Source organism: Granulosicoccus sp. 3-233 (assembly GCF_052681095.1).
In genome coordinates, this window is sequence record NZ_JBQYLE010000015.1 from 57,672 (window position 1) to 114,654 (window position 56,983).

General features: G+C 57.5%; 55 protein-coding genes (2 of these 55 only partly in view). 29 read left to right on the top strand and 26 right to left on the bottom strand.

What is annotated here, in order from left to right:
* Positions 1–222 carry the 3' end of a heavy metal sensor histidine kinase gene (locus tag ACUNV4_RS27035; RefSeq protein WP_430881782.1) on the top strand. Its footprint begins 1,107 nt before the window's first position, so 222 of the gene's 1,329 nt are visible here — the last part of the coding sequence; its start codon lies off the left edge, out of view; the stop codon is at positions 220–222.
* 52 nt (positions 223–274) lie between these two features.
* Here ACUNV4_RS27035 and ACUNV4_RS27040 read toward each other — a convergent pair whose 3' ends face one another.
* The 11 genes from ACUNV4_RS27040 to ACUNV4_RS27090 form a co-directional block, all read right to left on the bottom strand.
* Positions 275–721 (bottom strand): DUF305 domain-containing protein, encoded by a 447-nt coding sequence (locus tag ACUNV4_RS27040; protein ID WP_430881783.1) that lies wholly within the window; start codon positions 719–721, stop codon positions 275–277.
* A 154-nt stretch (positions 722–875) separates the two neighbouring features.
* Positions 876–1,649: a MauE/DoxX family redox-associated membrane protein gene (locus ACUNV4_RS27045; RefSeq protein WP_430881784.1), complete on the bottom strand. Its 774-nt coding sequence runs from the start codon at positions 1,647–1,649 to the stop codon at positions 876–878.
* 289 nt (positions 1,650–1,938) lie between these two features.
* Complete coding sequence (locus ACUNV4_RS27050) at positions 1,939–2,247, bottom strand: ArsR/SmtB family transcription factor (RefSeq protein ID WP_430881785.1); 309 nt, start codon at positions 2,245–2,247, stop codon at positions 1,939–1,941.
* Positions 2,248–2,688 carry an SRPBCC family protein gene (locus ACUNV4_RS27055; RefSeq protein WP_430881786.1) on the bottom strand — a complete coding sequence of 147 codons (441 nt, stop codon included), beginning with the start codon at positions 2,686–2,688 and terminating at the stop codon, positions 2,248–2,250.
* Positions 2,689–2,842: 154 nt separating this feature from the next.
* Positions 2,843–4,699, bottom strand: a complete 1,857-nt coding sequence (locus ACUNV4_RS27060; RefSeq protein ID WP_430881787.1) for an adenylate/guanylate cyclase domain-containing protein — start codon at positions 4,697–4,699, stop codon at positions 2,843–2,845.
* A 128-nt stretch (positions 4,700–4,827) separates the two neighbouring features.
* The gene (locus ACUNV4_RS27065) at positions 4,828–6,657 is read right to left on the bottom strand and encodes an adenine deaminase (protein ID WP_430881788.1); all 1,830 of its coding nucleotides are present in this window, start codon (positions 6,655–6,657) and stop codon (positions 4,828–4,830) included.
* 60 nt (positions 6,658–6,717) lie between these two features.
* Positions 6,718–7,686, bottom strand: a complete 969-nt coding sequence (locus ACUNV4_RS27070; protein WP_430881789.1) for a nucleoside hydrolase — start codon at positions 7,684–7,686, stop codon at positions 6,718–6,720.
* A complete protein-coding gene (locus ACUNV4_RS27075) occupies positions 7,683–8,735 on the bottom strand; it encodes an ABC transporter ATP-binding protein (RefSeq protein WP_430881790.1) in 1,053 nt (350 codons plus the stop codon). Before ACUNV4_RS27075 ends, ACUNV4_RS27070 begins: the two co-directional genes overlap by 4 nt.
* Positions 8,728–9,507: an ABC transporter permease gene (locus tag ACUNV4_RS27080; RefSeq protein ID WP_430881791.1), complete on the bottom strand. Its 780-nt coding sequence runs from the start codon at positions 9,505–9,507 to the stop codon at positions 8,728–8,730. Before ACUNV4_RS27080 ends, ACUNV4_RS27075 begins: the two co-directional genes overlap by 8 nt.
* Positions 9,504–10,331: an ABC transporter permease gene (locus ACUNV4_RS27085; protein WP_430881792.1), complete on the bottom strand. Its 828-nt coding sequence runs from the start codon at positions 10,329–10,331 to the stop codon at positions 9,504–9,506. The genes ACUNV4_RS27080 and ACUNV4_RS27085 overlap by 4 nt, the downstream gene beginning before the upstream one ends.
* A gap of 49 nt (positions 10,332–10,380) precedes the next feature.
* A complete protein-coding gene (locus ACUNV4_RS27090) occupies positions 10,381–11,475 on the bottom strand; it encodes an ABC transporter substrate-binding protein (RefSeq protein WP_430881793.1) in 1,095 nt (364 codons plus the stop codon).
* A 177-nt stretch (positions 11,476–11,652) separates the two neighbouring features.
* On the opposite strand from ACUNV4_RS27090, the gene ACUNV4_RS27095 reads away from it, so the two are divergent.
* The 4 genes from ACUNV4_RS27095 (at position 11,653) to ACUNV4_RS27110 (ending at position 15,263) form a co-directional block, all read left to right on the top strand.
* Positions 11,653–12,342, top strand: a complete 690-nt coding sequence (locus ACUNV4_RS27095) for a 5-formyltetrahydrofolate cyclo-ligase (protein WP_430881794.1) — start codon at positions 11,653–11,655, stop codon at positions 12,340–12,342.
* Positions 12,343–12,455: 113 nt separating this feature from the next.
* A complete protein-coding gene (msrA, locus tag ACUNV4_RS27100; protein ID WP_430881795.1) occupies positions 12,456–12,971 on the top strand; it encodes a peptide-methionine (S)-S-oxide reductase MsrA in 516 nt (171 codons plus the stop codon).
* Positions 12,972–13,074: 103 nt separating this feature from the next.
* Complete coding sequence (locus tag ACUNV4_RS27105; RefSeq protein ID WP_430881796.1) at positions 13,075–14,466, top strand: FAD-binding oxidoreductase; 1,392 nt, start codon at positions 13,075–13,077, stop codon at positions 14,464–14,466.
* Entirely contained in the window at positions 14,463–15,263 is an 801-nt protein-coding gene (locus tag ACUNV4_RS27110) for an aspartate dehydrogenase (protein WP_430881797.1), read from the top strand. The genes ACUNV4_RS27105 and ACUNV4_RS27110 overlap by 4 nt, the downstream gene beginning before the upstream one ends.
* 59 nt (positions 15,264–15,322) lie before the next feature.
* Here ACUNV4_RS27110 and ACUNV4_RS27115 read toward each other — a convergent pair whose 3' ends face one another.
* The 7 genes from ACUNV4_RS27115 to ACUNV4_RS27145 all read right to left on the bottom strand — a co-directional run bounded on the left by ACUNV4_RS27115 (position 15,323) and on the right by ACUNV4_RS27145 (position 22,181).
* Entirely contained in the window at positions 15,323–16,156 is an 834-nt protein-coding gene (locus ACUNV4_RS27115; protein WP_430881798.1) for a transglutaminase-like domain-containing protein, read from the bottom strand.
* A gap of 374 nt (positions 16,157–16,530) precedes the next feature.
* Positions 16,531–17,487, bottom strand: a complete 957-nt coding sequence (locus tag ACUNV4_RS27120) for an AEC family transporter (RefSeq protein ID WP_430881799.1) — start codon at positions 17,485–17,487, stop codon at positions 16,531–16,533.
* Between the two features lie 46 nt (positions 17,488–17,533).
* Positions 17,534–18,016 (bottom strand): RNA pyrophosphohydrolase, encoded by a 483-nt coding sequence (locus ACUNV4_RS27125; protein WP_430881800.1) that lies wholly within the window; start codon positions 18,014–18,016, stop codon positions 17,534–17,536.
* A 124-nt stretch (positions 18,017–18,140) separates the two neighbouring features.
* Positions 18,141–19,376, bottom strand: a complete 1,236-nt coding sequence (locus ACUNV4_RS27130) for a D-amino acid dehydrogenase (protein ID WP_430881801.1) — start codon at positions 19,374–19,376, stop codon at positions 18,141–18,143.
* A 180-nt stretch (positions 19,377–19,556) separates the two neighbouring features.
* A complete protein-coding gene (gene kduD / locus ACUNV4_RS27135; protein WP_430881802.1) occupies positions 19,557–20,321 on the bottom strand; it encodes a 2-dehydro-3-deoxy-D-gluconate 5-dehydrogenase KduD in 765 nt (254 codons plus the stop codon).
* Positions 20,318–21,148 (bottom strand): 5-dehydro-4-deoxy-D-glucuronate isomerase, encoded by an 831-nt coding sequence (kduI, locus tag ACUNV4_RS27140; protein WP_430881803.1) that lies wholly within the window; start codon positions 21,146–21,148, stop codon positions 20,318–20,320. Before kduI ends, kduD begins: the two co-directional genes overlap by 4 nt.
* Before the next feature lie 112 nt (positions 21,149–21,260).
* Positions 21,261–22,181: a dienelactone hydrolase family protein gene (locus ACUNV4_RS27145; protein ID WP_430881804.1), complete on the bottom strand. Its 921-nt coding sequence runs from the start codon at positions 22,179–22,181 to the stop codon at positions 21,261–21,263.
* A 262-nt stretch (positions 22,182–22,443) separates the two neighbouring features.
* Between ACUNV4_RS27145 and ACUNV4_RS27150 the strand changes: the two genes are divergently transcribed.
* The 8 genes from ACUNV4_RS27150 (at position 22,444) to ACUNV4_RS27185 (ending at position 30,397) form a co-directional block, all read left to right on the top strand.
* Complete coding sequence (locus ACUNV4_RS27150) at positions 22,444–23,163, top strand: FadR/GntR family transcriptional regulator (RefSeq protein ID WP_430881805.1); 720 nt, start codon at positions 22,444–22,446, stop codon at positions 23,161–23,163.
* A gap of 94 nt (positions 23,164–23,257) precedes the next feature.
* The gene (gene kdgD / locus ACUNV4_RS27155; protein WP_430881806.1) at positions 23,258–24,160 is read left to right on the top strand and encodes a 5-dehydro-4-deoxyglucarate dehydratase; all 903 of its coding nucleotides are present in this window, start codon (positions 23,258–23,260) and stop codon (positions 24,158–24,160) included.
* 72 nt (positions 24,161–24,232) lie between these two features.
* On the top strand, positions 24,233–25,210 hold the full coding sequence (locus ACUNV4_RS27160; RefSeq protein ID WP_430881807.1) for a Bug family tripartite tricarboxylate transporter substrate binding protein: 978 nt from the start codon (positions 24,233–24,235) through the stop codon (positions 25,208–25,210).
* Between the two features lie 28 nt (positions 25,211–25,238).
* Entirely contained in the window at positions 25,239–25,742 is a 504-nt protein-coding gene (locus ACUNV4_RS27165; protein ID WP_430881808.1) for a tripartite tricarboxylate transporter TctB family protein, read from the top strand.
* Positions 25,739–27,265, top strand: coding sequence for a tripartite tricarboxylate transporter permease (locus tag ACUNV4_RS27170; RefSeq protein ID WP_430881809.1), 1,527 nt, complete (start codon positions 25,739–25,741; stop codon positions 27,263–27,265). The genes ACUNV4_RS27165 and ACUNV4_RS27170 overlap by 4 nt, the downstream gene beginning before the upstream one ends.
* Positions 27,266–27,407: 142 nt before the next feature.
* Complete coding sequence (locus ACUNV4_RS27175; RefSeq protein ID WP_430881810.1) at positions 27,408–28,958, top strand: phospholipase D family protein; 1,551 nt, start codon at positions 27,408–27,410, stop codon at positions 28,956–28,958.
* A gap of 74 nt (positions 28,959–29,032) precedes the next feature.
* Positions 29,033–29,299 carry a DUF4404 family protein gene (locus ACUNV4_RS27180; protein ID WP_430881811.1) on the top strand — a complete coding sequence of 89 codons (267 nt, stop codon included), beginning with the start codon at positions 29,033–29,035 and terminating at the stop codon, positions 29,297–29,299.
* 27 nt (positions 29,300–29,326) lie between these two features.
* Positions 29,327–30,397 carry an ATP-binding protein gene (locus ACUNV4_RS27185; protein ID WP_430881812.1) on the top strand — a complete coding sequence of 357 codons (1,071 nt, stop codon included), beginning with the start codon at positions 29,327–29,329 and terminating at the stop codon, positions 30,395–30,397.
* A gap of 100 nt (positions 30,398–30,497) precedes the next feature.
* On the opposite strand, the gene ACUNV4_RS27190 is transcribed toward ACUNV4_RS27185, so the two are convergent.
* The 5 genes from ACUNV4_RS27190 to ACUNV4_RS27210 all read right to left on the bottom strand — a co-directional run bounded on the left by ACUNV4_RS27190 (position 30,498) and on the right by ACUNV4_RS27210 (position 35,508).
* Positions 30,498–31,400, bottom strand: a complete 903-nt coding sequence (locus tag ACUNV4_RS27190; RefSeq protein WP_430881813.1) for an AraC family transcriptional regulator — start codon at positions 31,398–31,400, stop codon at positions 30,498–30,500.
* Positions 31,401–31,547: 147 nt separating this feature from the next.
* A complete protein-coding gene (locus ACUNV4_RS27195; protein WP_430881814.1) occupies positions 31,548–32,156 on the bottom strand; it encodes a phosphoadenosine phosphosulfate reductase domain-containing protein in 609 nt (202 codons plus the stop codon).
* Between the two features lie 100 nt (positions 32,157–32,256).
* On the bottom strand, positions 32,257–32,724 hold the full coding sequence (locus ACUNV4_RS27200; RefSeq protein WP_430881815.1) for a nuclear transport factor 2 family protein: 468 nt from the start codon (positions 32,722–32,724) through the stop codon (positions 32,257–32,259).
* A gap of 25 nt (positions 32,725–32,749) precedes the next feature.
* The gene (locus ACUNV4_RS27205) at positions 32,750–34,858 is read right to left on the bottom strand and encodes an FAD-binding oxidoreductase (RefSeq protein WP_430881816.1); all 2,109 of its coding nucleotides are present in this window, start codon (positions 34,856–34,858) and stop codon (positions 32,750–32,752) included.
* A gap of 29 nt (positions 34,859–34,887) precedes the next feature.
* On the bottom strand, positions 34,888–35,508 hold the full coding sequence (locus ACUNV4_RS27210; protein WP_430881817.1) for a glutathione S-transferase family protein: 621 nt from the start codon (positions 35,506–35,508) through the stop codon (positions 34,888–34,890).
* A gap of 135 nt (positions 35,509–35,643) precedes the next feature.
* On the opposite strand from ACUNV4_RS27210, the gene ACUNV4_RS27215 reads away from it, so the two are divergent.
* A complete protein-coding gene (locus tag ACUNV4_RS27215) occupies positions 35,644–36,561 on the top strand; it encodes a LysR family transcriptional regulator (RefSeq protein WP_430881818.1) in 918 nt (305 codons plus the stop codon).
* A gap of 80 nt (positions 36,562–36,641) precedes the next feature.
* On the opposite strand, the gene ACUNV4_RS27220 is transcribed toward ACUNV4_RS27215, so the two are convergent.
* Entirely contained in the window at positions 36,642–37,097 is a 456-nt protein-coding gene (locus ACUNV4_RS27220) for a MerR family transcriptional regulator (protein WP_430881819.1), read from the bottom strand.
* Between the two features lie 252 nt (positions 37,098–37,349).
* On the opposite strand from ACUNV4_RS27220, the gene ACUNV4_RS27225 reads away from it, so the two are divergent.
* The 5 genes from ACUNV4_RS27225 (at position 37,350) to ACUNV4_RS27245 (ending at position 45,083) form a co-directional block, all read left to right on the top strand.
* Positions 37,350–39,545 (top strand): heavy metal translocating P-type ATPase, encoded by a 2,196-nt coding sequence (locus ACUNV4_RS27225; RefSeq protein WP_430881820.1) that lies wholly within the window; start codon positions 37,350–37,352, stop codon positions 39,543–39,545.
* A gap of 320 nt (positions 39,546–39,865) precedes the next feature.
* Complete coding sequence (locus tag ACUNV4_RS27230) at positions 39,866–40,852, top strand: sialic acid TRAP transporter substrate-binding protein SiaP (RefSeq protein ID WP_430881821.1); 987 nt, start codon at positions 39,866–39,868, stop codon at positions 40,850–40,852.
* A 94-nt stretch (positions 40,853–40,946) separates the two neighbouring features.
* On the top strand, positions 40,947–41,522 hold the full coding sequence (locus ACUNV4_RS27235; protein ID WP_430881822.1) for a TRAP transporter small permease: 576 nt from the start codon (positions 40,947–40,949) through the stop codon (positions 41,520–41,522).
* A 1-nt stretch (position 41,523) separates the two neighbouring features.
* Positions 41,524–42,801: a TRAP transporter large permease gene (locus tag ACUNV4_RS27240; RefSeq protein WP_430881823.1), complete on the top strand. Its 1,278-nt coding sequence runs from the start codon at positions 41,524–41,526 to the stop codon at positions 42,799–42,801.
* A gap of 245 nt (positions 42,802–43,046) precedes the next feature.
* Positions 43,047–45,083, top strand: coding sequence for an oxidoreductase (locus tag ACUNV4_RS27245; protein ID WP_430881824.1), 2,037 nt, complete (start codon positions 43,047–43,049; stop codon positions 45,081–45,083).
* Positions 45,084–45,245: 162 nt separating this feature from the next.
* On the opposite strand, the gene ACUNV4_RS27250 is transcribed toward ACUNV4_RS27245, so the two are convergent.
* Positions 45,246–46,043, bottom strand: coding sequence for a pyrroline-5-carboxylate reductase family protein (locus tag ACUNV4_RS27250; protein ID WP_430881825.1), 798 nt, complete (start codon positions 46,041–46,043; stop codon positions 45,246–45,248).
* A 201-nt stretch (positions 46,044–46,244) separates the two neighbouring features.
* On the opposite strand from ACUNV4_RS27250, the gene ACUNV4_RS27255 reads away from it, so the two are divergent.
* From ACUNV4_RS27255 to ACUNV4_RS27280, 6 genes are all read left to right on the top strand, one after another.
* Complete coding sequence (locus tag ACUNV4_RS27255; RefSeq protein WP_430881826.1) at positions 46,245–47,456, top strand: glycine C-acetyltransferase; 1,212 nt, start codon at positions 46,245–46,247, stop codon at positions 47,454–47,456.
* Positions 47,453–48,505 (top strand): L-threonine 3-dehydrogenase, encoded by a 1,053-nt coding sequence (gene tdh / locus ACUNV4_RS27260; RefSeq protein WP_430881827.1) that lies wholly within the window; start codon positions 47,453–47,455, stop codon positions 48,503–48,505. The genes ACUNV4_RS27255 and tdh overlap by 4 nt, the downstream gene beginning before the upstream one ends.
* Positions 48,502–49,065: a helix-turn-helix domain-containing protein gene (locus tag ACUNV4_RS27265; RefSeq protein WP_430881828.1), complete on the top strand. Its 564-nt coding sequence runs from the start codon at positions 48,502–48,504 to the stop codon at positions 49,063–49,065. Before tdh ends, ACUNV4_RS27265 begins: the two co-directional genes overlap by 4 nt.
* Positions 49,066–49,093: 28 nt before the next feature.
* Positions 49,094–49,792, top strand: a complete 699-nt coding sequence (locus tag ACUNV4_RS27270) for an aspartate/glutamate racemase family protein (protein ID WP_430881829.1) — start codon at positions 49,094–49,096, stop codon at positions 49,790–49,792.
* Between the two features lie 62 nt (positions 49,793–49,854).
* On the top strand, positions 49,855–50,220 hold the full coding sequence (locus tag ACUNV4_RS27275) for a Rieske (2Fe-2S) protein (protein WP_430881830.1): 366 nt from the start codon (positions 49,855–49,857) through the stop codon (positions 50,218–50,220).
* 44 nt (positions 50,221–50,264) lie between these two features.
* Complete coding sequence (locus ACUNV4_RS27280; RefSeq protein ID WP_430881831.1) at positions 50,265–51,323, top strand: formylglycine-generating enzyme family protein; 1,059 nt, start codon at positions 50,265–50,267, stop codon at positions 51,321–51,323.
* Between the two features lie 37 nt (positions 51,324–51,360).
* Here ACUNV4_RS27280 and ACUNV4_RS27285 read toward each other — a convergent pair whose 3' ends face one another.
* On the bottom strand, positions 51,361–52,110 hold the full coding sequence (locus ACUNV4_RS27285; RefSeq protein ID WP_430881832.1) for an IclR family transcriptional regulator: 750 nt from the start codon (positions 52,108–52,110) through the stop codon (positions 51,361–51,363).
* Positions 52,111–52,284: 174 nt separating this feature from the next.
* On the opposite strand from ACUNV4_RS27285, the gene ACUNV4_RS27290 reads away from it, so the two are divergent.
* The 4 genes from ACUNV4_RS27290 to ACUNV4_RS27305 all read left to right on the top strand — a co-directional run.
* Entirely contained in the window at positions 52,285–53,958 is a 1,674-nt protein-coding gene (locus tag ACUNV4_RS27290) for a GMC family oxidoreductase (protein WP_430881833.1), read from the top strand.
* 106 nt (positions 53,959–54,064) lie between these two features.
* Positions 54,065–55,285, top strand: a complete 1,221-nt coding sequence (locus tag ACUNV4_RS27295) for a TRAP transporter substrate-binding protein (protein ID WP_430881834.1) — start codon at positions 54,065–54,067, stop codon at positions 55,283–55,285.
* A gap of 93 nt (positions 55,286–55,378) precedes the next feature.
* The gene (locus ACUNV4_RS27300) at positions 55,379–55,912 is read left to right on the top strand and encodes a TRAP transporter small permease (protein WP_430881835.1); all 534 of its coding nucleotides are present in this window, start codon (positions 55,379–55,381) and stop codon (positions 55,910–55,912) included.
* Between the two features lie 21 nt (positions 55,913–55,933).
* Positions 55,934–56,983, top strand: the 5' portion of a protein-coding gene (locus ACUNV4_RS27305; RefSeq protein WP_430881836.1) for a TRAP transporter large permease. The gene runs 225 nt beyond the window's last position; 1,050 of the gene's 1,275 nt are visible here — the first part of the coding sequence; it begins with the start codon at positions 55,934–55,936; its stop codon lies off the right edge, out of view.

Below are 56,983 nucleotides of genomic sequence, written 5' to 3' on the forward strand. Positions count from 1 at the left end.
GTTCGTCTGAGCGTCTGCAATATCGGACCAACGATAGCGGCGGAGGAAATCGATCTGATTTTCAATCGCTTCTACAGGTCCGATTCTGCCAGAACCATGTCAGATAGACATCACGGTCTGGGCCTGTCCATCGTTGCTGCCATTGCAAGTATGCATGGCGGAGAGACGTTTGCCACATCCCGCAATGGATCGACTTGCATCGGGATGACACTCGCCGGTTAGCGATCAGGGAAACACTCCCCGGGTGTGTGTCTGCCAGACCGAGCAACGATCACTACTTGTCCAGTTCCTCTATGAGTCGTTTCATCTCGCCAATTTCCCTTTCCTGCGCTTCGATGATGCTATCAGCCAACTCCCGTACCCTAGGATCCGTGATCCTGGCGCGGCTGCTGGTCAGGATGGCGATGGAGTGGTGAGGAATCATTGCCTTCATCCAGAAGACGTCGTCCACGGTCTGCTGAGAGCGCACCAACCAGAGCGAGCCGGCGAAGATGCTGGTGGCCAACAGTAGTATGGCCATGTTGATTGCCCTCGATTCATACATGCCGATCATGAACAGCAACATGATCACGGCCATTGCCGAGCCCATGTATACCGCCATGTAGAGGCGTGTCTCGCTGAAAAACAGGTGGTCAGGCTGGTAGGTATTGAGGTACATGAGACCGAACATGGCAATGGTGGATACCACGATCATGATCACGAATCTTGCGTAGTTGTTCATTCAGGGCTTTTCTCCGTAGTCTGGTGTCAACAGGAGCGACGCCAGTGGGCATCCGCAGTTGTCAGGGGAGCTTGCTTGTTGGTCTGCCTGTCTGAGTCTGTGCTCCTGGCTCGGTCAGTACCAGTGTGGCTACGTCATCTGGCGAGTGATCCTTTCAACCAACCCACATCCAGATGGCCATGGCAATCATCATCAGGTTTTCGGTCAAAGAGACAAAGCCCAAGGGCACGCTGGCACTGCCGCCAACACAGGCACATTCGAGTTCGCGTTTATCGATATAAACGGCCTTGATCACCGAGGCGGCGCCAATGGAACCGATGAACAGGGCGATGGGAATCGCCAGCCACAGAAATACCCCCGCAATCATCAATACCCCTGCCAGAGCTTCGGCAAACGGGTATACGTAAGAGTAGCGGACCACCTTCCTGGCGAGCAGATCATAGCCGAGAAACATCGTGGAGAATTTCTCGATATCCTGTAATTTGAGAATGGCCAGTATGCACATGCTGAAGGCGATGAACCATTCCACCGTTCTGACCAGTTGCAATTCGCCATCACTCTGCCAGTCAGCGGCAGCCGCCATCAGAAAGGCGACGGAAAATACGGCGATGACCGGTTTGTAGGAGGTGCCCTCTGGGTCAGCTACCGGCTTGTCCAGATATTCGCGCAGGTCTTCATAACCGCCGATTCTATCCTCACCGATGAACACCTGTGGCGTGGTGGACACGCCGTGAGTCGCCATGAACTCATCGGTTTGCTCTCGGTTTTCCAGACGGTGGTCCTCAACCGTATACCCTTGTCGTTCAAGAAGATCCAGTGCCTTGAGGCCGAAGGGGCATGTATGCTCCCCGGTATCCATGCGGTACAGGCGAGCCTTTGTGCTTTTCCTGTTTTTCGTATCCATCACTACCCCGTCAACCGTATTCATTTCACGGGATCGAGATTATTTGATTGCGATGCAATCAGGCCGAGTCTGCAAGAATTTCCGGTTTTTCGCTGTTTTCATGCGGAAACCCACCAGCCATGCGGGTGCGGGTGTTCAAACAGGTGGATTTGCTCGGGCGCGGCAAGGCAGATGTAATCTGCCTGTCATCTGCGTGCAAGGTTGACACCTTGTTGTCAGCATGCGGGCGGGGTGAGTGGCGCCAGCCAGCCGATTCCATTGATCTGGGCCTGTCCCACTTTCCAGCTCCGGGCAGGTTGCGGAGCGACAATGATCATTCCTCTGTCAACTGCTTCAATGCCTGCAGTCGCTGATCCCACTGCTGTTCGAGATTCGTGATGAACAGTCTTGCCTGCTGCAGTGATTCCGTATTCAGGCTGACTTGTGTCTCACGTCCGACAGGACGTAGCTGGATAAGCTCTGCGCTGGCCAGTGCCTGAATCTGTTTGCGGGCACCCTGACGAGACACACCGAGATTTTCCGAAAGCTTGCCGATGGTGTAGCTCGATCCGTCTGATAATCGAGTAACGATTTCCAGACGGACCGGGTCTCCGAGTGCCTTGAATATGGCATGCATGCTCATTCAGTCACCCGCGAACAGTGTCTCCAGGCGGCCAAGCATGAAGTTCCAGCCGCCGGAATTCTGTTGATGACTGGATTCGGCAATCTCGGCGGGCAGGTTGGCGAATCCGGTTTCAGACAGACTGACCTTGCAGGAGTCGTCGTCCAGCTTCGAGATTCGGAACTCCACGAGCGTGGTATCGACACTGAGCACATCGCCCAGGAAGTGATTACCCCCAGGAACCCAGCGAAATGCAAAGTACTCATGCGGAACTGCATCGACAATGCAAACCTGGTTCTTGCCATGTTCACCGAATCCGAAGATGGGCTGTTGACCGACGCTATAGTTGCCCTCGATGGTTTCGGGAAACCACTTCACAACCTGCTCGGGGTCGCTGATTGCCTTGTAGACACGCTCTTGACTGGCATTGATGGTGATTTCACGTTGAATGCTGTTCTGCATTGTCTGCCTCATCCTGATGGTGTGTGGTGATGGTCAGTAAAGCATGCTTCAGGCAAACATGCAACCATATGGTTGCATTAATGGTGAGGCGAGTATCTCTGCATTGCTGGTGCCCACGTTATCGTCAGAGATGCAGATTGCGAAACATCGAACGTCAGTCAGATGAATCTCCGGCATCGAAAGGCAGTCGGTACACCTCGATGGTTTTCGAGCGGCCCCTGAGTTTCTGTTTACCAGCCGATACCGCTGTGAAATCCGCGCCCAGTCTGCGCTGGGTCTCGCTACTGATCAGTACAGACACTTCCGTGCCTGCCGGACTGAGTTTCTTGCCCAATTGCTCGAGTCGCTGACCGATATTCACGGAATCCCCGATCAAGGTGTAGTTGAGCCTGCCGGGGGCTCCTATATTACCGACGGTTGCAATGCCGGTATGGATACCGATTCGGATGGCTACAGGCGGTTCGCCGTTGGCTTGTCGTTGCAGGTTGTCCCTGTGTATCGAGCCGGCAATCGCCAGAGCTGCTCGGCAGGCTTTCTCGGCGCTGTCTTCCTGCGTTTCGGGAGCGCCCCAGAATGCCATGACGGCATCGCCGATGAATTTGTCGATCGTACCCTGTTCGGATTCGATACAGTCTGCGACCAGGGAAAAATGATGATTGACGAAGTCTGCAACGTCCTTGGCCGACATGCCTTCCGACATCGAGGAAAAGCCGACGATATCGGTGAACATGACAGTGACCTCACGGGCTCCCGAACTCGTGCCGTCATCACCGGCGTTTCTGATGAGACGTTCAACCAGCTTCTTGGGAACATACAACTCGAACCATCGCAAGGCGCGCAACATCGAGTTGAAGGCAATGGACTGATCGTTGAGTTCTCGAAACACGCTGCCCGGCAGCTGTTCGATTCTGGAGACATCCAGGTCACGAATTCGCGCGGCGGCTGCGGAAAACCGAACAATGGGTTGAGCGATACGATGACCGAGAAAGATGGCGGCGAGCAACGAGATGAACAGCGTCGCGATGCCGGCAATCAAGGCTGCACTCATGCGTTGAATTTCCTTGATGGAATCGTTGGACTGAAAATAGGCCCCGATGATCATGGGCTCGGGGCCAAAGCCCTCGACGCTGCGATAGACGAAGGCGAAACGTTCATTGAACAGCTCCATGAAATGACTGGATATTTCCTGTGGTTCAGCCTGCGGCATCTCACGCCGTCCTTCTGTCTGCCAGATGGAGGCCAGTACCGGATCGACGAAGGTATCGAGCATCGGCAAGGGGTGTTCGGTCGAGCGTCCGGGGTAGCCGTCAATAAGCGACCAGTGAGCCAGCACCTGGTCGCGCCCATAGAGTATGAAGCTGTTGCCTTCGGTTCTGACGCCATGTTGATCGATGAAATTCGACAGACCCTCTATCGATGTCACGGCGCCAACGGCACCGATGAAATTGCCGTCCTGCGTGACCGGATGAAACCGGTTGAGATAGGTTTTCTGAAAATCTTCGCGCCACACGGGAGCACCCCATCTGGGGCCCTGGCGGAAATCGTCGAGATTCAGGCGGTTGATTGATCGTTCCGACGAATCGATTTCAACCAGGTCGACCTTGCCGGTCTCCCGGTTGCGACGGGCGATATGCGCTGTCTGGTCGACATCGATGTACAGGATGGCCTCTATCTGCTGCGCTCCGGCCAATGCGCCGGTGAGCAGGGAGCCCAGAGTGCTCGTGTTGCTCGTATCGATATGCGCATCGCCAATCTGCTGGGCCAGGAAGCGAGTCAGATGTTCGGCGGGTCGAAGATGCTGGGTAAACTGACTGACATCGGCGACAACCGACTGCTCGGCATTGAACCGCAGCAGGTCGAAGGTGTTTTTCTGTGCCAGCCAGACTCCCACACCGAAAACGACACCTACGGCCACCAGTACCAGTGTGCCAATGGCAGTTGCCAGAGTGATCGTGATCGGAACCTGCCCATACCAGCGTGACATCATCCTGAGGTATGTACGGTTCTTCACCATGAGGCAGAGATTGGCCTTTGAGTCGAATGGAGTGGTCGCCGACAGCCCTGTCGGTTTTCAGTCTGTCGACAGAGATTCTAGGTGACTGGGGACCATGGCGGGGATCACTTTTGTGTAAGGCTGTTTCAGGACGTAACAGATTCGAACTCTTCGGGTGTCAGAAAGGGGGATAGGCCTGGTGGGAAAAACGCATGATCGACAATCCCCTGGTCGGTCAGGTGAGGCCCTGCATTGCAGGCCAGCGTGGCGCCGAAACAGGCCTTGAACACCAGGTAGGGGGGCTGCCAGCGTACAACCCTATCCATCGCTTCTCGCAGTGAAACGAATCGTGCGGCCAATTCATCCAGTGGCGCATCCGACAGCAGGCCGGACAGCGGTAGCGGCAGTGTTGCTACGACCTTGCCTTCGATGGCCACGGCCATACCGCCTTGCATGTCGATGACAGCATTGCAGGCAGCGGCAAGATCCTGCTCGTTACCGCCGAAGACGGTCAGGTTGTGGCTGTCATGCGATACCGTGCTGGCGAAGGCACCGTGCCAGCGTCCCCAGCCCGTCAGGTAAGCCAGCTGTGGTCGTGGCTCCGCCAACGCATGGCGATGGGTGACAGCCATCAGGGTGACATCGTCGGGGGGGATGACGAATTCATCACGCACCTCGGCCCAGATACTGCCGTGTCGGGTGAAACGCGGTTGATCGATGGTTCTGACCCTGACTGATTGTCCAGTGTCTGCCGTGACCCGGGGCGTCTGATCGTCGATTCGAAGGCGAAAGTCGCTTTCACAGAGTCGATGAACCTTGACTGAGCCCAGGAGTGGCCGCGCATCGCTTTCAGGCTGCTCCTTCAGACAGCGTCCCCTGCGCGCCACGGTGCGACCGTTGCAGATGACGATATGGCAGTTCAGGGCTTCCAGTGAGTCCACCAGTGACAGGTCGGCGCGACGTCCGGCGGCCAGCAGGCCGAGGTCCGGACGTGACAGGCGTACGGCCGCATTGTAGGTGGCTGCCCGCAGGGCCCAGCTTGCCGGCATGCCATGGCCTGTGAGGCGACGCACCACGTCATCAAGGCCGCCACGATGGTGCAGATCATCCGGAAAGACATCGTCGGTACACAGGGTAAGGCTGGCGGGCAGGTGCCCGAGTTCGTTCAGAGCTGTCACGCATTCAGGGAGCAGGTGATCATGAGAGCCACGCAGTTCGATCCCGAGGCCGGCTCGCAGTTTGTACAAGAGGTCCTCGGCCGAAGTGATCTCGTGATCCGTGCTCACGCCGGCAGCCATGAACGCGTTGAGATGGGCGCCCTGCAGGCTGCGAGCGTGGCCGAATACCGGTTTGCCGCTTTCGAGTCCTGCCTGCACGATGCCGCTCATGCGCTGCTCACGCTGAATGACGCCCTGCATGTTCATGACTTCAGCGACACCGCCTGTTTCCGGTCTGGCCAGAAGGGCTCGCAGGGTTTCCTCGGTGAAGTCGGCGCCCGCGAGTTCCAGCCCGAGCGCCGAGGGCACGCAGGAGGGGGCAAGAACGATGACTCGCAGGTCGAGATCCCGGCTGGCGTCGATGGCCCAGTCCACGCCGGCAACACCATGCACATTGCCCAGTTCATGCGGATCCCAGACAATGCTGGTGACTCCGCGTGGCAGTACCGCATCCGCATAGGTTCGAGGGGTGATCATGGAGCTTTCGACATGCATGTGCGTATCGATGAGACCGGGAATGGCGATACGGTCGGCAGCATCGATCGTCTCTGTGGCGTCGGCATGCAGATCGCTGTCGTGCACGCTGGCAATCAGTGGCCCGACCAGGCCGATGTCTGCCCGCCGTATCTCGCCAGTGATGGCATCGAATACCCTGCCATGACGTATCAGCACATCGAACGCGGCATCGCCACGGGCGGCAGCCACCGCCTGATCACGCAGTTGGCGATTGTTCAGGTCCTGAGGTTCGTGTCGAGTCATCTGGCCAATTTCCTGTTCAGGTGTTCCGGATCGCCATGAGGAGTTGCATGGCCGATTCGATCAGTCACCATCCGGGCGACCCGCTTGCGGCGGTTCAGTGGCTGCGAGCAAGGCTTCCAGCAGGCGAGTCTTGAGCGCATCGGGATTCCTCACGGTCACGATCTCATGGTAGCGCTCTGCGGATGGATGTTGTCGCAACACGGTCTGACCTTCGTGCTCACCGGTGTCGCTGATCACGTCGATGCTGACCTTGCGGCTGTCAAAATCTTCCGGTGATACCAGGGCTGCCGCTGCCACCGGGTCGTAGATGGCCATGCCGGGGCGTCCACGAGACAAGCCGATATCCAGATAGCCACCCAGCAGATCATGCAGCAGACGCCCCGCTGCGTTGCGAACCCGCGACAGGGGCCTCAAGTCTTCGGGCCGCAGTTGCACTTGTCGACAGGCTTCCAGGTCGACCATGCGCACGGGGATGCCGGAAGCGAACACAACGGCCGCAGCCTGTGCATCGGCCCAGGCATTGAATTCAGCATGCGCTGTCTGATTGCCACGAGCGGTTGCTCCGCCCATCCAGGTGAGGCGATGGATGCGCTGTGCCAGCTCCGGAGCCTGCAGGCAAAGGTTGGCGATATTGCTCAACGGCCCCAATGCCAGAACCTGTGCGTGAGGGGGATGATCGGAGAGCCACGACATGAGAGCATCGATGGCTGATGCAGTGGATGGCAGTTGCGCGGTCTGAGGCAGACAGGCGCTGCGTGTCGGCAAGCCGCTGGTTCCCAGCACGTGGGCAGCGGTTCGGGTTTCACCTCGAAACGATTGCGCAGCCCCGCGATGCCATGGGCGGTTCCACCGGAAGACGCGGCTGAATCCCGCCGCATTGTGGCTGACCTGCGTCAGACTTGCACAACCGAAAGACAGCGACTGGGCCACCGGCATCACGCCGGCATGGCGCAGATACAACAATGCATGAATGTCATCCACACCCATGTCGGTGTCGACCCAGACATTCGCTGGCACCTGGTCACTCACGACATGCTCGACAATGGCACTGCCTTGTCGAGCGGCAGGTCGAAATTCACATCGCTACCGGTGGGGTAGGCGGGCAATTCGGCGCTGACATCGGCTCGTACCGGTCCGAGCTCGGATTGCACCAGGTATTCGCGTACGGTACCGGCAAAGGCGTTGCCGACAATGGTGCCCTGATAACTGCCACGACCCAGGGTGACACTGGCAGGTCGCCAGGCCAGACCACGGGTGTCGGGGTCAGGTTCTTCGGCCAGTGGCAGGCAGGCAGTGCTCTGTTGCGAATCGGGGGACGTGGCAGACGTAGTTAGCAGCTGTCGGCCACGGGTTGCAAAGATGTTCTCGAAGCCAACGAAGTCTGCAACAAACCGGGTTGCAGGGCGATTGTAGATATCCTCCGGCGAGCCGATCTGCTCGACGCTACCCTTGTTCATGACAACTATTCTATCCGCCAGGGACAGCGCTTCAACCTGATCATGTGTCACGAAGATCATGGTCAGTCCGGTCTGCTTCTGCACTCGCTGCAGTTCACTGCGCATTTCCAGCCGCAGGCGGGCATCCAGATTGGACAGGGGCTCATCCAGCAACAGCACCTTGGGATCCATGACGAGCGCGCGAGCCAGGGCAACCCGTTGTTGCTGGCCACCGGAGAGTTCTGCCGGCATGCGTGTCGCAAACTCTGCCAGACCGACGATGGACAGGCCGTTGGCGACAAGCCTGTCGATCTCCTGTTTGCCCAGACGCTTCAGGCGCAGTCCGAATGCGACATTTTCAGCCACACTCAGGTGTGGAAACAGGGCATAGGACTGGAAGACCATGCCGACGTCACGCCGATTGGGGGGCGTGCGTGTGATATCCCGGGCATCCAGACGGATGTGCCCCGAGCGGGTTTTCATCAGTCCGGCGATGGCTCGCATGGTGGTGCTCTTGCCACAACCGGATGGCCCGAGAAAGGCGATCAGTTCGCCCTTGCGAACGGACAGGTTCAGCGACTCGACGGCAATGGATTTTCCGTACGCCAGTGTCAGCGACTCGAGCTGCAGGAAATCAGACATATCGGGAGAATCCGAGAAAACGTTCAGCCAGGAATACGATGGCAATGGACAGAAAGGCCAACAGTGCTGCGAGGGCAGCAACGGATGGATCGTAGGTCGTTTCCAGATAGGAGATCATGTCGATGGGCAGGGTACGGACTCCCGGTCCCGACAGAAACAGGGAGACGGGCACCTGGTTGAAGCTGGTAACAAAACCCAGAATGAAGGCTGCAAGGATGCCACTGCGAATATTGGGCAGCACGACGCGAAAGAAGGCACCCAGACGAGAAGCTCCGAGCAGGACGGCGGCTTCCTCGATGTCGCTGCGCAGGTTGTTCAATGAGGCCGATACCACGCGCACCGCGTAGGGCAGTATCAGAGCGGTGTGTGCTGCAAACAGGGCCGTGACCACCTCGACATCCAGCGGCACCACCAGGTATCGCAACAGGGCCAGGCCAACGATGATGCCGGGCACGATGATCGGCGCCGAGACGATCGTTCGCAGCGTCTCGCCCAATGGCAGCTTGTAGCGTGACAGGGCATAGGCGATGGGAACTCCCAGGATGAGTGCAGCCAGTGTGCCGAATACTGCCAGCGCCATGGACAACGCGAAGCTCTCGCGAAAACTGTCTATCTGGAAGACCTTGACGACCCATCTGAACGAGAGACCCTGCGGCGGGAAAGCCAGTGATTCGCCAGCGGACAGGCCGGCGGCGACGATGATGAAGAAGGGCCCGATCAGAAACAGCATGATCAGTGTCAGCACGACATACTGCAGCCAGCGAGAGTTCATCGGGCACCTCTTGCAGTCGCCAGACGCTTGAGCAGCAGATTGGCGCAGAAACTCATGACGATCAGGATCATGGCGATGACACTGGCTGACGCAAAGTCATTGGCAACCGTAACTCGCTGGTACAGCAGGGTTTCGAGCATCAGCACTTTCGAACCGCCCAGAATGGCCGGGGTAATGAAGGCGGTCAGTGATCCGGTGAACACCAGTGTGCCGCCAACCACCAGACCTTCGCGAGTCAGCGGCAGGATGACTTTCCAGAAGACCTGCAGGCCATTGGCGCCCAGAACGCGCGCTGCTGCAACCGCATCATCCGGCATGTTCTCCAGCGCGCTGCACAGGGACAGGATCATCAGCGGCAGGAACAGTTGCAAGAGGCCGATGAACACAGCCGTCTCGGTGAACAGGAAACGAATGGGCTCATCGCTCAGGCCGATGCCTGTCAAGGCCTGGTTGACGATCCCGGTTCGCCCCAGAATCACGATCCAGGCATAGGTGCGGGCCACCGGAGAGATCATCAGAGGCAGGATGACCAGGCCGATCATGCGCCCTCTCGAGCGCGGTGACAGTGAGACGATGCTCCAGGCGGCGGCGTAGCCGATCACGGCTGCCGCGACAGTCACCATCGCTCCCAGTTTCAGTGTCCGGAAGAACACCACCTGGTTGCGCTCGCTGGCGAAAAAATCGATGTAGGGGGCAAGGCTCCAACCCTCCACGGTCCGGAATCCTTCGCCCAGCAGAATACCCACCGGCAGCAGAAATACCAGGGCCGCAAACAGGACACCGGGTAGTACCAGTGCCAGCCCTTCGAGTCGCTTGTCGAACATGTTCAGTCAGTATCAAGCGACAAGGGGGCTGAGTGGCATTCGACCTCGATCACTGCGTGACGCTGTTGTTCCAGGACTCCAGCCACTGGTCGCGGTTGTCGAGAATGACATCGGGAGCCAGCAGCTTCAATGTGCTGACGGTGTCGGCGCCGTAGGTCAGATTCTCGGCAATCTCGTCACTGACAACCACCTCCGAGTTGGCGGGGCTGTCTACCAGCGCTTCGGCCAGGGCTGTCTGGATCTCGGTAGACAACCAGAAATCCATGAACTGATAGGCAAGGTCTTCGTTCTTCGCACCCTTGGTCAGAATCATGACATTCATGCCTCCGGTCTGGCCTTCGGCGGGTGTGGCCCAGGCCAGAGGCAGATCCATCCGGGTGTAGGCGCCCCAGGCAAAGCGACCGATGGGGGCTGCAAGGATTTCTTCCTGCTGCATCAGCTGCGCAACCTGCGATGAGCGTTCGTAGAAAGTCACGATCTCGTCAGCGTTTTCCGCAACTGCCGCGATGGGTGTCTTCAGGCTGCTGTCGTCGTCACCCAGAGCCTTGCCCAGCATGTAGAGAGCCGGAGGACCCTGATTGGTCGAGACATTGGGGAAGGCGACGCGCCCCTTGATCTCATCCTTGAACAGGTCCTGCCAGCTATCGATGCTGACCTTGTCCGTGCGGTAGACGATGGAGGTAGCGTAGAAGGTATAGCCGATGCCCAGGTGGTCGCCCAGTGGGTCCTTGGCAATATCGTACAGCTTGTCGTGGTTGCTCAGGCGAGAGATGTCGATGGGCTGGGTAATGCCCTTGCGATTGGCTGACAGTGCGTCATGGGTGGACATGACGGCCATGTCGATCTCCGGATCGTCCTTGCGCGCCTCGAGTTTGGCCAGGCGTTCGACACTGTTGCCGGTTTCCACGACCAGCTCGCAGTCACACAAGGCTTCGAATGGCTTGTAGACGATCTCGGAGAATGCATCCTGCGCGAAGCCGTAGACCGAGACAACCAGTTGCTGGTCTGCTGCCTGGGCGGGAGAGCCGAGCAGGCCACCGGCGCCAGCCATGACCAGTGCGGTCAATCGCAGCAAGCCGGTGGTGTAGGGTCGGCCGGACCGGGAGGTCAGGGGATGATCAGGGGGCTGCTTGTCGGTGGACATGTCCGGAAGGTCCTCGCTCAGGCTGGAAGGGAGAGGTCTGAAAGATACCACAGGCATGAATGGCTTCCGGATTGTCCATTCAGGCAGCTCCAAGGGTGCAGGAACCGGCAAGACAATTCAACTTTCGAGGCGTATGGTTGTTGCACGGAATCAGTGCGGCGTTAACCGGAAAAGTGCATGAACCACAGTGATGACAACAACAGCGGCTATGCTTCTCCGCCGTGTTTTGCTCACGAGCTGAGCCTTGGCGACAACGGCTATGTTGTCAGCGATGCGCAAGCAGCCTGCGATGTTGCCCGATGGCGCAAGGCGGAGCGAGAACGTCTCATCGACTTGCGGGTGGCCATTCCGGCAAGAGACCGTCAGCGACACGCCGAGCAGGTGGCCGTCAGTCTGGAAAAAACGATAGGGAATCGAGAGGATGCCATCGTCAGTCTCTACTGGCCGTTTCGTGCAGAATTGAACCTTCGCCACTGGATGCAGGAAGTGGTCGAGGACGGGGTCCGGGTTGCGTTACCGGTGGTCGAAGCGAAATCACGGCCGTTGATCTTTCGCGAATGGCTCCCGGATTGTCCCATGCAGCCAGGTGTCTGGAACATTCCGGTACCGGTCGATGGCGAGGTGCTGCAGCCGACTCACGTCATCGCACCGCTGGTCGGTTTCGACGCCAGGGGATACAGACTGGGCTACGGCGGCGGCTACTACGATCGTACACTGGCGCTGATGCGTGAACGGCGGCTGGCTCCGGCTGTCATTGGCGTAGGCCATTCGGTCACGCGCATTGCAACGATCTATCCGCAACCACATGACATTCCCATGGATTTCATCATCACCGAGTGTGACGTGTTGCAGACAGGTGGTCTGTGAAGTTTCTGCCGAGGATCTGGAAATCGCTGACTTGATCGATACCTTGTACCGATGGTCAGCGCCCATGCGCCCTGACATTCGGTTCGTGACCAATAACATCTGGAGTGAATGACATGAGTAGCAGACAGGAAAAAGCCATACTGGCCGGCGGTTGCTTCTGGGGGATGCAGGAGTTGATACGCCGCCAGCCCGGCGTGCTGGCAACCCGAGTCGGTTATACCGGCGGGGAGGTCGAGAATGCCACCTACCGCAATCACGGCAATCATGCCGAAGGTATAGAGATACTGTTCGATCCCGATGTCACCAGCTACCGGAACATACTGGAATTCTTCTTTCAGATTCATGACCCGAGTACGCCCATGCGTCAGGGAAATGATGTCGGCGCTTCCTATCGATCGGCGATCTACTACACCAGTCCGGAACAGGAAGCCACGGCACTGGATACCATTGCCGACGTGGATGCCTCTGGCCTGTGGCCGGGCAAGGTGGTGACCGAAGTGGAGCCTGCCGGTGATTTCTGGGAGGCTGAGCCGGAACATCAGGATTACCTGCAACGCCTGCCCAATGGTTACACTTGTCATTTCGTGAGACCTGGCTGGAAACTGCCGAAGCGCACCCAGACCGCCTGAGCCGGCATAACCGTGGTTGCTGCCGTGTTGCGCCGATGATCGAGTGTGACACGGCTGAAAGACCTGCCACGTCACCCATCATCAGAACGAGGAATATCACTCAGTGACCGCCGAAAACATCGCCAGAGCCATCGAGCAGCTACGCGAGCTGTTGGGAGACAGGCTTTCCACCGGCAGCTCGGTTCGCGAACTGCACAGTCATGACGAGGCCTACACCCCGGCAGTGCTGCCCGATGCCGTGGCCTTTCCGGAAAACACGGCAGAGGTGTCCGCGATCATGAAGATCTGCTCTGCACAGCGATGTCCGGTTGTGGCCTACGGTGTGGGCACATCGCTCGAAGGTCACGTTGTTCCCGTGAACGGCGGACTGACGCTGGATACCAGTCGCATGAACCGGGTACTGACCGTCTTCGACAGCGACATGAATGCTGTCGTGCAGCCGGGAGTCACCCGTACCCAACTCAATGAGGAGCTACGCGCCACCGGTCTGATGTTCACGGTAGACCCCGGAGCCGATGCCACCATGGGCGGAATGGCGGCAACACGCGCATCCGGCACCAATACCGTGCGCTATGGCACCATGCGAGAGAATGTGCTGGCGCTGGAGGTGGTGCTTGCCGACGGCCGGATCATTCGAACCGGCAGCCGGGCGAGAAAGTCCGCTTCGGGTTATGACCTGACCCATCTGTTCATCGGCTCGGAAGGTACGCTCGGCATCATTACCGAATTGACGGTACGCCTGGTTGGGCAGCCCGACACCATCTCGGCTGCCACCTGCGCGTTCCCGAGCGTGAAGGACGCCGTGGACTCAGTGATCATGGCCATCCAGATGGGAATTCCCATGGCGCGTATCGAGTTGCTCGACGAGATGCAGATGAAAGGCATGAACATCTACAATCCGGATATGCTCATGCCGGAGAAACCGCATCTGTTCCTGGAGTTTCATGGCACGGAAGCCGGGGTGGCCGAGCAGGTGGACATGTTCAATTCGGTGGCGCAGGAATTCGGGGCCAGTGAGTTCAAGCATGCCAGCAGAACCGAGGATCGCAATCGTCTGTGGAAGGCAAGGCACAATGCGTTCTACGCGGGCAAGGCATTGCGTCAGGGCGCCGAAGGCGTTGTCACGGATTGTTGTGTGCCGATCTCGGTATTGTCTGATTGCATTGACCGAGCGCGTGAGCTGATTGATCAGAGCGGACTGCTGGCACCCATCGTCGGACATGTGGGTGATGGCAATTTTCATCTGCTCATATTGGTGGAACCCGGTAACGAGGAAGAAATGCAGCGCGCAGCCACACTCTCTTCTGCCATCAACCGCACAGCGCTGGAGTTCGGTGGTACGGTAACCGGTGAACACGGTATCGGCAGTGGCAAGCGCAAGTACATGAGCCAGGAACACGGTGATGCCTATGAGCTGATGGCTACGCTGAAAAGCAGTATGGATCCGCTGGATATCCTCAATCCAGGCAAGGTAGTGAGTGTGACCGCAGCATGAGTGACATTCTGCTGATTGGCTACGGTGCCATCGGTCAGTATGTCGCAAGCGCTCTCGAGCAATACGCTCACAGTCGCGTATCGCACGTTCTGTGTCGGCAGGGGCGACAAGGTGCGGTGGCTCAGGCGATGGGCAGCCGGATACCCTGTATCTATGACCCTGCTGAGTTGCCGGACAACATCGACCTGGTGGTGGAATGCGCGGGTCACTCGGCGGTGAGTCAGTATTTTCCGGCACTGCTCGAAGCAGGCAAGGACATTTTGAGTGTTTCCGGTGGCGCGCTGGCTGATGCTGATCTGGAGCAGCGCCTGACTCGGTCCGCCCTTGTCGGTGACAGTCGGCTGACCTTGCTGTCCGGGGCCATCGGTTCTCTGGATGCCCTGTCAGCAGCGAGTGTCGGCGGGCTCGAATCCGTCACCTATCGAGGGCGCAAGCCGCCGCAAGGTTGGCGAGGTTCTGCTGCCGAGCAGCAGCTCGATCTTGATTCGCTGCAGATGCCAGTGAAGTTTTTCGAAGGGACGGCTCGTCAGGCGGCGTTGAGCTTCCCGAAGAATGCCAACGTCGCGGCCGCTGTGGCCATGGCCGGCATCGGCTTTGATGGTACTAGGGTGGAACTGATTGCCGACCCGTCGATGAACGCGAATCGTCATGAGGTGGAAGCCGTCGGCGAGTTCGGACAGCTGAATTTTTCCATCGAAGGCAAGCCCTTGCCTGGCAATCCGCGATCGTCGGCGTTGACGGCAATGAGCGTTGTCAGGCAGATACATCGACGCAACTCGCCCTTGTCGACAGCTTAGCGACCGCTGCCCAGTGGGTTGCAGTGGGGACGAGCCGTTCAGGCTTGACTACAGGCCTGTCACCCCAGGCTGATGGCCATGGAGCTGTCAACGGTACGTGGTCGATCACCGGTTTCACTGGCCCAGACATACAGCTGGTTCATGCTTGAGTTGCCGACGTAGGTTGCAAAGGACAGGTCCGCCGCGTCGCGTCCAATGCCGATGCGTACGAACCCATCAACGGGTGCCAGTCGGGTTGCATCGAAAAGATACCAATCATCATCGAGGAAGACTTCCAGAAATCCATGAAAGTCGGGCGGCACGAGATCCACCGCGTATCCGGCGACATAGCGTGCCGGCAGACCCAGGGCGCGGCACAAGGCGATGCTCAGATGGGCAAAGTCCCGACAGACACCGCTGCGTTGCAGAAATACATCACAGGCGGTGGTGCTGGGACCCGTACTTCCCGGTGCGTAGCTCAGGTGGTTGTATACCCAGTCCGTGACAGCCAGTACGCGATCGTGCTCGGTCGATGATTGGCCGAAGGTCTTCCAGGCAAACTGTTCCAGGCGATCCGATTCACAATACCGGCTGGGATTGAGAAAGGGCAGTACCTCGGCCGGTAGCTCGGCATGAGGACGCGGGCCGAGACTGGCGGCCGGAATGTAGGCAGGATTGCTGGAGACCGTGGCGCTGTAGTGAATGTTGAACCACCCGGGTTGAACCAGCAGTCGGTGGATGCGGTGCCCGGGGTTTCCGATTCGGGCCATGCGGACATCGGATTCGGGCTGAAAGCTCAACGATTCCTGTTCGATGACCTGATGCCGTGATTCGAGAACGGAAATCTGGAAGATGAAGCTGGTTTCGAATTCGACATGATAGACAAGTCGACAGCCAAGTTCGATGGTAGACATGTTTGCAGTTTGCGTGAAGTATCGGCCGCTGGATGAACCGAGTGAGAGTCAGTCGGTGAATGCAGCGCTCTCCGCAGTATGGCGGAAGCAGGTACAGACAGGCGAACTACCTGCCGTGTTCAATTCGATATTGTGCATTATTCCGGTGCATCATGGGTCTGGATAACGCGAATTCGATTCGCAAGACCGGTAGCGTCACAGTAACGTGGGCGCCACGCGCATGCGCTCGTCGGGTGTGAACAGGCAACGTCGTTCTTCGTTCTTCGTTCTTCGTTCTTCGTTCTTCGTTCTTCGTTCTTCGTTCTTCGCGGTCTGGCGGTCTGGCGGTCTGGCGGTCTGGCGGTCTGGCGGAGGTCGCGGGAGTGTCAGAGCGTTCAGGCAGTCGTCAGGTTCAGCATCCACAGCAGGGTGGTAATTGTGCCGAAGGAGCACACCGTCATGATCACCATCGCCGCGGCATGTTCGTCCCCCGCACCATACCGCTGAGCCAGGATCGGATAGATACCCATGGGGGGCATGGCTGCCATCAGAATACCCGCTCTGGTCAGATCGGCATCGGCGATGCCCATTCCGAGACTCGCCAGGCCCAGTGAAACCAGCCAGAACAGCATGGGATGCAGGAGGAGCTTGCCGACACTCAATGGAATCAATCTGCCGCTGATGGATGTGCGAGGCATGCCCGCAATGGCGCCGCCTATCACGATCAGGGACACCGCAGCACTGGAATCTGCAATGATGTCCACAGGACGCGAGAGAACCATGGGCAGTTCGATGGCACTGATGGATATGACAAGTCCGGCCAGCAATCCGATCATGATCGGATTGAGCAACAAGCGTCTGGCAATATCGAGAAATACGGCCCGGTTCAGAGCTTCAGAGCCATTGCTGCGTTCGGCCAGCAACATGGCCAGAGGAATCAGCAGCAGATTTTCCACGATGACATTCATGGCAAGGGCAGTGCTGGCCAGTGAGGGCATGAACATCAGCACGATCGGGTAGCCGATGAAGCTGCTGTTCGGACTGGAAGCGCCCATCCCGGCGAATGTGCTGTAGAGCGCATTCTGACCGCACACTCTCGATGCCCAGAAATAGTAGGCAATGAACAAGGTCAGTGAGGCCACAACGTAGGTCAGTATGTAGGCCGGGTTGATGATCTGCCCCAGTGAGTTGTTGGCAACCGCACGAAAGATCAGTGCAGGCAGGGCCAGCATGACGACATAGTGCGTCAGCACCTGCATGTGGTTTCGGTCGAACGCACCAGAGACGACCAGAATGTAGCCGATGGCAATCAGGACGAATATCACGCCCGTCAGAGATAGGATGGTCAGCATGGTGAAGCGAAAGTCGGTTTGACAGGCGGTCGCGGACAGGGCCGTTCTAGAGATAGGCTGAAAATTCGCGGACAACGGCAGCATAGACGTCGCGCTTGAAGGCGACGGCGTGCTGAACCAGTTCCTGGCTAGGCAGCCAACGCCACTGGTTGAACTCCGGCACGTCGGTGTCGATGCTGATCTGTTGATCCTCGCCGATGAATCGTAACAGGAACCATTTCTGTTGCTGCCCTCGATAGCGTCCGCCCCAGATATGAGGGACGCGCTCCACCGGCAACTCATAGGGCAACCAGTCGGCGCTCTCGGCCAGAATCTCGACACTCTCCGCGGGGAGTCCGGTCTCCTCGCCCAGTTCACGCAGCGCGGCCTCGCGGGGCGTCTCACCCTCGTCGATACCTCCCTGTGGCATCTGCCAGGCGGGTTGGGGGGTATCGATACGCTGACCGACGAATACCAGGCCACGGGAGTTCAGCATCATCAAACCGACACAGGGTCGATAGGGCAATCGATCGATCTCTTCAGGTGACACGGCAATCTTCCAGTCGTTCGGTAACGGTCAGACGTTGAGCAGGCAGAATTCGGAATCGGTCAGGCGCGGTGGAAAACAGCCTTGCCACCGGGCCAATGACAGATGGGCATCGACAGTGTGGTTGTCAGCTGCCGGGTGGCTGTGACTTCAACAGGGTATCGCCGAGGATTTCCGCGGTGGCGGCACACAGAGTCCAGCCCAGATGACCATGACCGGTGTTGTAGTAGACACCAGGCTGCTTGCCCGCGCCGACACGGGGCATCATGCTGGGCATCATCGGTCGCAAGCCTGCCCAGGGGACGATATGTTCGGTTTGCACGCCCGGGAAGAAGCGACGCGACCAGGCAACCAGCGGACGGATGCGATTGTCACGAATGTCGTAGTTCTCACCATTGAACTCGGCTGTGCCGGCAATGCGCAGACGATTCTCGCCCAAACGACTGGAAACGACCTTGGCATTGTCGTCCAGCAGACTGGTCCAGGGGGCGGCGTCGCGGCTTTCGGCATCGGGCAGATCGATGGTGATGGAATAACCCTTGACCGGATAGATATTGACCTTGTCGCCCAGTTGAGCGGCAAACCGGCGACTCTCGATACCGGCACAGATGACCACGCCGTCGAATGTTTCTTGCTCAACCGTGTAGTTCTCTTCGGCGCTGTAGCTGATCTGAACCTTGCCGCCTTGCTGCGACAGTGTCTGCACCCTGACATCGAACAGGAACTTTCCGCCCATCCGCTGACAGGCCTTGGCCAGGCCGAGTGTGTACTTGTGAATATCACCGGTTGAATCGCTTTCCGTGTAGAAACCGCCGTAGGGATCACCTTTCAGAGCCGGTTCGATGCTGCGCATCTCCTCAGGCGTCACCGCATGACGCTCGAGTCCGCCCTTGGCCAGCAGCTCATTTACCTTCAGAGCATGTTCATAGCCTTTCTGATCGACGCAGATATGCAGAATGCCCCGCTTCTCATGGTCGAAATCGATGTTTTCCTTCTCTGCCCAACTGAACAGGAATTCTCGCGCAACGATGGCCAGCCGGGCAGATTCGATCGTGTTGGCTTCGTAGTTGGGAATGTTGCCGATGAACTCGGCCATCCAGGAATACTTGTGCCAGCTGGGTTTCGGATTGACGAGCAGGGGAGCATCGCGCTTGAGCATCCATTTCATGCCCTTGATGATGGTGGAGAGTTGAGTCCACACCTCGGCATTGGATGCTGACAGCTGGCCGCCATTGGCAAAGGAGGTCATCATGGCTGCATAGCGGTTTCGATCCAGCACGGTAACCTGATAACCACGTTGCAACAGGGAATAGGCGGTGGTAACTCCAGAAATGCCAGCTCCAACAACCGCTATATGTGTCATGACGAATGCTCTGCGAAAGAATCATGGACAGGGTCGCACGTAATCCGGTCTTTGACCAGATCAACGTGCGTCTCTGTACAAGGTGATGGCTGCGTTCTGTCTGATCACGCCAACCGGGGCGGCAATCGTATCAGAATTGCCCCGTCTATCATTCAGGCAGCCACCATCTTCCGGCAAGGTTCAGCGAGCCAGCCAGCCACCATCTACCGGCAAGGTGATGCCATGAACATAGTTTGCCTGCTCGGAGGCGAGAAACACGGCCGCACCTGCCAGATCCGCTGGATTGCCCCAGTGGCCCGCCGGTATTCGATCCAGAATGGCCTTGTTGCGTTCCGGGTCTTCGCGCAATGCCTGGGTGTTGTTGGTTTCGATATAGCCAGGTGCAATGGCATTGACGTTGATTCCCTTGGGTCCCCATTCGCAGGCCAGCAGTTTGGTCAGGCCGGCAACGCCACTCTTGCTTGCCGTATACGACGGAATGCGGATCCCGCCCTGGAAGGACAGCAGGGAGGCGATGTTGATGATCTTGCCACTGCCCCGTGGCACCATGGTTCTGGCCACGGCCTGGCTCAGGAAAAACAGGGATTTCAGGTTGATATCCATGACCGCGTCCCAGTCCTCTTCGGAAAATTCCAGGGCATCGGCCCGACGGATGATACCGGCGTTGTTGACCAGTATGTCGATCTGTCCGGACCACTCCAGGACCCGGGATACGATGTCGTCAATCGGGTCCAGGCTGCCCAGATCTGCCTTGATGGCCAGGCAGTTATCGGGATCGTTCATCAGCGACAGGGTCTCATCCATGCTTGAACGCCCCACGCAGGCAACTCGGGCACCGGCTTGTGCCAGGCCCAGGGCAAAGGCCTGGCCGAGTCCGGTATTGGCGCCGGTAACAATGGCGGTCTTGCCGACGAGGCTGAAGAGGGCTGCTTGTTCCTTGCTCATTTCAAGTCCTCCATGGCCACGAAATCCATGTCATCGAAATCCTGGTTGTCTCCCGCCATGGACCAGATGAAGCCGTAGCGGCCGGTACCGGTGCCGCTGTGAATCGACCACCCGGGAGACAGGATTGCCTGTTGGTTGGCCACCACCAGATGACGGGTTTCCTGAGGTTCGCCCATCAGATGAATGACACGAGTCTTCTCGGCCATGTCGAAGTACAGATAGACCTCGGTGCGCCTGTCGTGCGTGTGACAGGGCATGGTGTTCCAGACACTGCCATCCGCGATGAGGGTCATGCCCATGGTGAGCTGGCAGGATGTGCAGACATCCGGGTGGATGTACTGTCGCAATTCGCGCACATTGGCATCGGATTGAGTACCGAGCTTGATGAGATTGGCGTCATCGGCCGTGATCTTCCTGACCGGATGAGCTGCATGTGCGGGTGTACTGATGAAATAGAAGCGCGCCGGATCCGTTGCATCCTTGCTGGAGAAGGTGACATTGACGCTGCTCATCGGTACATAGAGGGCATCGGTGTTCTGCAATTCGAAGTGAGTGCCATCGACTTCCACACTTCCGGCGCCGCCAATATTGAACACACCCAGTTCACGACGGTCGAGAAAATTCGGCGAACCGATCTGCTTGCTCGATTTCAGCGGCAATGCGACCTTGTCTGGCATCGCACCTCCGACGACGGTGCGATCCAGATGACTGTAGGTCATGCAGATCTCGCCGGACTTGAAGAGCTGCTCGATCAGGTAGGCTGCACGTAGCTCACTGGTATCGAAGCGACGTGTTTCCGCGGGACTGCTGACTTGGCGTATTTCCATGATGATATGCGTATGGCATTGGAGGATTTGGCGCCTAGTGTACTGTCTGAGAAGCAGTGTTGGGCACAGTACCGGAACGATTTCCGGTACTGTGCCAGTACAGCTTCCCTGTTCAGCTCAAGTGTTCGCGGAAGAAGGCGACCGTGCGCTCCTCTGCCAGCGCTGCCTGCTCTTCGTCAAAGCGAGGCGTTGAATTGTTGTGGAAACCGTGCATGGTGCCCGGGTAGATGTGTCGCTCATGCGAGACGTCTGCGGCTTGCAGGGCCGCCTCGAAATCCGGCCACATGGCGTTGATTCGATCGTCCTTTTCCGCAGATTGGATGAGCAGCGGGGCGCTGATGTTGGCCACCTGTGCGCTGTCCGGGGCAGCACCGTAGAAGGGAACGCCAGCAGACAGATCATCACCCATGTGCACTGCCAGTTGGTTGACGGTACCGCCACCCCAGCAGAAACCGACTGCACCCAGCTTGCCACTGGAGTCCGCATGCGCCTGCAGAAAGCGTGCGCTGTTGAGCATGTCCGTGGTCAGGGCTGCCTGGTCAAGGCCTTTCTGCAGTTCACGGCCCTTGTCGTCATTGCCGGGGTAGCCACCTACCGGGTACAGGCCGTCAGGCGCCAGTGCCAGAAAACCGAGCACCCCGAGGCGTCGGGCGACATCCTCGATGTAAGGGTTCAGACCCCGGTTCTCGTGAATGACCAGAACCGAAGGAAAAGGACCGTCCCCGGCGGGACGCACCAGATAGCCACGCATCTCGCCCGAGGTACCACCTTCGGAAGGGTAGGTGACATAACTGGGAGTGATGCGATCATCGGTGAACGAGATGGTCTGCGCTTCGGCGTAGCGAGGCAGCAGTGCCTGGGCCATGACGAGGCCGGACACGCCAGCGACGGTAATGGCGCCGCAGCGTTTCATGAATTCACGGCGATCCATGTATCCGTGACAATATTCATCATACAGGTCGAAAATACGCTGATCGATATGGATCGGTTTTTCCGTGTCAGCGTTGCGAGATGCGGGGGCTTCTGTCGTCATGATGGGTTTGGCTCCATGATTCCTGTCGAGTGAGTTTGAGGCGGTGCTCGGTCTGTTGGATGGGCAGCGACAGCTCCGAGTTCAATTCCTTGTGTCGATTGCATCACTGTCAGTATGCGGCAAGTAAAATCAACGACGCAAATCGTTTTCCATGAAAACGCGTACAGGAAGAGTAAACGGAATGGTGGTAGATTATTGGTATGACAAATACGAATGACATTGTCCCACTCGGTATCGCTGTCTCGCGGAGTGACAGACAACAATGAAGGCACCAGGCAAAGGGCAGAAGCCCCGGCTCGCGGCAGAAATCGAGGCGGACCTGCGCACCCGAATCCTTGCCGGAGAACCGCCGGTCGGTGAGAAACTGGCAACGGAGAGAGCTCTGTGCCTGACCTACGGTGTGAGCCGAACCGTGATCCGTGAGGTGATTGCCGGTTTGCGGGCGGCAGGACTGATCGAATCGCGTCGTGGCAGCGGTTTGTTCGTACGGGCGAACACTGTGCAGGAATCCCCCTGGCAAGCGGCCATGCCGCAGATGCAGGCGGAAATCGTTGCCATCGTGGACACCCTGGAGTTGCGGGCAGCGGTGGAGATCGAGGCGGCGTTTCTGGCCGCTACCCGGGCCTCTCCCGGGCAGATTGCGCGCATACGCAGCTGCCATCAGCAATTTGCCGAAGCCGTGGAGACGGGAGCAAAGACCGAGGAGGCCGATTATGACTTTCATCAGGCCATTGCCGAGGCAACCAACAACAGCGCTTATCGCTCCTTCATGGAATATCTGGGCAAGCGCACCATCCCGCGTGGCAAGCTGGGCCTGGAAACAACCGGTGAGCCCTATCGGGCGTACCTGGTGGATATGCAGTCGGAGCACCTGGATATTCTGGAGGCGATCGAAAGGCACCGTGCCGAGGACGCCAGACAGGCCATGCAGGCGCATCTGGTGGGCAGTCTGGAACGCTATCGAGCCTTGTCGCAGTCCTGATTCTCAGATTTGTCATGAATTGGTATGACAACTATTGACAGTGACGAATTATTGGTAGTACATTCGCTGCATGTTTCATCCGGCGAAATCGATCATGTCACCCGAAGAACTCAAACGTGTCCTGTCCAGAGGACTCCTGTCATTTCCGGTGACGCATTTCGATGCGGCCGGTGACTTCCACGAGGATTCCTACGCCCGCCATATCCAGTGGCTGGACGGGTTCGGCGCTGCAGCGCTGTTTGCAGCAGGTGGTACCGGCGAGTTCTTTTCGCTGCGCAAGGACGAAGTCGTGCAGGTGGTCAGGGCTGCCAAGGCAGCTGCTCGATCCACGCCCATTCTGGCCGGTTGTGGCTACGGCACGTCGATGGCTGTCGAATTGGCGGCCGAGCTGCAACAGGCAGGTGCCGATGGACTGTTGCTGCTGCCGCATTATCTGGTTGGTGCGTCACAACAGGGTCTGTACGACCATGTCAGGCAGGTCTGTCAATCCACCGACCTGGGAGTGGTTGTCTACAATCGCGACAACTCCATACTGCAAGCCGATACGCTTGCTCGTCTGGCCGACACCTGCCCGAATCTGATCGGGTTCAAGGATGGCTCGGGAGACGTTGCGCTGGTACGTCAGATCTGCGTGCAGATGGCTGAGCGGCTGGTGTATATCGGTGGTATGCCCACCGCAGAACTCTATGCGGACGCCTATAACGCGATAGGTGTCACTACGTATTCGTCGGCCGTTTTCAATTTCGTGCCGGATCTGGCCAACCGCTTCTATGCCGCGCTGCGCGCTGGCGATGAGAGTGTGACTCGGCAACTGTTGCAGGAGTTCTTCTACCCGCTGATGAAGATACGCGACCGTGAACCCGGCTATGCCGTGTCGATCATCAAGTCTGGCGCGCGACTGGCTGGTTTCGATCCCGGCAGCGTACGTTCACCGTTGACCGACCTGCGGGCAGAAGAAGAAAACGAACTTGCCGAACTGCTCGGACGGTTTTCCTGAGCAGGACAGTCCGCTATCGCAAGTAGCTGAAACAGACGCCCGTTGAGGCGCATTTACCCAAGAGGAGATACCATGAAAAAACTGGCATTGGCAGCGTTCACCACCGTTGCAACATTGAGTCTGGTCTGTGGCCCGGCACTGGCCGAGTACCCGGAGCGCGATATACGCGTCGTCGTTCCCTGGGGAGCAGGAGGCGGTACCGATGGCATCGTACGCAAGCTGACGACCATCGCCGAAGGGCAGCTGAACACCTCGATGTACGTGGAAAACATCGAAGGAGGGATCAGTGCAACCGGCATATCAGAAGTCATGAGTGCACGGCCGGATGGTTATACGATCGGCATGCTCACCTACGACAGCGTCATCACCGTGCCCTGGCAGGCTTTGCTGCCCAACTACAAGCTGGACAGGCTCGAGTTGATCGCTCGCGTCACCAGTGAGCCGGATGCCTTGATTGCTGCTGCCTCATCCCCCTATGAGTCCCTGTCCGATGTGCTCGAGGCTGCCAAGGCCGCTCCAGGCAAGGTGCGTATCGGCATGCAGAACATCGGTTCCCGTCTGCATCTGGCTGCCTTGCAGCTGCAACAGGAAACCGGTACCGAGTTCAAGCTGATTGCCTATCCTGGCGGTGCGGCCCAGCAGAAAGAGGCCATGCTCAACGGCGAGGTCGAGCTGGTGACCACCAGTCTGGGTGATTTCTCCTCCTTGCTCAACGAGGATAGTGCCAGAGGCATCGTGGAGTTTTCCGACACCCCCAACCCGACCTATTCTGATGTGCCTACGGCGGCTGATGAGGATCTGTCCCTGCGCATGGGGAGCTTCATCGTCGTGGCGGCACCTGCCGGTGTGTCGGAGGAGGTTGTTGGCAAGATCGAAGCTGCGTATCGGTTTGCACTGGACAGCGATGAGTTCCAGTCATGGGTGGCCGACGTCGGTGTGACACCCAACTGGCTGGGTAGTGACGAAGTGGGTGCATGGGCCAGTGATACTCAGGCTGGCATCTTCAAGCAGTTGGACGAGCTGGTTGCCAGTGGTGTCATTTCCAAGTGATCATTGAGGCGTAGCCGGAGATCCCCACATGACTGGAAACAAGGTATCTCGATGGAAGGGCATGGGGGTTCCGGTTGCGCTGCTGCTCATGACTCTGATCTACGGTAGTGAAGCGCTGACGATCAAGTCTCAGTTCGACGAAGGTCTGGTCGGGCCGTCTTTCCTGCCGCTCTTGTTGACCGCTGTCGTCGTGCTGGGTCTGTTGGGTATTCTGGTCAGGCAGTGGCGAGAGTCTTCGTCGGTCGAACCCGTTGAGCATGACATTGCGGCGGGTGGAATGGGTTTCGAGCAACACCGCAAGCCTGCCCTGGTGGCGCTGTCGGTGCTGGCTTATGTCTTGCTGTTCAAGCCGCTGGGTTATGTTCTGGCAACGGTATCTCTGGCCTTCCTGCTGCTCAAGCTGTTTGACTATGCGCCCCGGCAATGGCTGCGCCAGATGATCGTCTCGGCACTGATGACGCTGGTGTTTCATGTGTTGTTCAGTGTGTGCTTCAGTGTGCGTCTGCCATTGCTGCCGAGCGTATTCTCATGAATTTTGCACAACAGGTGTTCGGTGGTTTCGGGGAAGTGCTGCAGGCCTGGAACCTGCTGTTCATGGTGGGTGGTTTCCTGATCGGCACGTTCTTCGGTGCCGTGCCGGGCCTCACCTCGGTGCTGGCCATTGCATTGTTGCTGCCGATAACCTATTCCATCGATGTCGTGCCTGCCTTGATCATGTGTGCCTCGATCTTCATGGCCGGCATGTACTCTGGCAGCATTACAGCCACCACCATCAACATTCCCGGTGCTCCCTCGTCAGTCATGACGGCACTGGAAGGGAATCAGTTGATGCGACAGGGCAAGGGTGCCAACGCCCTGGGGCATGCGGCACTGGGTTCCATGGTGGGTGGAACCGTGGGCGCTCTGTTGCTGATACTGCTGATGCCGCTGGCGGCTGAAGCCACGCTTCTCATCCGAACCCCCGGAAAGTTCTCTCTCATCGTGTTTGCGATTGTGGTCATCGTGCTGGTACAGCGCGATGATGCACTCAAGGCCATTGTTGCCACCGCACTGGGCATGATGATTGCCACCGTGGGGATCGATGTCATGCAACCCATCCCGCGATTGAGTTTCGATACGGCAATTCTGGTGGAAGGTATCGACATGATGCCGATCATCATCGGTGTATTCGCCCTCACCGAGTTGTTGATGCAGGCAAGACCGGGCAGTGACGATGTATCGGCATCGAAAGTGCGTGAGGTGGCCAGGTCGATCCGACGCCGGGATTTCATTCCCAGGCTGGCGGAGGTTCGCAGGATCGGCTTCTTCGCGTACCTGAAAGCGGCCGTCATCGGTTACGGTATCGGTATCCTGCCAGGGGTTGGTGGATCGATGGCAGCCTTCGTTGCCTATGCAGATGCCAAGCGCAGTTCGAAAACGCCAGAAGAATTCGGGCAGGGCAGTCGTGAAGGCATTGCCGCTTCGGAATCGGCCAACAATGCCATGTGTGGTGGTGCCTTCGTGCCCATGCTCTCCTTCGGCATTCCGGGGGATCCGACAACCGCCATCGTTCTCGGTGTACTGGTCATCAATGGCTTGCAGCCCGGGGCGCGTCTGGTGACCCATCAGGCTGAATTGATTGCACCGATGTTTGCCTCATTGCTCATCAGTGCCCTGATACTGATCCCCTTGACCTTGTACCTGCTGGGTCCCTGGTTTATCCGGATCGTGGCGATTCCTCGCGGCATGCTGTATGCCTGCATCGCGGTTGTCGCTCTGGTTGGCAGCTACGTGGCCACCTATTCGGTATTTCAGATGTTTCTGGCGGTCCTGTTCGGCGTGTTCGGCTATTTCCTGCGTCGAGCCGGCTTCCCTGTCATATCATTGTTGCTGGGATTCATTCTCGGACCTGATCTGGAGCTCTATCTGCGGCGCTCGCTGTCGTTGAACGATGGGGATGCCAGTATCTTTCTGACGAGTCCCGACAGCCTTTTCTTTCTTGCACTGGCCGCCCTGTTCATCTATCTCATGGCAATCAGGCCGGGAATGCGCGCACGGCAATCGGAGCAGAAGTGATGTTACCGGAACACAGGACCTGACCGTGCTCAAGCCCGACGGCTTCTTCGATCCCGCTGCACGAAACAACGCGCAGTGCTCTTCCTGAACAGGTATTCTGCAAGGATGGCCGCCTGGCGCGCAAACTGCGACAATCGTCGCCATGACACTTGCAAACGGGTTGGTCGGGGTTCTGTTGATGGCGTCAGCCATCTGTCTGCTGCGCTGGCGAGCCCGCCTTGTCTGCCGTGTCGATCCCGAGAAGTCGCCTGAGCAAGGCGACACGGCAGATACTCGACTTGGTCGGGTGCTGGATGACTGGAATGACCAACATGGCGAGCAGTCCGATTCCCTGTGTTTTCCATTGGGTGATGCCCGTGAATCGTTCCTGAGTCGCATCGAGCTGGCACGACTTGCCGACCGCACCATCGATGCTCAGTACTATGTGTTCCATGATGATGAATCTGGCCGTGGCTTGCTTGCCATGCTCATCGCAGCGGCCGAACGGGGTGTAAGGGTCAGGCTGCTGCTCGATGATATCGATCTGAAAGAGCGTGATGCCTTGCTGTCCAGATTGGCAGGCGAGATCGATAATCTGGAGATTCGCATCTTCAACCCCTTGTACCTGCGTTTTGCCCGACCGCTGGATTTCATTCTGAGATTCCCGCGATCCAGCCGGAGGATGCACAACAAGTCCTTTACCGTCGATGCTGCTGCCTGCGTTGTCGGTGGGCGAAACATCGGCGATGAATATTTCGGCGTCGATGCCCGTGTGTCATTCAGCGATTACGACATGCTGGCCGCCGGCAAGGTGGCAAGCGATGTGGTAAGACAGTTTGACGCTTACTGGTGTGGTGGCTTGTCACTGGACTGTGCCGCGGTCGCTGCACCTGCGCCAATGGAACTCTATCAACAGTGGCTGTTGCAGGTGAAAGAGGCCGGGCAGCGCTTTGTCAGCGAGTCTGATGAGGCCGATGAACTGCCACCGCAGCAGCTCATCCGCCGTAGTCTGGATGTCTGCAGCTGTGATGCCGAAGTCCTGTGCGATCCTCCCGAGAAAGTACTGAGCCGGCTTTTCGATACAGACGGCAGTCTGACACCGGAAATCATGACACTGATGCGGTCGGCCCGCAGGACCTTGCTGATTTCATCGCCCTACCTGATCCCCGGTTCCTGGGGCATGGATCTGTTTCGCGAACTGCGCCAGCGTGGTGTCGAGGTGACGGTGCTGACCAACTCGTTTGCGGCCAATGATGTGCTGGCCGTACATGCCGGCTACATCGACTACCGACGCCAGATGGTTGAGCTCGGCATCAGGCTGTACGAATTCATGCCCGATGTCGATCCCGGGCAGCGACACCTGAAGTTGCTGGGATCGAAGCGCTCGAGCCTTCATGCAAAGACATTTCTCATCGATCGTGAGCGACTCTTTGTCGGTTCCTTCAATCTGGACCCACGCTCGGCCATCCACAATACCGAGATGGGGATCGTGTTCGAAAACGCCACCCTGGCCGCCAGGCTGCACGGTTCTCTGACTGACAGGCTGGAAGAAATTGCCTATCATCTGAAACTGGATGCGCAAGATCGACTGCTGTGGGAGGACCGTTCGGATCAGAATGACGCTGAAGTGCACCATCTGGAGCCGAATACGACACATTGGCAAAGAATGGGTGTGTACTTGATGTCGTGGCTGCCGGTGGAGTGGTTGTTGTAGACTGAGATTCCACGTTGAGTGAAAGGTGAATCAACTGGCGGTAAACATGAACTATATTATTCAGGTGACGGAAGATGACTAACAAGGCTGAGCTGAGCAAGGCTATCGAGGGACTGAGAACCGAAATCGACGCCCTGGAGGATAGTGACGAGCAGACCAAGGCACATCTGACGCAGTTGGCTAGTCTCATGGAAGCTCAACTGCATGGCAATGAGTTGTCACCGGAAGCGTCTACGGCGGACACGATGAAGGAACTCATCGAGACCTATGAGGCGAGGTATCCTCGAGTGACGGCGATGGCCAATGATCTGATGACGCGGCTTGCCGCCATGGGAATCTGAACCCCATCAAGACGTTTCGAGCTTTTGATGGATCACCATGACGCAGAGTTGCTCAATGGCGTCGAGACGCCGGTCTTTGTGCTGGAGAGCGACTCGCGGGGTCTGCCGGTGTTCGCCTCATTCAATGATGCCGCCTGCCGTCTCGTGAATTTCAGCGCCGAGCAGGCGCTTGGCAAGACAGCCGAGGAAGTCTATCAGGGCGAACTTGGCAAGGTCATCTTTCAGCGTCATGTCAGCGTAATGCAGTCGGGAGAGGCGAAGACATTCGAATTGCAGTTTCCGATCGAGGGAAGAATTCGGCACATACGTACCCACCTGAAGCCGGTGACATCCGACAGTGGCGAGGTCGCCCGCATCATTGGAACTGTCAAGGAGGTCACTGCAGAGTACGAGCTGCAGGATGAGCGCAGTCGGACGATGTCGGTAACGCGCGAACTGGAAGCCTTCATCAGTCTGGCGGCCCATGACTTGCGCAGTCCCTTGCGTAATGTGAAGGCCTTGAGCGGCATGCTGCAAGACGGTTTCACGGATCTGGGGGATGGCAAGTTGCAGGTCATTCAGAAGCTGGATCAGGTAGCCAACCAGGCATTGGTGTTGATTTCCGACGTGCTTGATCATGCCGAAGCCACTGGCGCCACCGAGTCTGTCGAGCGGTTCGAACTGGATGTGCTGTGTCGCGATATTCTGATCATGCTGGACCCGACTGGACGGCATGTAGTCACCATTGACTCTCGAAGTGTGCATGCCGACAAGACAGCAACCCAGATCGTATTGCGAAACCTGATTGACAATGCAATCAAGCACAACGCGGGCAAACCGATTGCATTGCATGTGTCTGCGACCACACTCTACGAGGGATTCTTTCAGATTACCGTCAGTGATGATGGAGTGGGGTTTGATGAGTCCACCGTGCGATTTCTCAATGGGGCCGAACAACGCCCGGGCAATGGCTATGGCCTGCTGGGCATTCGCAGTCTGCTGAAATCACGCGGAGGATCACTGAACGCCGAAGCTCCGATGAGCGGGCGGGGGGCTGTTGTCAGGTTTGCATTGCCGGGGACGCTTGACGGGGATGATGATCAGGGTGCTGACTCCTGATCGGACCGGTGCGATGGACTTGCCCGGCCGTCCGTTGTCGCCATGAAGGTGGGTGACAGGACTGGTACGGTCCGGGTTCGAGCGGTTGTTTTGGAAGGATTCAGTCGTTCGCTGGTGAGGAATATCGTTGTTGCACCAGCTTGCGGTATTCTCGCGGTGTCATGGACTTGAGTTCGCGAAAATGCCGATTGAAGTTGGCAATGTTGTGAAATCCCACTTCATGGCAGACGTCGGTTATCGCCAGTTTGCCCTCACCAAGCAGTTCACAGGCGTGGGTTATGCGCAAACGATTGAGGTAGCGATTGAAATTGGTGCCGGTGGAACGAGTGAAGAATCGTGAGAAGGCGCTTTCACTCATGCCACTGACTCTGGACACTTCCGAGAGACGCAGGTCCTGAGTATGATTGGCCGCAATATAGCTGGTTATCTGATCGATTCTGCTGCGTGCCGCCTCGTTCTGTTTCGATTCCGGCATGCTGTCGCACAGTACGCGGTATCGTGATTCGCGATTCAGCACTCCCAGAAAATCGATCAGCAGGGCAAGACGTGTGATCTGATCACTCTCGATCATGCGCTCGAAGAAGGTCATGGCCTTGTTGCCCAGGGACTCGGAGAATTCCAGGCCAAGCTGCGATCGCTTCAGCAGAGGCAGCAGTGCATTGACCTCAGGTATGTTGGCGGCCATGGATGCGACAAGATCTCGCCTGAACTGGACGACAAAATCGCGAAGTTCAAGGGTTTGCTCTGGCGCTACATCACTGACCCAGTTATGTGGCTGCATGGGGCCTAGCATGATCAGATGGCGAGCGGTAAACGGGCCTGCATGATCACCGACGAACATCTGGCCGTTACCTTCGACGATCAGGTGCAATTCGTATTCGTCGTGGCCATGCCATCGAACCAGCGGGCTTGGCAGTCCGTGGCAGAAAGCCAGTACCGATCGATCGTCCACGTCGCGAGGCTCGAGTTCAGGGGCAATCGGCGAATACAGGCCTGTGCTCATTGACAAGATGACTCTCGCGGTCGATTCAAGTGACCATCATACACAGGCAGTCAGAGGTGGTACATGCAAAAGCCAGCTCTGTAACATCGACAGCCTTTCTGACGGCATTGTGCCACTTGCCCTGCTGATTTCTGCACAAGGGGATGCTCAGGCGCTCAGATGAAGGCCACATTCGCGAAAGGCCTCACCCTTGGTCGGGTCGAAGCACGACGGGCCTTCCGGCAGATCATGTTCCAACCGATAACGGGCTACCGTATCGGCGGTCCATTCCAGTATGGGCGAGGCTTTCAGCAGGCCATTCGAGGCGGTATGAAATGTGGGTAACTTGCTGCGGTGCGCCGATTGATAGCGTCGAATCGAACTGAGCCAGCCATCAGCCTGCAGCTCTTGCAAGGCGCGCTGGAATGGTTCGATCTTGACCTCGTGCGTGAACTCTGCGTGTTCCGGATCGTCGAGCGCTGGCGGAAACGTGATCGTGTGATCATGCGGCTCGTAGGTCTTGAGATTGAGATCGAGTCTCTGGTGAAGCTCGTCGGCAAAGGCCCGCGTTGCGCGAGTGTTATATCCGGTATCGACCCAGACGACGGGGATATCTGCCTTGACCTGCGTGACCAGATGCAGAAATACGGCAGATTCCTCCGAGAACTTGGTGCTGACGATAGGGCGGCAGCTGTTTTCCAGAGCAACATGAATGGCATTCCGGGCGGTTGCCAGTTGATGCCTGTAGTTCAGCTCTTCCCGTGTATCACTGACCATTGTCTCTGTCGCTGTCACTTTTTCTGCTTGCGAAAAGTATCGTTCAACTACGAGACTGGCTCCAAGACTTTCTGGTTATAAGCTTATGCCTTTGACCTGACTACAATCCGAGCTCGGACAGTCCCGGATGCTCATCGGGACGGCGTCCCAATGGCCAGTGGAACAATCTGTCGGCCTCTGCCATGGCCAGATCGTTGATGCTGGCGTAGCGGCGGCGCATGAGGCCACTGTCGTCGAATTCCCAGTTCTCATTGCCGTAGGATCGAAACCAGTCGCCCGCGGCATCGTGCCATTCGTAAGCATAGCGTACGGCAATTCGGTTGCCAGCGAACAGCCAGAGCTCCTTGATCAGGCGATAGTCCAGTTCACGCTGCCATTTGCCTTTCAGGAAGGCTTCGGCTTCGTCCCGATTGTTGACAAAGGTAGAGCGATTGCGCCAGCGGGTATCGAGAGTATAGGCCTGTGCTACCTTCGCGAGGTCGCGACTGTTCCAGCCATCTTCAGCCAGGCGTACCTTGGTTGTGGCACTGGTGTGATCAAAGGGGGGGAATGGAGGACGCGTGTTCATGTGCAGGTTTCCAGAGAGGTGAAGTTCAAAGGGCCAGGGAAAGTTTCTCTGCGCCTTTTGCCGGTACGGCGCAGCAGATGAGTACTTCAGTATCCGCGATGGGGGCAGTAGGAGGCGTGCGATAGCTGACCTGCCCGCTGATGAGCCGTGTGGCACAGCTACCGCAATTGCCGCTGCGACAACCATGATCAGGTGACAGGCCGTGGGCTTCGGCCAGCTCCAGCAACGTCGGATCTCCATGACTCCAGCGTTGTTCGAATCCGGAGTCGACAAAATGCACCATGGCTTCCTCGGCTTCTTCTGCTTGCATTGTCGACGCTGGTTGTGGAATGTTCGAAGAATTTTCCTCGGGCCTGGCCGTGGAGTCTCGTATCAGACTCGACAGTCCGAAGGCTTCGGCCTGGATACGGTGATCGGGAACGCCCAGGCTACGCAGCTCGTCATGGAGTGACTGCATGAATGCGGATGGGCCACACAGCATGAAATCGTAATCGTCCAGTGACAGCAAGCTGCGCAGCATGTCGGCGTTGATACGACCTTTGCGCTCATAGTGAACCGCCTGTTCTTCCCCATCACTCACTTCACTGACGATTCGGTGGTAGTCGATCTGCCCATTGCTGCTTTTTTGCAGTTGCATGAATTCATCGGCAAAGGCACGTTGATCATTCGAGTGGCAGGCATGCAGTATGGTCAGGTGGCGAAGTTGCTGCGCCGGGCTTGCCAGTTCGGCAATCTGTTTTGCCATGGCGATCATGGGGGTAATGCCCACCCCTGCTGCCAGAAGTACAGCGGGGCGTTTTTCTGTCGGATCAATCCAGAAATCTCCGGCAGGTGCCTTGATTTCCATGCGGTCTCCCGCGCGCACATGTTCATGCAGATATCTGGACATCGTGCCTCTGGCTTCTCGCTTCACCGAAATCCGATAGTGATCATCAGCGGGTGAGGAAGACAGAGTGTAGGAGCGAATCAGCGGCTTGTTACTGCCCGCCGGAGTGACTCGAAGAAGCAGGTGCTGACCGGCCTTCGCGGGTAGCAGGCCGGCGTCATCGTCGGGTTCCAGATGGAACGAGCGGATGATGGTACTTTCGTCCACAATGCGGCTGACTCGGAAATCTCGCCAACTGCTGCGCAGGGATTCTTCGGTCATTTTCGCTTCGACCTGCTGCCAGTTGCCGGTCATCAGGGTATTGGGTGAATAATCCATGAAGCTCGAGCGAAATGGCAGGGCGTCGTGCGTGCGCAGCCCTCGCTGCACATGAAAACGCCAGCCTCGTTCCGCACCCTTGAATGCCCGTATGGCGGGGTCGTTTTCCGCCAGAAGCTCTACCGTGCCACTCAACTGCAACAGTTCGCCACTGTTGAAATCAGCGAACAGCAGTCCAGCTTTTGGATTGGCCAGAAAATTGCCCAGCGTGTTGAAGAAGCGATTGCCGGAGTAATCGGGAATGGTCAGCGTATTGCCGTCGACCTTGATGAATCCGGGTTGGCCGCCGCGGTGAGAGACATCCACACCTTCCTTGTCGGGACGATCCGTGACATCAACGTAGCTGGAGACGAAAAAGGTATCAGCGCGAGCGATCATGGTAGTGGCTGCCTCGTCCAGTGAACTCAGAGTCTCGACACGATGTCCAGCGCCGATAGTCCCGGGTTCACGGATGAAATCGATGGATCGTCGCTGTATGTACTGCGGGCAGTTGCCAAACGATTGATCGACTTCCAGCGAAAAGCCGGTGGACGTGGATGCCACCACGTGTACATTGACGCGATTGCGGCGGCGCGTTCTCGGATCCAGACCGATCAGTCCAAGACGTTTGCCGACGGCCAGAGAGCCTGCCAGCGGATCGCCGGGAAGCGCTCTGACCGACACATCGAGCCGCGTGGGCAGGGGAGAGTGCATGAAGCCGGGTCTGCCAGACAGCATGGAGGCCCATGGGTTGCCCTGCTCATCAACACTGCCCAGGACGACGAATGGCAAGTCTTCGAAGAATTGTCGATGCTGATCCGGCATGAATGAGCGGATGGCCTTGTTGGTATAGGCGGCCAGGGATTCACGACTGCCGGTACGGGTCTGAAGTTCAAGCTCTCCCCAGTGAAAAGGTGAATCATCCGGTACGACTGTCGTTGCTGCACTCATGCGAACTCTCCTGTCTTGCGTTTGTCAGGTCAGGCCAGCAGGCCGGCTTTGGTCGTGGGCATTGCCTTGAAGCCCTGCAACCCCTCGATACTGGCCAACCAGCGGAGTACGTTGGGATAGGCGTCCAGCGAGACATTGCCTTCGGGAGCATGAGCGGTATAGCTGTACAGTGCGACATCGGCAATGGTGGGGGCATCGCCCACCAGAAAATCACGGCCTTTCAGGTGCTGATCGATGCGCGCCAGATAACGATGAGCCAGTGCATGCGTGAAATCGATATCGAAGTTGGCGTTGAACACCGTGTTGAGTCTGGCAGCCGCCGGTCCATAAGCCTGCTCACCGGCTGCCAGGGTCAGAAATTTCTGTACTTCGGCTTCCAGATGCGGCTCTGTCGGCAACCAGGTCGGGGCGTATTTGCGTGCCAGATACACCAGAATGGCGTTGGAATCCGAGACGACCACGTTGTTGTCTTCGATGACGGGCACCTGGCCTGCAGGATTCAAGGCCAGAAAGGGGGCTTGCTTGTGTTCCCCGTTCGGCAGATCGACCAGCACGATTTCATGCTCGATACCTGCAAGTTCGGCAAAGAGCGCGACGCGATGGGAATGGCCGGAGAGTTCGAAATGATGAATGCGAATGGCTGTGTTCATGATGTGATTCGTGTTCTCTGTGAAGGATTGCCTGACGAGACACGATAGTAGTTAGGTAACTTCAAGGGAACAATAACCTTTAATATGGAATCATAATGTACAAAATGTAGATAATTGAAAGGGGCGAGTCGCATCATGGATACCATCGAGGGTATGCGAACCTTTGTGGCGGTAGCTGCTGAAGGGTCTTTCACTGCGGGTGCCAGACGCATGGGCATCAGTACCAAACTGGCCAGCAAATATGTACAGCAGCTGGAAGCGCGACTGGGCGCACAGTTGTTCAGTCGCACCACACGCAGTGTTCGCGTCACCGATACCGGGCGTGCCTATCTGGAACGTTGCATGCCACTGCTGGACCAGTTCGATGAACTCGAAGGTCTTGTCCAGGCGAGGCAGTCGGAGCTGGCTGGCAGCATTCGTCTGTCTGCGCCTACCGCGTTTGGCAGTAGCGCCTTGCCCGCAGCCCTGGCTCGTTTCCAGCAGCAGCATCCCAAGGTACGAATCGACCTGCAATTGTCGGATAACTGGGTGGCGCTGGTTGAAGAAGGGTTTGATCTGGCAGTACGCTTTGGCAATCTGGACGATTCCAGTCTCGTTGCGCGGCGTCTGCTGACAATGCGTCTGGTGGTGGTGGCATCACCCGCCTATCTGCAGCGCGAAGGCGAGCCGGAAACCCCGGCTGCCTTGTCGGCGCACAACTGTCTGGTGCAGGACCTGGCGACGGCCGCCGACCTGTGGACATTCCATGTCGATGACAGACCCGTGCAGGTTCGCATCAAGGGCACGTTCCGGGCAAATTCGCCTCGGGCCATTGCTCACATGGCAGCGCAGGGTCTGGGGATTGGTCGCTGCCCGAAATACGTTGCCGACCCGTTTCTGCAGAACGGGGAACTGCGAGTGCTGTTTGAAGAACACGAAGCCAGCACACTGAACCTGCAGGCTCTGTACCCGGCAAGTCGGCACCTGAATATCCGGGTCCGCGCCTTGATTGACCATCTGGTAGAACATTTCACCGATGCGGGGAATCAGGCTCGTCTATCGCCGTACAGTTAGCGCCAATGACACCCTTGATGCTCTCGGTGCTCTCGGTGCTCTCGGTGCTCTTGACGCTCTCGAGTTCCTTGACACCCCTGTCAGACGACAGACCTTCGCGTGGCGCTCTCCGGGTGGTCATGATCCTTCGTGAGGCACAGGGAGTGATCGGCCAGCACCTCCAGTATCCGGCAATCGCTGGCACTGCCACCGCTGCATTCATCCAGCATGCGTTGCAGTTCCTGACGAATGGCCTGCAGGCGCGCCAACCGCTGGTCGACTTCGTGTAATTGTTGCTGCACGATGCCGTCAACCGGCTCGCAACTGGCTGTCGGCCGATCAGCCAGACTGAGCAGTTGCCGAATGGCATCGAGGGTGAATCCCAGCTCGCGTGCATGTCTGACGAAGCCCAGTCGCCGCACCGATGCCTGGTCGAATCGCCGCTGTCCGCCTTCGCTACGCCGCGCGGCTGTGATCAGGCCGATCTCCTCGTAGTAGCGAACCGTCGGTACCTTGGTGTGGGTCAGTTTCCCCAGCTGTCCGATCGAATATTCCATATTTTCCATCCCCGGGGCTTGAAGCTCTAGTTACTGGAGATCCTATGATGTCATGGTCCTGATTGAAAGAGGTGGATCATGTCTGCATCGCATCCAGAGCCAGCACCGTTGAACAAGCAAGAACCTGACCGCGGTTGTTGCGCGTCGCAGGTGTCGGATACAAACCCCGTCGATCCCAGTGCGGGGCCGGTGACGTCCTGTTGCGCAGGGTCTGATGCATCGACTGAAACGACGTCCGGGACTGGTGCCGACTTGCCATCGGCGGGTCGTGTCTTTCAGGTATCCGGACTTGATTGCGTGGAAGAGGTGCGCATACTGAAACGCGCGATCGGTCCACTGGTCGGCGGACACGAACAGCTATCCTTCGATGTCCTGAATGGACGCATGAGTATATCCGGCGAGGCCGAGGATATTGGCGACAAACGGATTGCCGATGCGATTGCGGCGACCGGCATGAGCGCCACCAGGGTGGGCGACCCGAACGCCAGACCCGGGGCGGACCACCGGAAAACGTACATGACGATTCTCAGCGGTGTGGCGATCCTGATTGGCATGCTGTTGCATGTTCTCGCTGCTGATCGACCGCTAAACTGGCACACCGTGCTCAATGCCCATGCCGATACCGGTACGCCCTTGCCGGAGACCGTGGCCTGGTTGCTGGCAACGGCAGCCGGCATCCGTCATGTGCTGCCCAAGGCCTGGTATTCGCTGAAGACCCTGCGGCCGGACATGAATCTGCTGATGACCATTGCGGTGGTGGGTGCCATTGCCATTGGTGAACTGTTCGAAGCGGCAACCGTGGCCTTCCTGTTTGCACTGTCGCTGACACTGGAAAGCTGGAGTGTCGGGCGTGCCCGCAAAGCCGTGGCGGCCTTGCTGGAACTGGCACCGTCCTCGGTTCGAATCATCGACGACAATGGCGAGGAGCGTGATGTGCTGCCCGCCGACGTGCCGATTGGCACGCACTTCATCGTTCGCGCAGGTGATCGCATAGCGCTCGATGGCGAGGTGTTCGATGGAATGGGATCGGTTGATCAGGCGCCCATTACCGGAGAAAGCATCCCGGTAGCCAAGATGCCCGGGGATGAGGTCTTTGCCGGAACGATCAACGGTGAAGGCACACTGACGGTGAAGGCGACGCAGGCTGCACAGGATACGGTACTGGCACGCATCACCCGTTCGATCGGAGACGCGCATGCCAAACGTGCCGCTGTCGAGCGCTGGGTCGATGCCTTCGCACGCCGCTATACGCCAGTGGTGATGATCATCGCCTTGCTGGTTCTGCTGGTACCACCATTGGCTTTTTCTGCCGCATGGCAGCCGTGGGTATACAACGCTCTCGTGTTGCTGGTCATTGCCTGCCCTTGTGCGCTGGTGATTTCCACCCCGGTATCCGTGGTGGCGGCGCTGGCCAGTGCTGCCCGTTCCGGTGTACTCATCAAGGGAGGGACCTATGTCGAATTGCCGGCGCGGCTCGATGCGCTGGCGCTGGACAAGACCGGGACGCTGACGCAGGGCAAGCCCGTCGTGCAGAAGATCGTTGCACTCGATGGTCGCAGCGAGCAGGCGCTACTGAGCGATGCTGCTGCCCTGGAATCTCGCAGTTCTCACCCTCTGGCTACTGCCGTCCTCAACGCAGCCCGTGAAGAAGGTCTCGCGCCCCTTCCTGCGGATGATGTGCAGATACTGGCCGGGCGCGGAGTACGTGGTCGGGTGCAGGGTCGGCCCTTGTGGATAGGATCGTCACGGTTCGCCCGGGAAACGCTGAGTGATGGCGCTGAGCTGTCGTATGTCCTCGAGCAGCATATCGTGGAGCTGGAGCAGGCAGGCAATACCGTGGTGGTCGTGGGCGCGGGGAACCAGGCCATTGGCGTACTGGCTCTGGCTGATGCGCTGCGTCCGGAAGCCCGAGCGATGATTGCCATGCTGCACCGGCAAGGCGTCAAGGAAATCGTCATGCTTACCGGTGACCATGCGATTACCGCCAATGCGGTGGCAGCAGCGGCCGGTATCGACACGGTACGTGCAGGTCTGCTGCCGGAAGACAAGGTGTCCGAGATAGAAGCGCTGATGGCCCGTCACGAGGTGGTGGCCATGATTGGCGATGGGGTCAACGATGCGCCGGCGATGGCTCGTGCCAGTTTCGGGGTAGCCATGGGAGCGATCGGTTCGGATGCCGCCATCGAGACAGCGGACATTGCCCTGATGAGCGATGAACTGGAACGATTGCCGTGGCTGATCAGGCATTCACGGCGCACCCTGACAGTCATTCGGCAGAACATCGTGTTTTCTCTGGCGTTGAAAGCCGTGTTCGTGATCATGACGGTGTTCGGCATTGCCACCTTGTGGGGAGCCATCGCAGCCGATGTGGGGGCCACACTGTTGGTGGTGGCCAATGCTCTGAGATTGTTGCGACTTTCCGACCGTCACTCATCAATGGTTCTTTAGTGACAAAGCCGAACGATTGTCATACGATATTGTACAAAATGGATAATGTACCAAACCATTGGCATTGAACAAGAAGATCCGAAGATCCAATCCATCCCGGTGCAGCAGAGATGATGCCGATTCCCCTGATTGTCATCCTCGCCGCGACTCCTGCATGACCTGCAGAATCGTGGTTGGAGCAGAGGTACGGACATCGTAATGCCGCGATTGCTATCGTTCAGCTCTACGCATCGGTAATGCAAGCAGACCACATCAGTTGGCGATTCCCTGGAATTGCCTCAACCCATGCCGTCACTGACGGCGAGAAGGAGAGTACGCACATGAAAATCAGGAATCTGGCGAAGGCAGTAGCGCTGGCTGGCGTTGCGCTGGCAGTCGCCGGCCCGGCAAGTGCTGCCAGGACACTGCAGTTTGCTCATGTCTATGAAATCGCCACCCCTTATCACCAGGTTATCCTCAAGGCCGCGGAAGAGCTGGAAAAGCGCACGGAAGGACGCTACGAGATGAAGGTGTTCCCGGCCTCTTCGCTGGGCAAGGAAACGGCCATCAACGAAGGTCTGTCTCTGGGGACCGTTGATGTCATCTATACCGGTGTCGGATTTGCTGCCAACTCCTATGGCCCCATCTCCATCAGTGACTATCCATTCACCATGCGTGGCCAGAAGCACTGGGAAGCCTACCGTGACAGTGATCTGTTCAGCGAACTGGCCGATGGCTTCAAGGATACCACCGGCAACGAGATTGTCGCTCTGACCTACTACGGTGCACGGCATGTCACATCCAACAAGCCGATACTGACACCAGCGGACATGGAAAACCTCAAGATCCGTGTACCCAACGCGCCTTCGTACCTGCTGTTTCCGGAAGCAACTGGCGCCAATCCGACGCCCATGGCGTTCTCCGAGGTCTACCTCGCCCTGCAACAGGGTGTGGTCGATGCCCAGGAAAATCCGCTGCCAACCATCCAGTTCAAGAAGTTCTACGAGGTTCAGAGCAACATCAACCTGACAGGCCACATCACCAATTCGCTGATTTCAGTGGTGTCCGGCAGCACCCTGGCCAGCATGGATGAAGCAGACCAGCAGATCCTGAAGGATGTGCTGAAAGAGGCCGCGCTTGACGCCACTCAGCAGATCGTTCAGGCAGAGAACGAACTGGCTGACTGGTTCCGCGAACAGGGCAATACCGTGAACGAGGTGGATCGTGGTCCTTTCATCGAAGCGGTACAACCCTTTCTGGTCAGTGACGACATGCCTTGGCCGAGCGACGTCTATGAGCGTCTGCAAGCGATTCAGGATGCGCCCTGATCGTTCGTCAGACTCGATCCTGATGTAATGCAATGCAGTAGTCCACACCCGGCGGTCGACGCCGGGTGTGATTTCCTGTCCAGTGGAGTAAACCATGACCACCCCCCCCAGTAGCGAATCGACGTCGGTCGATCTCGAGTCTGCCGCCTTTGACGAGGTGACCAACGATATCTCGGACGTGAAGTGGACTGACATTCCGGTTCTGATCATTTTCTGGGTGCTCTTCTTCATTGTTGCCCTGCAGTTCTTCACCCGCTACGTGCTGAACGATTCGCTGGCCTGGACCGAAGAGATTGCACGATTCTTTCTGATCTTCCTGGCCTTTGTCGGCTCGGTCACCTGCGTGCGCAAGGGATCGCATATCTATCTGGAGTTCTTCTATCGTTATCTGCCGGTCGGTTTCATCAAGCCCATCGCGCTGTTCTGCGAGCTGACGGTTGCAGTATTCTTTTCCGCTGCCGGTTACTACTGCATCGGACTGGCACAGCGCACCTTCTCGCAGCGCATGATTTCGGTTGATCTGCCCAAGGGCATCATCTACTGGGTCGTGGTTGTCGCCTGCTTCGCCATGGCCTTGGTGGCCATCATCAACATCTTCAAACTGGCCAGACGTCCTGCTGCCGAGATTGCTGCAGAGAAGCTGGACCCTTCACATATGGCAGGCAACTGACATGGCTCTGACTTTCATGTTCATTCTGCTGGCGATTCTGTTGATCGTCGGCGTTCCTGTTGCTGTCTCACTGGCGGGTGCCTCGCTGGTCTACATACTGATCGAGGGTCGGCCGGCAGTGGTCATGATCCATACCATGATCAATGGCGTGGACAGCTTTCCCTTGCTGGCCATTCCGTTCTTCATTCTGGCCGGTCATCTGATGAACACGGCGGGCATCACCAACAAGATTTTCGCGTTTGCCCGAGCGCTGGTGGGCTGGATGCATGGTGGTCTGGGGCATGTCAACGTGGGTGCCAGCGTCATCTTCGCCGGCATGTCAGGAGCCGCGGTGGCTGATGCCGGTGGTCTGGGCACCATCGAGATCAAGGCCATGCGCGATGCCGGTTACGACACCGACTTCTCGGTCGGCATCACCGCCGCATCGTCCACGATCGGGCCGATCATTCCACCTTCGCTACCACTGGTGATCTATGGCGTCATGGCGTCGGTATCCATTGGCGAGTTGTTTGCCGCCGGTCTGATACCGGGATTGCTGATGGCTGTATCTCTGATGATCATGGTGGCCTGGTATTCACGACGTCGCAACTATCCGCGGGACGCCAGCTTCCAGCTGTCGCGCCTGGCAACGACCTTCAAGGCAGCCTTTCTGCCGCTGCTGACGCCGATGATCATCATCGGGGGGATCGTTTCGGGAGTCTTCACTCCCACCGAATCTGCCGTGGCAGCCGTGGGCTATGCCTTGTTTCTCGGACTGGTGGTCTATCGAACACTGACGTGGAAGCATCTGGTTCGCGTGTCCATGGACACCATTGAAACATCAGCGGCCATTCTCATGATCGTGTCAGCGGCATCCATCTTCGCCTACATACTGACTGCCAATCAGGTGGCCGCGTCCTTGGGCGACTTCCTGCTGGGCATTTCAGAGAACAAGAACGTACTGCTGGTCATCATGATGTTGCTGGTTCTGGCCATTGGTCTGTTCATGGAAACCATCGCCGCGATCACCATCCTGGTGCCGGTATTGTTGCCGATTGCCAATCAGGTGGGCATCGACCCGGTGCATCTGGGCATCATCGTGATTCTGAATCTCATGCTCGGATTGCTGACACCGCCGGTAGGCATGGTGCTCTATGTGCTATCGCAGGTATCGGGGGTGCGCTTTGAACGCTGTGTGACGGCGACCATGCCATTTCTGGTGCCTCTGGTCATCGTGTTGTTCATGGTGGTGTTCATTCCCGATCTGGCGTTGTGGCTGCCGACTATGTTCTATCGTTAGTACCTCGATAGTCACTTGCACGAAGCCTGTCGACAATGCCGGTCGACAGCAGTAAAGCGAATACTGCCTCGGGTGGTATTCGCTTTTTTCATGCCGGCAGGATCAACTGTGCGCCGCAGTATCGGTTCGGGATGTTCAAGTGTGGACAATGTTCGATACAGCGTTTAAGTTGACTCAGGCGCTGGCTGCTCGACTCCTCTGGGCAGCCCTGCAATCAACCATCGCGATGAGTGGGAAAAACGTAGATGTCTGGTGATCCGCTACTGCAACCCTACACGTTGAAGCATCTCGTGCTGAAAAACCGCATCATGATAACCAGTCATGAGCCGGCCTATCCCGAGGAAGGTATGCCGAAGGCGCGTTATGCGGCGTATCACGCGGAACGTGCCAAGGCCGGCGTGGCCCTGACGATGACAGCCGGATCAGCGGCGGTATCCAGAGACAGTCCGCCCGTGTTCAACAATATTCTGGCCTACAAGGATGAGGTGGTTCCATGGATCCGGAATCTGACCGATGCCTGTCACGAGCATGGTTGTGCCGTGATGATTCAGCTCACTCATCTGGGTCGTCGCACCGGTTGGAACAAGGGGGACTGGTTGCCGGTCATCTCGTCGTCTCATCGTCGTGAACCTTCTCACCGGGCGTTTCCCAAGAAGATCGAAGACTGGGACATCCAGCGTCTGATCACCGATTATGCCGATGCGGCCGAACGCATGCAGGCCGGTGGCATGGATGGTATCGAACTGGAAGCCTATGGGCATCTGATGGATCAGTTCTGGTCGCCCATTACCAATTCCCTGGATGAACCCTATGGTGGTGAGCTGAAGAACCGGGTTCGTTTCACGATGGAAGTGCTGCAGGCCATCAGGGAGCGAGTTGGTTCGGACTTCATAGTCGGCATGCGCTACACCGCCGATGAAGTGCACCGGCACGGGTTGACCGAAAAGGATGGCCTCGAGATATCCGGCATGTTCCGTGACAGTGGTCTGGTGGATTTTCTGAATGTCATACGTGGGCGGATCAACCACGATGCGGGTCTGACCGATGTCATTCCCATTCAGGGCATGCGCAGCGCTCCGCACCTGGACTTTGCGGGTAGAGTGCGCAGGGAAACCGGCATGCCGACCTTCCATGCGGCAAAGATTCCGGATATTGCCACCGCCAGACATGCCATTGCCGAAGGGCTTCTGGACATGGTCGGAATGACTCGAGCCCACATTGCGGATCCGCATATCGTACGCAAGATCGTGGCCGGTCGTGAACACGACATCAGGCCGTGTGTCGGTGCCAATTATTGCCTGGACAGAATCTATCAAGGGGGGGAGGCCCTGTGTCTGCACAATGCGGCTTCCGGTCGCGAGTTGACCATGCCTCACGATATACCCGAAGCGGCACTCAGAAAAAAGGTGGTCGTGGTCGGTGCCGGGCCGGCGGGACTGGAAGCGGCTCGGGTTGCCGGCGAGCGCGGGCATCAGGTGACCGTACTGGAGGCAGCGTCCGAGGCCGGCGGTCAGATCCTGCTCACGGCCATGTCCAGACGCCGACAGGACATGAAGGGCATCATCGATTGGCGACTCCAGCAGTGTGAATCGCTGGGTGTGCAGATTCGATACAACGTTTATGCGGAGGTTGCCGAAGTCTGTGCAGAGAATCCGGATGTGGTCATTGTTGCCACCGGTGGCTGGCCGGATACCGCGGTGCTGGAATCAGGCAATCATCTGGTCGTATCCAGCTGGGATATCATTTCCGGCAGCGAGACACCTGGCGAGAATGTGCTTGTCTTCGATGATGCCGGTGATCATCCGGCTTTGCAGGCCGCCGAAGTCATCGCCAATACGGGGGCGAAGGTCGAGATCATGACGCCCGATCGCAGCTTTTCTCCGGATGTAATGGCCATGAATCTGGTTCCCTATATGCGTAGTCTGCAGGACAAGCAGGTGACATTCACCGTCACACGCCGATTGATGGACGTGGTGCAGGAGGGCAACCAGCTGAAAGCGATCATCGGTACCGACTACAGTGATTTCCGCGATCACAAACTCTACGACCAGGTGGTCATCAATCACGGTACGCTGCCCATGGAGGACTTGTATTACGAACTGAAGCCCCTGTCCTCCAATCTCGGTGCTGTCGACTATGAGGCCTTGATAGACGGCAGGGTACAGAATCTGCAAAGCAATGATGAGGGTGCCTTCCAGTTGTTCCGGATCGGTGATGCGGTATCTGCGCGCAATACCCATGCAGCCATCTATGATGCATTGCGTCTGGTCAAGGATATCTGAGTGTGCGCAAGCTTGTGAAAGGCCGAGTATTCGCCAGACAGTGATGACTGGGTCAGGTCATGAGCGGCACCAGAGCCTGTCAATGCGGGCCAGGATTGCCCATCAGGCCAGCCCGGTAGCCCTTTGCGGCTGGCATGGCTCAGAGGCATTGTGATGCCGAGTTCAACTTGCGATCTCTCTGGCTGCCTGGGTGGCGGCATCAAGCCCTTCGGAAAGCGTCTTGGCGAACTCGGTGTGATCCAGCGTCAGCAAGCCCGCCGCCGTGGTCCCGGCGTAGTCGATCATTTCCTGCACCAGTGCTTTCGGCGATTCGTCTGCACTCGCCATGAGCACACCACTTCCCAGAAAGAGTTGCCTGACGGCACGATCGGCAACCCGAGGAGGGACTCCTTGTTCTACGGCATGTCTGATCATGCAATGGGCAAAGTAGGCGACGAACCCGGGTACCGGGCCGGTCAGAGCCGTGAACAGGTCAAGTTGTGATTCGTCATGCACTTCGTCATGCGCGCCGCAGGCGTCAAACAGTCGCTTGACGCTGTGGCGGTCGGAATCGCTGACCGAATTCGTACAATACCAGGGAGAATAGGCCAGAGACTTGACGGCGGCTGGACTTGTCATGGCTCTGACGACACGTTCGGTATGTGCGAGATGTACAAGACAGTCGACACTCACGCCAGCCATGACCGATACCACCAGCTTGTCAGGGGCCGTGAAATTCAGACTCGGGGCATTCGCAGGAGGCACGCAGAGCAGAATGATGTCACAAGCGTCGGCCAGTTCCTGAATGTGCGTGGTGAATCGAACGGCACTGTGCGGCGCTTGAGCATTGCCTCCGCCCCGTCGATTCGCTATCCACAGCGTTTCGTTCGATGCGATTCCCCGGTCGAGCCAGGCCTGTGCAATCGGTTTGCCCAACATGCCGTGTCCGATGATGCCGAGCGTCATGGTCCTGTCAGTCAATGTCGGATTCCTCCCCGTCGATGACTACAGTATCGTATAACTGGTCCATCGGGCGCTGATGCCTCTTCAGGTCGACGCGGAAGATGCGTATTGGCAACCGAGCCGATCAGTACAGACGCAAACAGCAGACAACTGTCAAATATCCTTGATATTGGACAAATTCCAATATATGCTACGTCCTTGTCTGAGGGAGAGCTTATTGTGAGTACATCATTTCTTGACCATGTCCAGCAGCAACTGGTGGATATCGAATCGGCAGGCCTGCTCAAGTCCGAGCGCGCCATCGTGTCCGCCCAGTCGGGTCGCATATCGGTCACGATAGACGGAGTGCAGAGGGATGACGTCATCAACCTGTGTGCCAACAACTATCTGGGGCTTGCCAATCACCCGGAGCTGATCCGCGCGGCGCAGACTGCCATGGATGAACACGGCTATGGCCTGGCCAGCGTACGCTTCATCTGCGGCACACAGGACATTCATCAGGAACTGGAAGCGCGGCTGGCGCGCTTTCTGGGCAAGGAGGATGCCATTCTGTTTGCTGCCTGTTTCGATGCCAACGGTGGCTTGTTCGAACCATTGCTGGGCCCGGAAGACGCGATCATCTCCGACTCCTTGAATCATGCCTCCATCATCGATGGCGTGCGCTTGTGCAAGGCGCAGCGCTATCGCTACCGCAATTCCGACATGGAAGATCTGGAACTGCAACTGCGTACCGCTCGGGAGAAGGGCGCTCGGTTCATCATGATTGCCACTGATGGTGTGTTTTCCATGGATGGCTTTCTTGCCAGGTTGCCGGAAATCACCGAACTGGCAGAACGATACGATGCCATGGTCATGGTGGATGATTGTCATTCAACGGGATTCATGGGGCCGGGCGGACAGGGAACTGCAGCGTACTTCGGTGTCAATGACAGGATCGATGTGCTGACCGGCACACTGGGCAAGGCCCTGGGTGGTGCCATGGGAGGCTATATCGCTGGCCCGAAGCCTGTGATCGACCTGTTGCGTCAGCGCGCGCGGCCCTATCTGTTTTCCAATTCCCTGGCACCGGCCATCGTGGTGGCGTCCATCGAAGCCTTGCGACTGGTGGAACAGGGCGATGACCTGCGCAAGACCCTGTTCGAGAATGCCCGGTACTGGCGCGAGGGGTTGAGCTCTCTCGGTTTCACACTGGCGCCGGGCGAGCACCCGATCATTCCGGTCATGCTGGGCGAGGCACAGTTGGCCCAGAACCTGGCCAGAGAGCTGTTCGAACAAGGCGTTTACGTGTCGGGATTCTTCTTCCCCGTAGTGCCCAGAGGCGAGGCGCGCATTCGCACCCAGATGAGTGCAGCATTGACGAAAGCCGATCTGGACAAGGCGCTGGCAGCCTTTGCAGATGCCGGACGAAAGACCGGAGTCATTGCACAATGAGTGTCGACACTATCAGAATGAAGGCGCTGGTGAAGGCGCAAGCCACGGAAGGCTTGTGGATGCAGGAAGCCGCGGTACCACAGATCGGGGCCAATGAGGTGCTGATTCGCATCAACAAGACCGGTATCTGTGGCACGGATGTCCATATCTGGAAGTGGGATGAATGGGCGGCGAAGACGGTTCCCGTGGCGCTGACCATCGGGCATGAGTTCGCCGGTGAGATCGTCGACATCGGGAGCCATGTCGAAGGTTTGACCATCGGTCAGCGCGTCAGTGGCGAGGGCCATCTGGTAGGACGCAAGTCGCGGCAATCTCGCGCCGGCAAGTTTCATCTCGATCCGCAGACGCGCGGTATCGGGGTGCAGGAAAACGGTGCCTTTGCCAAGTTCCTGCGTCTGGACGCCTTCAACGTGGTGCCCCTGCCGGACAACATCAGTGATGACATCGGCGCCATTCTGGATCCACTGGGCAACGCCGTGCATACCGCCCTGAGCTTTGATCTGGTCAGTGAGGATGTCCTGATTACCGGCGCGGGGCCCATCGGCATCATGGCTGCCGCCGTGGCCCGGCATGCCGGTGCGCGTCATGTCGTGATCACGGATGTGAACGATGAGCGTCTGGCGCTGGCTACCGAGGTTGCCGATGTGATTCCTGTGAACGTTGCCAGAGAAGATCTGCAGGATGTCTGCGCCCGGCTGGGTTTGACACAAGGTTTCGATGTCGGGCTGGAAATGTCGGGCAGTCAGGCAGCACTGGATCAGATGGTGGAATCCCTGGTCATGGGAGGACGTATTGCCATGCTGGGTATCCCGCCCGGGAAAAGCCCCGTCGACTGGTCACGCATCGTGTTCAAGGCCCTGACGGTGAAAGGTGTCTACGGGCGGGAGATCTTCGAAACCTGGTACAAGATGATTGCCATGTTGCAGAACGGACTGGATGTCTCGAAGGTCATCACTCATCGATTTCCGGCAACACAATTCGAGCAGGGTTTTGCTGCCATGATGAGTGGTTCCAGCGGCAAGGTCGTGCTGGACTGGACCGATGTGTGAATGACGATATATCCGCGCGCCTGGCCACGCGGCTGAAAGAGGCCAGGAAATCGCGCAGTCTGAGCCTCGAGGCGCTGGCGCGGCTCTCCGGCGTCTCGCGTTCCATGCTGTCACAGATCGAACGAGCGGAGAGCAGCCCGACGGTGGCCATTCTATGGAACCTGACGCAGGCCTTGAACATCGACTTTTCCGGTCTGCTCGATGGCGGGCCGAAGGAGCGTAGCCCGATACGAGAGGTGATTCGTGCAGGTCAGACACCGGTCATTCACTCGCAGGGCCAAGGTTGCAGAATAAGGATACTGAGTGCTCCCGAAACGGTTGGCGAAACGGAAATCTATGACCTGGAATTCGAGGCCGATGGAGTACTGGACAGTGAAGCCCATCGGTCTGGCTGCATGGAGAATCTGACTGTCTTCAGTGGCACACTCCTGGTCACCTCCGATGGTGTTTCCGAAGTGGTCAACGTGGGTGACACGATTCGCTATGTGGCGGATCGGCCGCATTCGATCAGGGCAGACGGGCAGGCAGGGCGTGCGCTGTTGATTGTCACTGGGTCTTGATCGCCATCAACCTGGATTGAGAGAGAGCATGAAGACGATCGGTATCATCGGTGGCATGAGTTGGGAGTCATCGGTCTTGTATTATCAGGCCATCAATCGCGGCGTTGCGGAGTCGCTTGGGGGTCTGCATTCGGCCTCGTTGATCCTCTACAGCGTCGATTTTGCCGATATCGAAAGGCTGCAGCACGAAGGTGACTGGGAGGCTGCAGGCAGTCTGTTGAACGAAGCGGCTCTGGCACTGCAGGCTGCCGGAGCGGATTTTCTGGTGATCGCCACCAATACGATGCACAAGGTGGCTGACAGCATAGTGGACGGTATCGACATCCCGTTGCTGCATATCGTTGATCCGACGGCTGAAGCCTTGTTGGCGGCTGGTCATCGACGAGTGGGGCTGCTGGGAACCGCATTCACGATGAGCGATGATTTCTACAAGGGGCGCATGCAGGAGACATTCGGCCTGGATGTCATTGTGCCGGACGATTCCGAGCAAGCTCAGGTGCATCGCATCATCTATGAAGAACTGTGCCTGGGGATAATCGAGGATGCTTCCCGTGAGGTGTATACCCGGATCATCGATGGCCTGCTTGCTCGCGGAGCACAAGCGGTAATCCTGGGATGTACGGAGATCACACTGCTGATCAATCAGGCGCATACGCCGGCGCCACTGTTCGATACGACGGCCTTGCATGCCGCGGCTGCGGTAAGCCGCGCACTGGGGCATGACTGAGGTTCGCTAACCGTGGCGTATCATGTCTTTCCGTCGACATCTTCCTGCAGGAGCCTGCGCACATGAGTAGCTGGAAAAGCCTGTCGGGCGCACCCCTGCCTGGCCGTGTCATTTGCCACCGTGATGACATTCCTGTCGGAGGTACATTGTGCTTGCGACTCGATGACTTCCCCATACTCGTTCTGCGAACCGGCGACGGCATCAGGGCCTTTCTCAATGCCTGCCCACATCAGTATCTGCCGCTGGATCACAAGGGCAACAGATTGCTGTCGGCAGATGGGCTTGTCATTCGATGTACCAGTCATGGCGCCGGATTTTCATCGGCTACCGGAGAAGGGGTCGAGGGATTGGGGCTGGGTTCCAGCCTGGAAAGCATTCCTGTTACAGTTGATGCCGGTGGTAATGTCGTCCTGGGTGACGATGACTGAGCCCGATTCTGCCGCGGTGACAGCAACGAGAGAAATTCGCAAACATGGAACAGGACATCAGCAACCGTGAGCCTTGTCAGCCGGCTTGCACCGTGAGCTGTCGCGGCGGTGGTCAGTCGTGCGGGGATCTTCTGATCGAAGTCCGAAATGATGCCGCTTCGATACATGCCTGTTGCGCGCCGCCGAGAGATGCGACGCTGCTGGATTCCGAGGCTCCAGCGGAAATCGGCACGCAGCGATGTGAGGTGGCTTCACGACCGGAAAGCAGTTCGATCCCCGGTGGCAGTGCTTGCGTCGGGACCAGGGAGCCGGGCATTCGGGATGATGGTGAAACCCCTTTGCGCCGGGTACGTGTCAAACCGTTTCGCATCAGTCAGACCACGATCAGCAATGCGCAATTTCAGGCGTTTGTCGAACAAACCGGATACGTGACCGAAGCGGAGCGTTTCGGGTGGTCATTCGTATTCTGGGAACAGGTGCCGGATGACATCCCCCATTCGCAGGGAGTGCTCGGTATCGAATGGTGGCGGCGTATTCACGGAGCCAACTGGCGCGAGGTGAATGGCCCCGGTACGCAGAGTAGTGCCTGCCTTCCTGATCATCCGGTGGTGCATGTGTCGTGGAACGATGCGACGGCCTATGCCAGCTGGGTGGGAGGAAGACTGCCCAGCGAAGTGGAATGGGAGCACGCGGCTCGCGGTGGGCTCGGTGATGTCAAGTTCCCCTGGGGGGATGATGAACCGAATGATACGGATACACTGCCTTGCAACATCTGGCAAGGTGAGTTTCCGAAGATCAACACGGGGGCTGATGGCTTTCGGGCGACTGCGCCGGCTCGCTCCTTCGAAGCCAATGGCTATGGCTTGTACAACATGTGCGGCAATGTCTGGGAGTGGACAGCCGAGAATTACACGAACAACTCGAAGAACCCGAAGGCACGCTCCCGCATTCGATCCATGAAAGGCTACAAGCTTTCCAAGGGCGGGTCATTCCTCTGCCACAAGAGCTACTGCTACCGTTATCGGATAGCGGCGAGAACGGGCTCGACCCCGGACAGTTCCACGACTCATCAGAGTTTTAGAGTGGTCTGGGACGAAGCCTGAGCAGACGGCTGGTGTTCAGAGCAATTCAGTCATTTGTTCAGAGCAATTCAGTCATCCTGGCCGCAGCCTTTTTCAGGTCGGGCAGCATGTCGTGCAGGTCCTGCAGGCAGATTCGACTGGTGGGGCCGTGGATGGCAACGGCTGCTCTTGGCTCGCCCTGTGAATCATGCACCGGTACGGCAATGGCGATCAACCCGGTGATGAACTCCTGCTGATCCAGCGCATAGCCGACCTGCCTGACTTCTTCGAGTGACTCTCGCAGCTGGTCCAGGTCGGTCATTGTCTGGTCGGTCAATCGAGCGAGCTCCAATCGGCGCAGCAGATAGTTCCGTTTGACACTGTGCATCATGGCGAGGAACAGCTTGCCGCTGGCCGTGCAGTGTATCGGTACAGATTCACCGACGTCGATCGTCAGTCGCCATGGATATCGCGTTTCCACACGATCCAGATAGAGCACAGACGAGCCGTTGAGGGTGGTGAAGTTGCAGGTTTCTCCCACCGTGTCGACGAGGTCTGCCAGCACCGAGTGTCGCAATTGACTGACTGTACCGTGCGTCAGTGTGTCCATGGCCAGCTTCTGCAAGGCCGGGCCGATGAGGTAGGTCTTCTCTTCCACGTCATGTTTGATCATGCGCAGATCCAGCAATAGCTGACACAGGCGGTGAACGGTGGGTTTGGGCAGGTCCAGTTCGCCGGACAACTCTGCCAATGGCACGGGTTGAGAGCGCTCTGCCAGATATTGGAGCACCCGAAGCGTGCGTTCAGCGGAGCTGCTGGTTTTGATCACTTGGTCATTTCCCATGATTTTTTAAAGGGTAGATATAAAAATTTTATTATTTGGAACATTGCATTCCGAAATAGATTAAATGTATAATTCTCGCAAGGCAACTTAGATGTGATAAAAATTCACAAAAAGGGATAGTTGCACTGTTATTGGGCAGCCGGTGGTAAGGAATCGTCTATGAATGCAAGTTACGATTACATTGTAGTTGGGGCAGGGTCAGCCGGAGCCGTTCTGGCCGGGCGTCTGAGTGAAGATCCTGCGGTCAAGGTTCTGCTGCTGGAGGCGGGCCCCAAGGACAACTCTTTCTGGATTCACTTGCCGATCGGATATGGCAAGACCATGTGGAGCAAGAAATACAACTGGTGCTTCCACACCGAGCCCGATCCGGGCATGAACAATCGCAAGATCTACTGGCCTCGCGGCAAGACACTCGGTGGCTGCAGCTCGATCAATGGTCTCATCTACATTCGGGGCCAGCGCGAGGATTACGATCACTGGGCAGAGCTGGGCAACAGCGGCTGGTCTTATGACGACATGCTGCCTTATTTCATTCGTTCCGAACGCAATCAGCGTGGCGCCAGTGAATACCACGGGGGCGAGGGTCCCTTGTCCGTGTCCGACATTGGCGCAAAGAACGAACTGATCGAAGCATTCATCAATGGAGCCGGCGAAAGTGGCGTGCCGCGCACCGACGATTTCAATGGCGAAAATCAGGAAGGCGCAGGGTACTATCAGCTGACGACCTGGAAGGGTTGGCGTTGGAGCACGGCCAAGGGCTATCTGAAGCCGGCCAGAAACCGCAGCAATCTGCGGGTGGAAACCAACGCTCAGGCAACGGGATTGATACTCGATGGCAAGCGGGCCGTGGGCGTACGCTACCGTCAGAATGGCACCCTGCATGAGGCACGCGCCAGCGGCGAAGTATTGTTGTCGGCCGGTGCTCTGCAATCACCGCAATTGCTGCAGCTCTCCGGCATCGGTCCCGGCACGGTCTTGCAGAAGCAGGGTATCTCAGTCGTGCACGAATCGCCGGGAGTGGGTGAGAACCTGCAGGATCATCTGCAGATCCGCGCAACCTACGAAGCCACCATTCCAACGACCAATGATCAGTTGAACTCCTGGGCGGGTCAGGCGAAGCTCGGCATGCAGTGGTTGCTGCACCGTTCCGGACCTCTGGCGGTGGGCATCAACCAGGGTGGCTGTTTCATGCGCGCCTTGCCGGAGGAGGCAAAGACCCCCGATATCCAGTTCCATGTGGCAACGCTGTCTGCCGACATGGCTGGTGGCAGTGTTCATCCATTCTCGGGATTCACGCTGTCAGTCTGTCAGTTGCGTCCCGAGTCTCGTGGCCATGCGCATATTCAATCCAGCGATCCGCTGGTGCCACCTGCCATGGTTCCGAACTATCTTTCTACCGATCTTGACAGGCGAACCGCCATTGCCAGCCTGAAGGCAGCACGCGCCATTGCCAATTCCAGTGCCATGAAACCGTACGTCAAGCGTGAGGTCAAACCCGGGCCGGATGCCAGCACCGATGAAGAGTTGCTGGAGTTCAGTCGCAATCACGGTGCCACCATTTTCCATCCGACCGGTACCTGCAAGATGGGTGTCGACAGTGACCCCATGGCGGTTCTCGATGACCGTCTGCGAGTCAGGGGTATCGAAGGCTTGCGGGTTATCGATTGCTCCGCCATGCCGACGCTGGTGTCCGGCAATACCAATGCACCGGCTGTTGCCATGGCGGAGAAAGCCGTGGACATGATCCTGGAAGATGCCAGACGATCCTCGGGTAGTTCATCCGTCGCCTCGTCCGGCAAAGCCAGGTCTGAGTCAGTCATTACCTCAGCCTGAGCAGCGAGACCGATTCGATGGCAAGCCCCCGGTAGCGGTTCACCAGTCGTTACCGGTCATTACCACACAGCCTGTTTTTCATCAGGCGACAACAGGACAGATCATCATGAGCAAGAAAACACCACTTGATCGACGAGGCTTTCTGAAGATAGCCGGGCGGTATGGCTATACGTCCGCGCTGCTTGCAGTTGCCGGTACCGTTGGCCCGCTGACGCTGGAGGGGGTCGGTACAGCTGCGGCTGCCACGGCGGCTGATCGTGACAAGAAGCCGTTGAAGACGCTGAAGTTCGGTGCCTCCGGTTTCAACGAACAGAACCTGAAGATTCAGGAATCCGGACAACTCTGGTTCGCCAAGAGACTGGAAGAGGCCAGTGATGGAGCGCTGCAGATCGAATTCATCGGCAGCAATGCCATCTGCAATCAGCTCGATTGTGTGAAGAAGACTCAACAGGGCATCGTTGACCTCTTCACTGCCAGTACCCAGAACTCGGCAGGTTCTGCACCCTACTACAACGTGCTGGATTTCGCCTATATGTTCCCCAGCCGTGCAGCGCAGCACCACTTCTTCTATCACCCGAAGAGCGAACAACTGCTGCGTGAGCCGATGCGACGTCTGCACAACATCCAGTTCCTGTACACGCATTGCGAGCTGCGAGGCCTGATGATGGGCAAGAAGTTTGCCGATGCTCCAACCATTACCAGCATCGATGAGCTGGCAGGCACCAAGAACCGGGTAACCGGTACTCAGTTGGGCCGCATTGCGATGCAGTTGATGGAACTCAATCCGGTTCCCATCGCCTGGGAAGAGACACTGGATGGTCTCAAGCAAGGTCTGATCGATGGTGCGGAAACCTGGATGGGCGCTGCGGCCTACGCGAACATGTCACCTGTGCTGTCGCAGGCGGTCGATCTGCGCTTCTTCTGCGGTACCGAACATACGGCCATGAACAACAAGACTTTCGAGTCACTGCCGGCAGACCTGCAGGATGTGGTCATGGAGACGTCCTTCGAGGCGCAGCAGTATACGCAGCGGGAACAGGAGCGTGCTCTGGTAGAGGTTGTCGGTGCGGTTGACAATCCTCCGGCAGGTACCGTCTTTGGTGACAACGGTGTTCGTGTCGCTACCTTGTCCGATGAAGAGATTCACAAGGCCGAGCAGATGTGTTCACCGGAATATCGTCCGGCGGAATGGGAGCAATGGCGTGAGCGCCTGAACAAGATGTCAGGTGGTCTGGATGTCTATCAGGAAATCTACGACATTGCTCGCGAGATTTCCAAGGATACCGAGGTTGCCTCGGTTGAAGCCCGCCGCTGGTGGCAGGGATAGGTTCGAAAGAAGCTGTTGTTCCTTGAACTCGACTGGCAGCGCTGATGCTGCCGGTTCGAGACTCTTCTGTCCGTTTACCCCAGGTGTCTCCCAATGAATCTCTTGAAGGCCTGCCTCAGATGGCTTGATCGAAATGTGGAGAGAGTACTGATTCTGATCGCGTACTCTGCCATGGCACTGATCATCGTCTATGCGGTGTTTGAACGTTTTGTACTGAAAACGCAGATACCGTGGAGTTCTTCCATTCCGATCTATCTGTTTCTATGGGTAACCTGGATAGGTTGCTCCTACAACGTTCGCAAACGCACGCATCTGGTCTTCAATGATGTCCGCTTGCGACTGCCTTACGCACTGCAGTATGCCTGCATGTGGCTGGATGCGATCCTGTGGCTGGTTTTTGCCTCCATAGTCGTGTACTTCACGATCGAGCAGACCAAGCTGGTACAGATGAATTTTGCCATCGTGCAGGGTACCGACAACATCATGCAATGGTGGTTCTACATGGCAACGCCAGTGGCCTGGTTGCTGCTGATGGTGCGCGTCGTTCAGAACCTGATGGACGATATCAGACGCTTCAGGAAGCGGGAGCAGTTCCTGGTTGATATTCAGTCAATCGGTCAGGCATAGGGGAATATCATGGATCAGGGAATGTTAATCGGACTGGTATCGCTGGGCGTCCTGCTGTTGTTCTTGATCGGTGTACCAATCTTTCTGGTCATCGGTTTCTGGGTGGTCGGTGTGTCGATCATCATCGATTTCACACTGGCAAATATCGGTTTTACCTTGTTTGAAGGTCTGAATTTCTTCGGTCTGCTGTCGTTGCCATTATTCATTCTGACCGGTGACCTGATAGCGGCCGCAGGGATAGCAAAACGGCTGGCAGATTTTGCACACTCCTGCCTGAGCTGGATGCGCGGTGGCCTGGGACTGGCAACGATCGGTTCATGCGGGCTCTTCGCGGCAATCTCCGGTTCCAATTCGGCTACCACGGCAACCATTGGCGGCATCATGCATCCGGTGCTGGTAAAAGACGGGTATGACACGCGGTTTGCTGCAGCCACTGCTGCCGCTGGTGGTACGGTCGGTATCATCATCCCACCGTCCATCATCTTCATCGTCTACGGCTTTCTGATGAACCTGTCCATTTCGGATCTGTTCGTTGCCGGCATCCTTCCGGGAATTCTGATGGTCTTTGCCATGCAGGCCGTTTGCTGGTACCTGGCAAAGAAGCATGGATGGGGTTCTGTCGAGCCATTGAGCATGAAGCGAGTACTGCGAACCGGACGTCTTGCCTATCTCGGTTTCTTCGCCATCTTCATTGTCATCTACGGCATCTACTCGGGCATCTTCTCGCCAACCGAAGCTGCCGCAATCACTGTTGGATTCTGTCTGTTGGCCGGTCTGCTACTGACCCGTGAGATCAGCTTTCGACAATTGCCCGATATCCTGCTGCGCTCCGGGCAATTGACCGGGATGCTGGCTCCGATGATCGCCATCTCGATCGTGATGCAGCAGGTGTTCGGCTTGCTTGGCGCTGCAGAGGCGGTTGCCAATTTCGTTGCCTGGTTTGGTGACAGTGAAGTGGTTGTATTGCTGGTATGCATGGCCATCGTCATGGCAGCCGGTTGTATTCTTGAAAGTCTGCCGGTCACCGTTATCTTTGCGCCAATACTGGCACCGATTGCCATGGCTCATGGA

What these genes read in the sequence shown, in the direction of transcription:
- ACUNV4_RS27040 (WP_430881783.1), bottom strand. Translation starts at nt 721, where the DNA reads ATGAACAACTACGCAAGATTCGTGATCATGATCGTGGTATCCACCATT.
- ACUNV4_RS27045 (WP_430881784.1), bottom strand. Translation starts at nt 1,649, where the DNA reads ATGAATACGGTTGACGGGGTAGTGATGGATACGAAAAACAGGAAAAGC.
- ACUNV4_RS27050 (WP_430881785.1), bottom strand. Translation starts at nt 2,247, where the DNA reads ATGAGCATGCATGCCATATTCAAGGCACTCGGAGACCCGGTCCGTCTG.
- ACUNV4_RS27055 (WP_430881786.1), bottom strand. Translation starts at nt 2,688, where the DNA reads ATGCAGAACAGCATTCAACGTGAAATCACCATCAATGCCAGTCAAGAG.
- ACUNV4_RS27065 (WP_430881788.1), bottom strand. Translation starts at nt 6,657, where the DNA reads ATGACTCGACACGAACCTCAGGACCTGAACAATCGCCAACTGCGTGAT.
- ACUNV4_RS27075 (WP_430881790.1), bottom strand. Translation starts at nt 8,735, where the DNA reads ATGTCTGATTTCCTGCAGCTCGAGTCGCTGACACTGGCGTACGGAAAA.
- ACUNV4_RS27080 (WP_430881791.1), bottom strand. Translation starts at nt 9,507, where the DNA reads ATGAACTCTCGCTGGCTGCAGTATGTCGTGCTGACACTGATCATGCTG.
- ACUNV4_RS27085 (WP_430881792.1), bottom strand. Translation starts at nt 10,331, where the DNA reads ATGTTCGACAAGCGACTCGAAGGGCTGGCACTGGTACTACCCGGTGTC.
- ACUNV4_RS27090 (WP_430881793.1), bottom strand. Translation starts at nt 11,475, where the DNA reads ATGTCCACCGACAAGCAGCCCCCTGATCATCCCCTGACCTCCCGGTCC.
- ACUNV4_RS27095 (WP_430881794.1), top strand. Translation starts at nt 11,653, where the DNA reads ATGAACCACAGTGATGACAACAACAGCGGCTATGCTTCTCCGCCGTGT.
- msrA (WP_430881795.1), top strand. Translation starts at nt 12,456, where the DNA reads ATGAGTAGCAGACAGGAAAAAGCCATACTGGCCGGCGGTTGCTTCTGG.
- ACUNV4_RS27110 (WP_430881797.1), top strand. Translation starts at nt 14,463, where the DNA reads ATGAGTGACATTCTGCTGATTGGCTACGGTGCCATCGGTCAGTATGTC.
- ACUNV4_RS27115 (WP_430881798.1), bottom strand. Translation starts at nt 16,156, where the DNA reads ATGTCTACCATCGAACTTGGCTGTCGACTTGTCTATCATGTCGAATTC.
- ACUNV4_RS27120 (WP_430881799.1), bottom strand. Translation starts at nt 17,487, where the DNA reads ATGCTGACCATCCTATCTCTGACGGGCGTGATATTCGTCCTGATTGCC.
- ACUNV4_RS27130 (WP_430881801.1), bottom strand. Translation starts at nt 19,376, where the DNA reads ATGACACATATAGCGGTTGTTGGAGCTGGCATTTCTGGAGTTACCACC.
- kduD (WP_430881802.1), bottom strand. Translation starts at nt 20,321, where the DNA reads ATGAGCAAGGAACAAGCAGCCCTCTTCAGCCTCGTCGGCAAGACCGCC.
- kduI (WP_430881803.1), bottom strand. Translation starts at nt 21,148, where the DNA reads ATGGAAATACGCCAAGTCAGCAGTCCCGCGGAAACACGTCGCTTCGAT.
- ACUNV4_RS27145 (WP_430881804.1), bottom strand. Translation starts at nt 22,181, where the DNA reads ATGACGACAGAAGCCCCCGCATCTCGCAACGCTGACACGGAAAAACCG.
- ACUNV4_RS27150 (WP_430881805.1), top strand. Translation starts at nt 22,444, where the DNA reads ATGAAGGCACCAGGCAAAGGGCAGAAGCCCCGGCTCGCGGCAGAAATC.
- kdgD (WP_430881806.1), top strand. Translation starts at nt 23,258, where the DNA reads ATGTCACCCGAAGAACTCAAACGTGTCCTGTCCAGAGGACTCCTGTCA.
- ACUNV4_RS27160 (WP_430881807.1), top strand. Translation starts at nt 24,233, where the DNA reads ATGAAAAAACTGGCATTGGCAGCGTTCACCACCGTTGCAACATTGAGT.
- ACUNV4_RS27165 (WP_430881808.1), top strand. Translation starts at nt 25,239, where the DNA reads ATGACTGGAAACAAGGTATCTCGATGGAAGGGCATGGGGGTTCCGGTT.
- ACUNV4_RS27170 (WP_430881809.1), top strand. Translation starts at nt 25,739, where the DNA reads ATGAATTTTGCACAACAGGTGTTCGGTGGTTTCGGGGAAGTGCTGCAG.
- ACUNV4_RS27175 (WP_430881810.1), top strand. Translation starts at nt 27,408, where the DNA reads ATGACACTTGCAAACGGGTTGGTCGGGGTTCTGTTGATGGCGTCAGCC.
- ACUNV4_RS27180 (WP_430881811.1), top strand. Translation starts at nt 29,033, where the DNA reads ATGACTAACAAGGCTGAGCTGAGCAAGGCTATCGAGGGACTGAGAACC.
- ACUNV4_RS27185 (WP_430881812.1), top strand. Translation starts at nt 29,327, where the DNA reads ATGGATCACCATGACGCAGAGTTGCTCAATGGCGTCGAGACGCCGGTC.
- ACUNV4_RS27190 (WP_430881813.1), bottom strand. Translation starts at nt 31,400, where the DNA reads ATGAGCACAGGCCTGTATTCGCCGATTGCCCCTGAACTCGAGCCTCGC.
- ACUNV4_RS27195 (WP_430881814.1), bottom strand. Translation starts at nt 32,156, where the DNA reads ATGGTCAGTGATACACGGGAAGAGCTGAACTACAGGCATCAACTGGCA.
- ACUNV4_RS27200 (WP_430881815.1), bottom strand. Translation starts at nt 32,724, where the DNA reads ATGAACACGCGTCCTCCATTCCCCCCCTTTGATCACACCAGTGCCACA.
- ACUNV4_RS27205 (WP_430881816.1), bottom strand. Translation starts at nt 34,858, where the DNA reads ATGAGTGCAGCAACGACAGTCGTACCGGATGATTCACCTTTTCACTGG.
- ACUNV4_RS27210 (WP_430881817.1), bottom strand. Translation starts at nt 35,508, where the DNA reads ATGAACACAGCCATTCGCATTCATCATTTCGAACTCTCCGGCCATTCC.
- ACUNV4_RS27215 (WP_430881818.1), top strand. Translation starts at nt 35,644, where the DNA reads ATGGATACCATCGAGGGTATGCGAACCTTTGTGGCGGTAGCTGCTGAA.
- ACUNV4_RS27220 (WP_430881819.1), bottom strand. Translation starts at nt 37,097, where the DNA reads ATGGAATATTCGATCGGACAGCTGGGGAAACTGACCCACACCAAGGTA.
- ACUNV4_RS27230 (WP_430881821.1), top strand. Translation starts at nt 39,866, where the DNA reads ATGAAAATCAGGAATCTGGCGAAGGCAGTAGCGCTGGCTGGCGTTGCG.
- ACUNV4_RS27235 (WP_430881822.1), top strand. Translation starts at nt 40,947, where the DNA reads ATGACCACCCCCCCCAGTAGCGAATCGACGTCGGTCGATCTCGAGTCT.
- ACUNV4_RS27240 (WP_430881823.1), top strand. Translation starts at nt 41,524, where the DNA reads ATGGCTCTGACTTTCATGTTCATTCTGCTGGCGATTCTGTTGATCGTC.
- ACUNV4_RS27245 (WP_430881824.1), top strand. Translation starts at nt 43,047, where the DNA reads ATGTCTGGTGATCCGCTACTGCAACCCTACACGTTGAAGCATCTCGTG.
- tdh (WP_430881827.1), top strand. Translation starts at nt 47,453, where the DNA reads ATGAGTGTCGACACTATCAGAATGAAGGCGCTGGTGAAGGCGCAAGCC.
- ACUNV4_RS27270 (WP_430881829.1), top strand. Translation starts at nt 49,094, where the DNA reads ATGAAGACGATCGGTATCATCGGTGGCATGAGTTGGGAGTCATCGGTC.
- ACUNV4_RS27275 (WP_430881830.1), top strand. Translation starts at nt 49,855, where the DNA reads ATGAGTAGCTGGAAAAGCCTGTCGGGCGCACCCCTGCCTGGCCGTGTC.
- ACUNV4_RS27280 (WP_430881831.1), top strand. Translation starts at nt 50,265, where the DNA reads ATGGAACAGGACATCAGCAACCGTGAGCCTTGTCAGCCGGCTTGCACC.
- ACUNV4_RS27290 (WP_430881833.1), top strand. Translation starts at nt 52,285, where the DNA reads ATGAATGCAAGTTACGATTACATTGTAGTTGGGGCAGGGTCAGCCGGA.
- ACUNV4_RS27295 (WP_430881834.1), top strand. Translation starts at nt 54,065, where the DNA reads ATGAGCAAGAAAACACCACTTGATCGACGAGGCTTTCTGAAGATAGCC.
- ACUNV4_RS27300 (WP_430881835.1), top strand. Translation starts at nt 55,379, where the DNA reads ATGAATCTCTTGAAGGCCTGCCTCAGATGGCTTGATCGAAATGTGGAG.